Annotated in this window: 49 protein-coding genes and 1 riboswitch (1 of these 50 running past the window's edge); of the genes, 22 read left to right on the top strand and 27 right to left on the bottom strand. The window is 57.0% G+C overall.

Annotation, left to right across the window (positions count from 1 at the left end; genetic code table 11):
* Positions 1 to 168: 168 nt before the first annotated feature.
* Both murI and btuB read right to left on the bottom strand, forming a co-directional pair.
* On the bottom strand, positions 169 to 1,020 hold the full coding sequence (gene murI, locus E0L20_RS21080) for a glutamate racemase (RefSeq protein ID WP_131635657.1): 852 nt from the start codon (positions 1,018 to 1,020) through the stop codon (positions 169 to 171).
* Positions 965 to 2,818 carry a TonB-dependent vitamin B12 receptor BtuB gene (gene btuB, locus E0L20_RS21075; protein WP_131635656.1) on the bottom strand — a complete coding sequence of 618 codons (1,854 nt, stop codon included), beginning with the start codon at positions 2,816 to 2,818 and terminating at the stop codon, positions 965 to 967. The genes murI and btuB overlap by 56 nt, the downstream gene beginning before the upstream one ends.
* A gap of 66 nt (positions 2,819 to 2,884) precedes the next feature.
* Positions 2,885 to 3,059: riboswitch (cobalamin riboswitch) on the bottom strand.
* Positions 3,060 to 3,163: 104 nt separating this feature from the next.
* On the opposite strand from btuB, the gene trmA reads away from it, so the two are divergent.
* Positions 3,164 to 4,264, top strand: a complete 1,101-nt coding sequence (gene trmA, locus E0L20_RS21070) for a tRNA (uridine(54)-C5)-methyltransferase TrmA (protein ID WP_131635655.1) — start codon at positions 3,164 to 3,166, stop codon at positions 4,262 to 4,264.
* Between the two features lie 80 nt (positions 4,265 to 4,344).
* Here the strand turns inward: trmA and E0L20_RS21065 are convergent, their stop codons facing one another.
* Both E0L20_RS21065 and fabR read right to left on the bottom strand, forming a co-directional pair.
* Positions 4,345 to 4,704, bottom strand: coding sequence for a YijD family membrane protein (locus E0L20_RS21065; protein ID WP_131635654.1), 360 nt, complete (start codon positions 4,702 to 4,704; stop codon positions 4,345 to 4,347).
* Between the two features lie 9 nt (positions 4,705 to 4,713).
* Positions 4,714 to 5,352, bottom strand: coding sequence for an HTH-type transcriptional repressor FabR (gene fabR, locus E0L20_RS21060; RefSeq protein WP_125915679.1), 639 nt, complete (start codon positions 5,350 to 5,352; stop codon positions 4,714 to 4,716).
* A gap of 196 nt (positions 5,353 to 5,548) precedes the next feature.
* On the opposite strand from fabR, the gene sthA reads away from it, so the two are divergent.
* Positions 5,549 to 6,949 carry a Si-specific NAD(P)(+) transhydrogenase gene (gene sthA / locus E0L20_RS21055; RefSeq protein ID WP_131635653.1) on the top strand — a complete coding sequence of 467 codons (1,401 nt, stop codon included), beginning with the start codon at positions 5,549 to 5,551 and terminating at the stop codon, positions 6,947 to 6,949.
* Here the strand turns inward: sthA and oxyR are convergent.
* From oxyR to argC, 4 genes are all read right to left on the bottom strand, one after another.
* The gene (oxyR, locus tag E0L20_RS21050; protein ID WP_131635652.1) at positions 6,932 to 7,849 is read right to left on the bottom strand and encodes a DNA-binding transcriptional regulator OxyR; all 918 of its coding nucleotides are present in this window, start codon (positions 7,847 to 7,849) and stop codon (positions 6,932 to 6,934) included. The two genes, sthA and oxyR, sit on opposite strands and share 18 nt — an antisense overlap.
* 336 nt (positions 7,850 to 8,185) lie before the next feature.
* The gene (gene argH / locus E0L20_RS21045) at positions 8,186 to 9,559 is read right to left on the bottom strand and encodes an argininosuccinate lyase (protein ID WP_131635651.1); all 1,374 of its coding nucleotides are present in this window, start codon (positions 9,557 to 9,559) and stop codon (positions 8,186 to 8,188) included.
* A 77-nt stretch (positions 9,560 to 9,636) separates the two neighbouring features.
* Positions 9,637 to 10,413 carry an acetylglutamate kinase gene (gene argB / locus E0L20_RS21040; RefSeq protein WP_131635650.1) on the bottom strand — a complete coding sequence of 259 codons (777 nt, stop codon included), beginning with the start codon at positions 10,411 to 10,413 and terminating at the stop codon, positions 9,637 to 9,639.
* Between the two features lie 6 nt (positions 10,414 to 10,419).
* Positions 10,420 to 11,424: an N-acetyl-gamma-glutamyl-phosphate reductase gene (argC, locus tag E0L20_RS21035; RefSeq protein WP_131635649.1), complete on the bottom strand. Its 1,005-nt coding sequence runs from the start codon at positions 11,422 to 11,424 to the stop codon at positions 10,420 to 10,422.
* A gap of 88 nt (positions 11,425 to 11,512) precedes the next feature.
* Here argC and argE point away from each other — a divergent pair, with 88 nt between their 5' ends.
* From argE to E0L20_RS21020, 3 genes are all read left to right on the top strand, one after another.
* Positions 11,513 to 12,664 carry an acetylornithine deacetylase gene (gene argE / locus E0L20_RS21030; protein WP_131635648.1) on the top strand — a complete coding sequence of 384 codons (1,152 nt, stop codon included), beginning with the start codon at positions 11,513 to 11,515 and terminating at the stop codon, positions 12,662 to 12,664.
* Positions 12,665 to 12,970: 306 nt separating this feature from the next.
* Entirely contained in the window at positions 12,971 to 15,622 is a 2,652-nt protein-coding gene (gene ppc, locus E0L20_RS21025; protein ID WP_131635647.1) for a phosphoenolpyruvate carboxylase, read from the top strand.
* A 95-nt stretch (positions 15,623 to 15,717) separates the two neighbouring features.
* Complete coding sequence (locus tag E0L20_RS21020; protein WP_131635646.1) at positions 15,718 to 16,566, top strand: helix-turn-helix transcriptional regulator; 849 nt, start codon at positions 15,718 to 15,720, stop codon at positions 16,564 to 16,566.
* Here the strand turns inward: E0L20_RS21020 and E0L20_RS21015 are convergent.
* From E0L20_RS21015 to E0L20_RS20995, 5 genes are read right to left on the bottom strand one after another with little or no spacing between them, the layout of a single operon-like run.
* Entirely contained in the window at positions 16,553 to 16,909 is a 357-nt protein-coding gene (locus tag E0L20_RS21015) for a PTS fructose-like transporter subunit IIB (RefSeq protein WP_131635645.1), read from the bottom strand. The genes E0L20_RS21020 and E0L20_RS21015 overlap by 14 nt on opposite strands.
* Before the next feature lie 2 nt (positions 16,910 to 16,911).
* Positions 16,912 to 17,787, bottom strand: coding sequence for a [formate-C-acetyltransferase]-activating enzyme (locus E0L20_RS21010; protein WP_131635644.1), 876 nt, complete (start codon positions 17,785 to 17,787; stop codon positions 16,912 to 16,914).
* Positions 17,753 to 20,047 carry a formate C-acetyltransferase gene (locus E0L20_RS21005; protein WP_131635643.1) on the bottom strand — a complete coding sequence of 765 codons (2,295 nt, stop codon included), beginning with the start codon at positions 20,045 to 20,047 and terminating at the stop codon, positions 17,753 to 17,755. Before E0L20_RS21005 ends, E0L20_RS21010 begins: the two co-directional genes overlap by 35 nt.
* Positions 20,048 to 20,099: 52 nt before the next feature.
* A complete protein-coding gene (locus E0L20_RS21000) occupies positions 20,100 to 20,420 on the bottom strand; it encodes a PTS fructose-like transporter subunit IIB (RefSeq protein ID WP_023326311.1) in 321 nt (106 codons plus the stop codon).
* A gap of 14 nt (positions 20,421 to 20,434) precedes the next feature.
* Positions 20,435 to 21,514: a PTS fructose transporter subunit EIIC gene (locus E0L20_RS20995; protein ID WP_131635642.1), complete on the bottom strand. Its 1,080-nt coding sequence runs from the start codon at positions 21,512 to 21,514 to the stop codon at positions 20,435 to 20,437.
* A 303-nt stretch (positions 21,515 to 21,817) separates the two neighbouring features.
* Between E0L20_RS20995 and ptsP the strand changes: the two genes are divergently transcribed.
* The 3 genes from ptsP to gldA are packed head-to-tail and all read left to right on the top strand — an operon-like array spanning position 21,818 to position 26,112.
* Positions 21,818 to 24,319, top strand: coding sequence for a phosphoenolpyruvate--protein phosphotransferase (gene ptsP / locus E0L20_RS20990; RefSeq protein WP_131635641.1), 2,502 nt, complete (start codon positions 21,818 to 21,820; stop codon positions 24,317 to 24,319).
* Between the two features lie 14 nt (positions 24,320 to 24,333).
* Entirely contained in the window at positions 24,334 to 24,996 is a 663-nt protein-coding gene (fsa, locus tag E0L20_RS20985) for a fructose-6-phosphate aldolase (RefSeq protein WP_131635640.1), read from the top strand.
* 12 nt (positions 24,997 to 25,008) lie between these two features.
* Positions 25,009 to 26,112 carry a bifunctional L-1,2-propanediol dehydrogenase/glycerol dehydrogenase gene (gldA, locus tag E0L20_RS20980; protein WP_131635639.1) on the top strand — a complete coding sequence of 368 codons (1,104 nt, stop codon included), beginning with the start codon at positions 25,009 to 25,011 and terminating at the stop codon, positions 26,110 to 26,112.
* 79 nt (positions 26,113 to 26,191) lie between these two features.
* On the opposite strand, the gene katG is transcribed toward gldA, so the two are convergent.
* The 4 genes from katG to metB all read right to left on the bottom strand — a co-directional run bounded on the left by katG (position 26,192) and on the right by metB (position 33,273).
* Positions 26,192 to 28,372 (bottom strand): catalase/peroxidase HPI, encoded by a 2,181-nt coding sequence (gene katG / locus E0L20_RS20975; protein WP_131635638.1) that lies wholly within the window; start codon positions 28,370 to 28,372, stop codon positions 26,192 to 26,194.
* Positions 28,373 to 28,518: 146 nt separating this feature from the next.
* Positions 28,519 to 29,406, bottom strand: coding sequence for a methylenetetrahydrofolate reductase (metF, locus tag E0L20_RS20970; protein WP_131635637.1), 888 nt, complete (start codon positions 29,404 to 29,406; stop codon positions 28,519 to 28,521).
* Positions 29,407 to 29,677: 271 nt separating this feature from the next.
* Positions 29,678 to 32,110 (bottom strand): bifunctional aspartate kinase/homoserine dehydrogenase II, encoded by a 2,433-nt coding sequence (locus E0L20_RS20965; protein WP_131635636.1) that lies wholly within the window; start codon positions 32,108 to 32,110, stop codon positions 29,678 to 29,680.
* A 2-nt stretch (positions 32,111 to 32,112) separates the two neighbouring features.
* Positions 32,113 to 33,273 (bottom strand): cystathionine gamma-synthase, encoded by a 1,161-nt coding sequence (gene metB / locus E0L20_RS20960; RefSeq protein WP_131635635.1) that lies wholly within the window; start codon positions 33,271 to 33,273, stop codon positions 32,113 to 32,115.
* Between the two features lie 276 nt (positions 33,274 to 33,549).
* On the opposite strand from metB, the gene metJ reads away from it, so the two are divergent.
* A complete protein-coding gene (gene metJ / locus E0L20_RS20950; RefSeq protein WP_007369220.1) occupies positions 33,550 to 33,867 on the top strand; it encodes a met regulon transcriptional regulator MetJ in 318 nt (105 codons plus the stop codon).
* Positions 33,868 to 33,909: 42 nt separating this feature from the next.
* Here metJ and E0L20_RS20945 read toward each other — a convergent pair whose 3' ends face one another.
* Entirely contained in the window at positions 33,910 to 34,590 is a 681-nt protein-coding gene (locus tag E0L20_RS20945; protein ID WP_131635633.1) for an oligogalacturonate-specific porin KdgM family protein, read from the bottom strand.
* Between the two features lie 315 nt (positions 34,591 to 34,905).
* A complete protein-coding gene (rpmE, locus tag E0L20_RS20940) occupies positions 34,906 to 35,118 on the bottom strand; it encodes a 50S ribosomal protein L31 (RefSeq protein ID WP_003862040.1) in 213 nt (70 codons plus the stop codon).
* Positions 35,119 to 35,317: 199 nt separating this feature from the next.
* Here rpmE and priA point away from each other — a divergent pair, with 199 nt between their 5' ends.
* The 7 genes from priA (at position 35,318) to rraA (ending at position 43,262) form a co-directional block, all read left to right on the top strand.
* The gene (gene priA / locus E0L20_RS20935) at positions 35,318 to 37,513 is read left to right on the top strand and encodes a primosomal protein N' (protein ID WP_131635632.1); all 2,196 of its coding nucleotides are present in this window, start codon (positions 35,318 to 35,320) and stop codon (positions 37,511 to 37,513) included.
* A 119-nt stretch (positions 37,514 to 37,632) separates the two neighbouring features.
* A complete protein-coding gene (gene cytR, locus E0L20_RS20930; protein WP_131635631.1) occupies positions 37,633 to 38,658 on the top strand; it encodes a DNA-binding transcriptional regulator CytR in 1,026 nt (341 codons plus the stop codon).
* A gap of 93 nt (positions 38,659 to 38,751) precedes the next feature.
* Positions 38,752 to 39,726 carry a cell division protein FtsN gene (gene ftsN, locus E0L20_RS20925; protein WP_131635630.1) on the top strand — a complete coding sequence of 325 codons (975 nt, stop codon included), beginning with the start codon at positions 38,752 to 38,754 and terminating at the stop codon, positions 39,724 to 39,726.
* Between the two features lie 94 nt (positions 39,727 to 39,820).
* Positions 39,821 to 40,351, top strand: a complete 531-nt coding sequence (gene hslV, locus E0L20_RS20920) for an ATP-dependent protease subunit HslV (protein ID WP_008501802.1) — start codon at positions 39,821 to 39,823, stop codon at positions 40,349 to 40,351.
* 9 nt (positions 40,352 to 40,360) lie between these two features.
* Entirely contained in the window at positions 40,361 to 41,695 is a 1,335-nt protein-coding gene (gene hslU, locus E0L20_RS20915) for an ATP-dependent protease ATPase subunit HslU (RefSeq protein ID WP_131635629.1), read from the top strand.
* Positions 41,696 to 41,757: 62 nt separating this feature from the next.
* Positions 41,758 to 42,684 (top strand): 1,4-dihydroxy-2-naphthoate polyprenyltransferase, encoded by a 927-nt coding sequence (gene menA, locus E0L20_RS20910; RefSeq protein ID WP_131635628.1) that lies wholly within the window; start codon positions 41,758 to 41,760, stop codon positions 42,682 to 42,684.
* 92 nt (positions 42,685 to 42,776) lie between these two features.
* Positions 42,777 to 43,262: a ribonuclease E activity regulator RraA gene (rraA, locus tag E0L20_RS20905; protein WP_042718157.1), complete on the top strand. Its 486-nt coding sequence runs from the start codon at positions 42,777 to 42,779 to the stop codon at positions 43,260 to 43,262.
* A gap of 86 nt (positions 43,263 to 43,348) precedes the next feature.
* On the opposite strand, the gene zapB is transcribed toward rraA, so the two are convergent.
* Positions 43,349 to 43,588 carry a septal ring assembly protein ZapB gene (zapB, locus tag E0L20_RS20900; protein ID WP_131635627.1) on the bottom strand — a complete coding sequence of 80 codons (240 nt, stop codon included), beginning with the start codon at positions 43,586 to 43,588 and terminating at the stop codon, positions 43,349 to 43,351.
* Between the two features lie 399 nt (positions 43,589 to 43,987).
* Here zapB and E0L20_RS20895 point away from each other — a divergent pair, with 399 nt between their 5' ends.
* The 4 genes from E0L20_RS20895 to fpr all read left to right on the top strand — a co-directional run bounded on the left by E0L20_RS20895 (position 43,988) and on the right by fpr (position 48,380).
* Positions 43,988 to 44,833, top strand: coding sequence for an MIP/aquaporin family protein (locus tag E0L20_RS20895; RefSeq protein WP_131635626.1), 846 nt, complete (start codon positions 43,988 to 43,990; stop codon positions 44,831 to 44,833).
* A 21-nt stretch (positions 44,834 to 44,854) separates the two neighbouring features.
* Positions 44,855 to 46,363, top strand: coding sequence for a glycerol kinase GlpK (gene glpK, locus E0L20_RS20890; protein WP_131635625.1), 1,509 nt, complete (start codon positions 44,855 to 44,857; stop codon positions 46,361 to 46,363).
* Between the two features lie 163 nt (positions 46,364 to 46,526).
* A complete protein-coding gene (gene glpX, locus E0L20_RS20885) occupies positions 46,527 to 47,537 on the top strand; it encodes a class II fructose-bisphosphatase (protein WP_131635624.1) in 1,011 nt (336 codons plus the stop codon).
* Positions 47,538 to 47,633: 96 nt separating this feature from the next.
* Entirely contained in the window at positions 47,634 to 48,380 is a 747-nt protein-coding gene (fpr, locus tag E0L20_RS20880; RefSeq protein WP_131635623.1) for a ferredoxin--NADP(+) reductase, read from the top strand.
* Here the strand turns inward: fpr and E0L20_RS20875 are convergent, their stop codons facing one another.
* Positions 48,381 to 48,800 (bottom strand): DUF805 domain-containing protein, encoded by a 420-nt coding sequence (locus tag E0L20_RS20875; protein WP_131635622.1) that lies wholly within the window; start codon positions 48,798 to 48,800, stop codon positions 48,381 to 48,383. It abuts the gene before it with no gap.
* A gap of 151 nt (positions 48,801 to 48,951) precedes the next feature.
* Between E0L20_RS20875 and E0L20_RS20870 the strand changes: the two genes are divergently transcribed.
* Together E0L20_RS20870 and tpiA are read left to right on the top strand one after the other, a co-directional pair.
* The gene (locus E0L20_RS20870; protein ID WP_370967441.1) at positions 48,952 to 49,509 is read left to right on the top strand and encodes a DUF1454 family protein; all 558 of its coding nucleotides are present in this window, start codon (positions 48,952 to 48,954) and stop codon (positions 49,507 to 49,509) included.
* 111 nt (positions 49,510 to 49,620) lie between these two features.
* Positions 49,621 to 50,388: a triose-phosphate isomerase gene (gene tpiA / locus E0L20_RS20865; RefSeq protein ID WP_119938128.1), complete on the top strand. Its 768-nt coding sequence runs from the start codon at positions 49,621 to 49,623 to the stop codon at positions 50,386 to 50,388.
* 82 nt (positions 50,389 to 50,470) lie between these two features.
* On the opposite strand, the gene E0L20_RS20860 is transcribed toward tpiA, so the two are convergent.
* The 6 genes from E0L20_RS20860 to cpxP form a co-directional block, all read right to left on the bottom strand.
* Positions 50,471 to 51,775 carry an SLC13 family permease gene (locus E0L20_RS20860; protein ID WP_131635620.1) on the bottom strand — a complete coding sequence of 435 codons (1,305 nt, stop codon included), beginning with the start codon at positions 51,773 to 51,775 and terminating at the stop codon, positions 50,471 to 50,473.
* Positions 51,776 to 51,848: 73 nt separating this feature from the next.
* A complete protein-coding gene (locus E0L20_RS20855) occupies positions 51,849 to 52,592 on the bottom strand; it encodes a CDP-diacylglycerol diphosphatase (RefSeq protein WP_131635619.1) in 744 nt (247 codons plus the stop codon).
* 111 nt (positions 52,593 to 52,703) lie between these two features.
* On the bottom strand, positions 52,704 to 53,693 hold the full coding sequence (locus tag E0L20_RS20850) for a sulfate ABC transporter substrate-binding protein (RefSeq protein WP_131635618.1): 990 nt from the start codon (positions 53,691 to 53,693) through the stop codon (positions 52,704 to 52,706).
* A gap of 236 nt (positions 53,694 to 53,929) precedes the next feature.
* Positions 53,930 to 54,892 (bottom strand): 6-phosphofructokinase, encoded by a 963-nt coding sequence (pfkA, locus tag E0L20_RS20845; RefSeq protein ID WP_131635617.1) that lies wholly within the window; start codon positions 54,890 to 54,892, stop codon positions 53,930 to 53,932.
* Between the two features lie 174 nt (positions 54,893 to 55,066).
* Positions 55,067 to 55,960 (bottom strand): CDF family cation-efflux transporter FieF, encoded by an 894-nt coding sequence (gene fieF / locus E0L20_RS20840; protein ID WP_131635616.1) that lies wholly within the window; start codon positions 55,958 to 55,960, stop codon positions 55,067 to 55,069.
* A gap of 153 nt (positions 55,961 to 56,113) precedes the next feature.
* Positions 56,114 to 56,388, bottom strand: the 3' portion of a protein-coding gene (cpxP, locus tag E0L20_RS20835; protein WP_131635615.1) for a cell-envelope stress modulator CpxP. 232 nt of this gene lie beyond the right edge of the window; 275 of the gene's 507 nt are visible here — the last part of the coding sequence; its start codon lies beyond the right edge, outside the window — the gene reads right to left on this strand; its stop codon occupies positions 56,114 to 56,116.

Here is a 56,388-nt window from a genome sequence, read left to right as displayed (position 1 = left end):
ATTATTTTCACTTTTCTCTGCTGGCGTTCATCGCTGAACCCCGCTAACCCGGCGGCCTGTAAGCCGTTGTTCCGTGTCAGTGGAGGCGCATTATAGGGAGTTCTCAGACGTTGACAACCCCTCTTTTAAAAAAAACGTTTAACCGTCTCTTTTTTGCTCAAAATCGGGCTACAGCGCCAGTTTTTCGAGCGTTTCAAAGCCATACCGGCGTAAAACGGGTAAAAGTTGCTCAGTTTCTTTTGTTATTGCCATGCAAAAAGCGATATTCGCGTCAGACGATTTTGCATCAGGGGCTTCATGTTCCAGCAGCCAGGCCGTGCGTCGTGCGATAGCAGCGCCAGAATCTACCAAACGCGTCCCCTCAGGCAGCACCTCTAAAAGCTCTTCCTGTAATAGCGGGAAGTGGGTACAGCCCAATACGACGGTATCCGGTGGCTCCGGCATACGCAGCCAAGGGCGAAGAATGCGGCGCAGTTCGTCAAGCGATACCGCCTCGCCATGCAGCTTGGCTTCTGCCATCTCCACCAGCTCAGCCGACCCCAGCATTGCGATCTGGCATTCATTAGCAAAGCGATCGATAAGTTCGCGCGTATAAGGACGCTTTACCGTGCCGCGCGTTGCGAGCAGGCCGACAATGCCATTTGCCGTCAGGCGCGCGGCTGGCTTTATTGCAGGGACAACGCCCACAACCGGGAACGGGAATTTTTCGCGCAGGGCAGGAAGGGAAACCGTGCTTGCCGTGTTGCAGGCAATGACCGCTAACGCCAGTGGGTAGCGCTGTTGTACCGCAGTGACGATTTCAAGTACACGCTCAACGATAAAGTCTTCACTCTTTTCCCCGTAAGGAAATGCGACGTTATCGAAGGCGTAGATGTAATGGAGATCCGGCAGGAGATGCCGAATCTCATCATAGACCGAAAGCCCACCGACGCCGGAATCAAACACCAGCACGGTGGGACGCGGATCAGAAGGTGTAGCTGCCAGACAAGGTGTATTCCCGTCCTGCAGTTTGATAGCCATAAACTGTCTCGTAATCTTTATCGAACAGGTTGGCTATTTTACCACGAACTGTAAGGTGAGAGGTGACAGGATATGAAACCGCAGCATCCCACAGGCTTACCCCGCCCATTTTCACGCGTTCTGTTGCGTAGGTATTCGGATCAACGGCAACGTCATAGCGGGTGCCCAGATAACGGTACGCCAGGTTCCAGTCGAGATCCCACACCTGCCAGTCGAGCTGATACTTAACCTGCTGCTTAGAACGGCGTGCCAGGACTTCGTTAGTTTTCGCATTACGCGGGTCGACGTAGTCGTAAGAAATCTGATGCCCTACCGGGCCAGTGTCGAACTGGGCCGTCGCCTCGATCCCTTTGATACGGGCTTCATCAACGTTGTAATAACGGTAAGTCCGCGGGTCGCTATTAATGAGGTTATCGATATCATTACGATAGCCCGTCACACGCCAGTTTACCGGCCCCGTCAGGCCTTCAAACCCGCCTTCCCATTGCTTACTCTCTTCTGGCTTAAGATCCGGGTTACCGTAATCCTTACTGTGGATCTGGCTCATGGTCGGTGCTTTATACGCTGTGCCGTAAGAACCGATGATGCGATACCCCTCAATGAACTCCCACGCGGCGCTGGTCTGCCAGGTGGCGTGATTGCCAAAGTTAGAGTTATCGTCATTACGCGCCGCCGCTTCCAGCGTCACGCTGCTGAACTGCTGCATCGCCGATACGAACACGCCGGTATTGTGCTGTTCGTAACCTTTATCCAGGTAGCCCGTTCCTGCCTGCGTCTTCTGCTTTTGCCAGTCCAGACCCGCACCGATATTACCGTGCCCCACTTCAACCGTATTCAGCCACTGAGTGGTGTACTGCTTCACGTCATCCATGGTGGCGGAGTCAGCGTAGCGGCCTTTTTTCGGATCGTAGTTCTGGTCTTTACTGCGACCGTAACCCGCCACCAGCTGAGACTGATAAATCCCCTGGTTGTAACGCAGACCGGTATCCCAGTTCTGGCTGTAGAGCTGGCGAGTATCCGGTCGTCCATCGATCATAAAGCTGGCGTTATAGTGATCGTAACCGTCATACGCAGAGCGGTTGTCATAGCCGAAGCCACGGAAGAAGCCGCTTACGCTATCGGTAAACTGCTGCTCCACGGAGCCGTACAGTGACTTACTCATAAAGCCGTCACGATCCGGCTGGCGGGGCGCATCCTTTGCAGCGATATCAAAACCACGGGTATAGGTATAGTTACCCGCCATCGTGATTTTGGTTTTATCCAGCACCTGCTGGAAAGCGCCATCATAGGTCTGATAGCCCTTAGAGCCGACGCTCGCTGAAATTTCTGCACCCGGCTTATCGCGCCCGGTGATGATGTTAATCACGCCGCCAATTGCGTCGGAGCCATACAGGGCCGAACGCGGACCCCGGATGTACTCAATGCGCTGAATCAGCGACGTTGGAATTTGGCTCAGATCGGGAACGTTGCTGATCCCGGCGTTATTCAAAGGAATGCCGTCAATCAGCACCAGCACATGGCGAGATTCCGTTCCGCGAATAAACGTAGAAGAGGTCGAACCCAGGCCACCGCTTTGGGCGATATCCACGCCAGGCAAACGAGACATGATTTCCACTACGCTCTTTGCCTGCCAGCGTTCAATATCTTCACGCGTCACAACGGACGTCGGTGCCAGAACAGTTTTTGCCGGTTGTTCAAAACGATTTGCCGTCACCACCAACGAGTCTGAGCTATCCTGCGCCCAGCCCGAAAATGCCGTGACGGACAGCGCCGTCAGCAGCGATACTTTTTTAATCATTGTTAAAGCATCCACAATATAAGAAGGATGCCGCAGGCCTCATCCATAGCACGCGATGATGAAACCAAATGCGACGTGATCCCGGCAGGTCTTCGGGCTAGGTGGCGTTTATGGATGAAGACTTCCCGTTTTCACAGTGTCTATAACTCTCATCCCGCCAGTCTTTACCGCTGCGCGTCAGCTCCAGATTTACACTGGATTCCCTTTTCACTCTCAGGAGACCGGAAACAGAATGCTACAATTAGACACGTATAGATGTCCAGATAGCTATTGGCCATTAAGTCTGGACATCCCCTGAACAATGCCTACAATCCCCGCGTAATTCTTTATCACTCAGGACGCATCATGACCCCAGAACACCTCCCGACAGAACAGTACGACGCGCAGCTGGCAGAGAAAGTCGTCCGCCTGCAAAGTATGATGACGCCGTTCAACGCGCCCGTTCCCGAGGTGTTCCGCTCCCCTGTCAGCCACTACCGCATGCGCGCCGAGTTCCGCATCTGGCACGACGGTGACGACCTGTACCACATCATTTTCGATCAGCAGACGAAGTCCCGTATTCGCGTGGACAGCTTCCCGGCGGCGAGTGAGCTGATTAACCAGCTGATGACGCTGATAATGGACGGCGTGCGCAACAACCCGGTGCTGCGCCACAAGCTGTTCCAGATTGACTATCTGACCACCCAAAGCAATCAGGCTATCGTCTCGCTGCTGTACCACAAAGCATTAAACGACGAGTGGCGCGAGCACGCAGAAGCCCTGCGCGATGCGCTGCGGGCGCAGAACATCAACGTGCACCTGATTGGCCGCGCGACTAAAACCAAGATTATGCTGGACCAGGATTACATCGACGAACGTCTGCCGGTGGCGGGTAAAGAGATGGTGTATCGTCAGGTCGAGAACAGCTTCACCCAGCCGAACGCCGCGATGAACGTGCAGATGCTGGAGTGGGCGCTGAAGGCGACGGAAGGGGCAACGGGCGATCTGCTTGAGCTGTACTGCGGTAACGGCAACTTCTCGCTGGCGCTGGCGCGTAACTTCGATCGCGTCCTGGCAACGGAAATCGCCAAGCCGTCGGTGGCTGCGGCGCAGTACAACATTGCTGCCAACCATATCGACAACGTGCAGATCGTTCGTATGGCCGCAGAAGAGTTTACCCAGGCGATGAACGGCGTTCGTGAGTTTAACCGCCTGCAGGGCATTGATTTGAAGAGCTACCAGTGCGAGACGATTTTTGTGGATCCGCCGCGCAGTGGCCTGGACAGCGAAACCGAGAAGATGGTGCAGGCGTACCCGCGCATTTTGTACATCTCCTGTAACCCGGAGACGCTGTGCAAGAACCTCGAAACATTAGGCCAGACGCACGATGTTGAACGCCTGGCGCTGTTCGATCAGTTCCCGTATACGCACCATATGGAGTGCGGCGTACTGCTCACGGCGAAGTAATGGGGGTCTTGAAACGAAGCGTCACCTGCCAAAAAAAGCCGGATGGCGCTTCGCTTATCCGGCCTACAATGGAAAAACCTTTACTCTGGTAACTGGCTCTTACGGCTACGCATGCGCGAACCAATCCAGAACACCAGCGCTACCGACAGCACGGCGGGCAGGAAGTTAGAGCCGATATCCGGATACTCCGCGCGTACCACGGTGCTAAACAGCAGCACGCCCAGAATAAAGCAGGCGGCAGCCAGCCCCGGTAGCCCGACCGGCATGGTGCGGTTCAGGTAGCGTTGATGCAAACAGTACACCGTCAGCACCAGCGCGATAATCGGGAAAATCGAGAACGGGACGATAGAGCTGAACACAGCCGCAAACGTGCCGTTAATGGATAAGCCAGCGATCAATGCCAGCAACAACGTTCCTTTATCCTGACCTGACTGTTTCATTACTCACCTTCACTCATCGGTTTGATGTGCTAACTTTTCTTGTTCACGGCGATACCAGTAGTACGCGCCTTTCGAAATCATGCGCAGCTGCAATACCAGCCGCTCTTCGAGCTGCTTGCGTTGTTCAATGCTCACATCCAGCGCTTCCGCACCGGCACTGAAGACAATAGTGACCATCGCTTCGGCCTGTGCTTCCGTGAAGGCACGCGGCATATGGTTTTCGATTTCCAGATAGTCGGCAAGTTCCGCGATAAAGTGCTGAATTTCACGCGCGACGGCGGCACGAAATGCGGCTGACGTTCCCGAACGCTCGCGCAGCAGCAGGCGAAACGCGTTGGGGTTATTGCCGATAAATTCCATAAAAGTCGACACGGAGGTGCGGATCACGCTACCCCCTTTTGCGATACGCTGACGCGCCTGACGCATCAGCTGGCGCAGCATCAGGCCGCTCTCGTCGACCATGGTCAGACCCAGTTCATCCACATCGCGGAAATGACGATAGAAGGACGTTGGCGCAATCCCGGCCTCGCGTGCGACTTCGCGCAGGCTCAGACTGGCAAAACTTCGCTCAGCACTCAGTTGACTGAATGCCGCTTCCACCAGCGAACGCCGGGTTTTCTCTTTTTGTTGTGCTCTTACGCCCATCACGATAGTTGAATCCTTCCAAAGGCCTGCTGGCACTATACCAGAGAATAAAATTAATCTGTTTACCTGGCTTTGTGAATGAATGTTTACGTGCGGTTTGTGCTCCACTGCCGGAAAAAAGCACAACGATAATTGGGTTACTTCTGCAATGATGTTATGATTCTGTTGCTTTTATGTATAAGAACAGGTAAGCCTTGCCATGTCACATTCCTACGATTACGACGCAATAGTTATTGGTTCCGGCCCCGGCGGCGAAGGTGCTGCTATGGGGCTGGTGAAACAGGGAGCCAGAGTAGCGGTCATCGAGCGCTATCATAACGTTGGCGGCGGTTGCACCCACTGGGGCACCATCCCTTCAAAAGCCCTCCGCCACGCCGTTAGCCGCATTATCGAATTTAACCAGAACCCTCTCTACAGCGACCACTCCCGACTTCTTCGTTCCTCCTTTGCCGACATCCTCAATCACGCGGATACCGTCATTAACCAGCAGACGCGCATGCGCCAGGGGTTCTATGAGCGTAACCACTGCGAGATCCTGCAGGGCAACGCGCATTTTGTGGATGAACACACGCTGGCGCTCGAGTGCCACGACGGTTCGATTGAAACGCTCACCGCCGAAAAATTCGTTATCGCCTGCGGTTCACGCCCTTACCATCCGGCCGACGTCGATTTCTCGCACCCGCGCGTGTACGACAGCGACTCGATCCTCAGCCTGCATCATGAACCGCGCCACGTGATTATCTACGGCGCGGGCGTAATTGGCTGTGAATATGCGTCGATCTTCCGCGGAATGGAGGTCAAAGTTGACCTGATCAACACCCGCGACCGCCTGCTGGCGTTCCTCGATCAGGAGATGTCAGATTCGCTCTCCTACCACTTCTGGAACAGCGGCGTGGTGATTCGTCACAACGAAGAGTACGAGAAAATTGAAGGCTGCGACGACGGGGTGATCATGCACCTGAAGTCTGGCAAAAAGCTAAAGGCCGACTGCCTGCTGTACGCCAACGGCCGTACCGGCAATACCGATTCACTGAAGCTGGAAAACATCGGCCTTGAGACCGACAGCCGCGGTCAGCTGAAGGTCAACAGCATGTATCAGACCGCCCTACCGCACGTTTACGCGGTTGGCGACGTGATTGGCTACCCAAGCCTGGCCTCTGCCGCTTACGACCAGGGACGCATTGCCGCACAGGCGCTGGTAAAAGGCGAAGCGACGGCGCACCTGATCGAAGATATTCCGACGGGTATCTACACCATCCCTGAAATCAGTTCAGTGGGTAAAACCGAGCAGCAGCTGACGGCGATGAAGGTGCCTTACGAGGTAGGTCGCGCCCAGTTTAAGCATCTGGCGCGGGCGCAAATCGTGGGGATGAGCGTGGGTACGCTGAAGATCCTGTTCCATCGCGAGACGAAGGAAATCCTCGGCATTCACTGCTTCGGTGAACGCGCGGCGGAAATCATTCATATCGGCCAGGCAATAATGGAGCAGAAAGGCGGTGGTAACACCATCGAGTACTTCGTTAACACCACCTTTAACTACCCGACGATGGCGGAAGCCTATCGGGTAGCTGCGCTGAACGGCTTAAACCGCCTGTTTTAACGCACTGTCAAAATGGCCATCCATCGAACCACGGATGGCCTCTGCCAGCTGCTCATAGCGGCTGCGCAGCGGTGACCCCGGACGATAGACCAGCCCGATCGTGCGACGCGGTTCGGGTTTGATGCACGGCAGATAGACCACGCCATCACGCTTACGCTCGTGCGGCACCGCCAGCGCAGGCAGCAGCGTAATACCGCTTCCCGCCGCGACCATATTACGCAGCGTTTCGAGGCTGGTTGCGCGGAAATGGGTATCCTCATCGGCCCCCGCTTCAAAGCAGAAGCCCATCGCCTGATCGCGCAGGCAGTGGCCATCTTCCAGCATCAGCAGCTTTTCACCCGCCAGATCGGCCATCGGCACGCGATCGCGGTTCGCCCACGGGTGATCTTCATAGATCGCCAGCATCATCGGCTCGTCGAACAGCGGCACTTCGATAAAGGCTTCACTCTCTTTGACCAGCGCCAGAATCGCACAGTCGAGCTTGCCGCTATCCAACTGCGCCAGCAGCTGATGGGTTTGCGCTTCATGCAGGTACATTTCGAGTTTCGGGAACGTCTGGTGCAGCATGGGAATGATCTGCGGCAGCAGGTACGGGCCAACGGTTGGGATCAGGCCAATATGCAGCGGGCCGGACATCGCCTCCCCCTGCTGGCTTGCCATTTCCTTGAGCACTTTGACCTCGCGCAGCACGGTGCGCGCCTGATCCACCAGCAGCAAACCGGCCTGGGTGAACAGTACCTTACGACTGGTGCGCTCCAGCAGCATCACGCCCAGCTCATCTTCCAGCTTGCGGATCTGGCCGCTCAGCGTGGGCTGGCTGACGTGGCAGGAATCTGCCGCGCGGCGAAAGTGGCGATGCTCAGCTAACGCTACCAGGTATTCAAGATCACGAATATTCATTATTCATCCTCCGTCGCCACGATAGTTCATGGCGATAGATAGCATAGCAACGAACGATTATCCCTATCAAGCATTCTGTTGAATAATACGCCACATAGACGAGGCGGCACGTGTTTGACCCAAAACGACCCCGCACCGTCAGCGAGTTTCTCTCAAAACTCGAACAACTAAAGCCAACGTGAACTTTTGCGGACCCCGTGGTCCGCTTTTTTTTTGCGTAAAAAAGCCCGAGGTAAAAGCAAAATGGCAACCGAAGTTGCCATTTTTAGTGTTTGCTCCCTCTCCCCGTGGGAGAGGGCCGGGGTGAGGGCACCAGCCCGCACTGTTCAAACCAGATCAAACCAACCGGTTTTTCGCATCCGCAATCGCCTGCGCCACCTGCTTCGGCGACACGCCGCCTTTCGCCGCACGCTTGTCCAGGCAAGACTGCAGCGCCAGGATCGGATACACATCATCCCCGATAACCGCGCTGAACTTCTGCAAGTCAGCAAGCGTCAGATCTTCCAGCGGTTTACCCTGACGAATCGCTTCCACCACCGCTTCACCCACAATATGGTGCGCCTCTCGGAACGGTACGCCTTTCGCCACCAGGTAGTCCGCCAGCTCGGTAGAGTTAGCATAGCCCTGCTGCGCCGCTTCCTGGCAGCGCGGGCGTTTCACCTGAATGCCATCCAGCACCAGCGCGCCCATATGCAGACAGTCCAGCCAGGTGTCGAGCGCGTCGAACAGCCCTTCTTTGTCTTCCTGCATGTCTTTGTTGTACGCCAGCGGCAGCCCTTTCAGGGTCATCATCATGCCGGTCAGCGCACCCTGCACGCGGCCACATTTGCCGCGAATCAGCTCCAGCGCGTCCGGGTTTTTCTTCTGCGGCATCAGGGAGGAGCCTGAGGTCACGCGGTCAGACAACTCCACGAAGCCCGCTTCGCCGGAGTTAAAGAAGATCAGGTCTTCGGCAAAGCGCGACAGGTGCACCATACCGATAGACGCATTCGAGAGCAGCTCCAGCACGTGGTCGCGGTCAGACACGCTGTCCAGGCTGTTGCGGGTGGCGGAGGCAAAGCCCAGCCAGCCTGCCAGCTGCTCACGATCGATTTCATACGCCGTACCGGCCAGCGCGCCGCTGCCCAGCGGGCTGACGTCCAGACGCTTCAGGGTATCCTGCAGGCGGCTTTCATCGCGCGCCAGCATCTCAACGTAGGCCAGACACCAGTGGGCAAAGGTCACCGGCTGCGCGCGCTGCAGGTGGGTATAACCCGGCATCACCGCGTCCTGGTTGTTCTGCGCGGTTTCCACCAGCGCGCTCTGCAGCTGACGGTTGGCCGCCAGCAGTTCGCCAACGGTCTCTTTACACCACAGCTTCAGATCGGTGGCGACCTGGTCGTTACGGCTGCGGCCGGTGTGTAGCTTTTTACCCAGCTGGCCGACTTTGTCGATAAGCTTGCCTTCCACCCAGCTGTGAATATCTTCAGCATCGCTTTGCAGGATTTGCTGCGGATCCAGACGTACCTCTTCAAGCAGGTTGTTCAGCGCCTCTTCCAGCTGCTGCTGTTCGTCTGCGGTCAGCACGCCCACCGTCACCAGCGCTTTGGACCAGGCCACAGAGCCGACGATATCCTGTTCGGCCAGGCGGTAGTCGAAGCGCAAAGAGTCGTTGAACTGTTTGAACCGCTGATCCGCTGCCTGTGTAAAACGCCCACCCCAAAGTGCCATAACATGCTTCCTTAATATCTTTGAATTTCATTGTCCGGTGGCGCTGCGCTTACCGGGCCTACAAAACATTAAATCGATTACGCTAAAATACGCGTGCCAATCGGCGTGCCGTTAAACAGCGCCGGGAGCTGCTCCGCGTGACGCCAGGAGGCGATATCCACCGGGCGGCCCAGCGTGCGCGCGGCGTCCAGCGCGGCGTTCACTTTAACAATCATACCGTCGGTGATAATGCCCTGGTCAATCAGCTGCTCGGCTTTCTCGGCGGTCATTTCCGCAATGCGCTGGCCTTTGCCGTCCAGAATGCCGCTCACGTCGGAGAGCAGGATCAGATCCGCACCCAGCGTTGCCGCCAGCGCGGTCGCCGCCTGGTCAGCGTTGACGTTCATCAGCTCGCCCTCTTCGGTCACGCCGATGGAGCTCACCACCGGCAGGAAACCACCTTCCAGCAGCGTGTTAATCAGCTTAGGCGAACCCGGCTGCGCCAGTCCAACGTGGCCGAGTTGTTCGTCGAGCTGGGTCACTTTTACGCTGTCGCCATCGCCCAGATAGAGGCCAACGGACGCGATATGGTGTTTCTTCGCCCACGCCAGCAGCGTTTTGTTCGCCGTACCCGCCAGCGCGCCGGTAATGATGTCAATCTGGTCAGCTGGCGTCACGCGCAGGCCGTTTTTCTTTACCACCGGCAGGTTGAGCCCTTTCATCAGCTCGTCCACCACGCAGCCGCCGCCGTGCACAATCACCAGCGGACGCTGGTGTGATTCGCGATAGTTCACCAGCGCGGTAAACAGACGCTCCAGCGCTTCTTCGCTGTCCAGCAGTACACCACCGAGTTTGATAATTAATGGGTTCATCATCACACCTTAAATAAGAGCCTGCGTTTCCGGGAAGCCGAAACGAATATTTGCGCACTGCATTGCCTGTGCGGCAGCGCCTTTGAGTAAGTTATCTTCTGCGGCGACCACGATGAGATGCTCGCCCTGCACGGCAAAGCCGATGTCGCAGAACGGCAGGCCGACCACGTTTTTCAGCGCCGGCACGCCTTTGTCGTACAGGCGCACCAGCGGTTTATCCGCATACGCCTGCGTGAAGACCTCACCAATCTGTTCTTTGGTCACGTCCGGCTTCAGGCGGCAGGTAATGGTTTCGAGGATCCCGCGCGGGAAGCTGCCCAGGTGCGGGGTGAAAATAACGTCCGCGCCAAGATGGGTGGTGATTTCAGGGTGATGACGGTGATTAAACACGCCATACGGCTGAAGGCTCACTTCGCAGAAGCTGTTGGAGATAGCGGCCTTGCGCCCGGCTCCGCTCACGCCGCTGGTGGCGTTGATCACCGGCCACTGGCTCAGATCCAGCAGGCCCGCGTCGATCAGCGGCTTCAGGGAAAGCTGCGCCGCCGTCGGGTAGCAGCCCGGTACGGCAATCAGGTTCGCTTCTTTCAGCTTGTCTGCGCTCCACTCCGCCAGGCCGTACACCGCTTTTTCAAGCAGATCCGGGTGCTGATGGGTGAAACCGTAATATTTTTCGTAGAACGCGCCGTCGTTAACGCGGAACGCGCCGGAGAGGTCGAACACCACGCAGCCAGCGGCTAAAAACTGCGGCGCCAGGTCGTGGCTGACCTCGTGCGCGGTGGCTAAAAACACCACGTCGACGCCGTCGGTAAACTCGCTGATGTCGGACATCGGCTGCAGCGGCAGGTCAACAATACCCTTAAGCTGCGGATGCAAATCGGAAATTAACTTTCCTGCATCATTGCTTTGCGCTGACACGGTCAAAGCGGTTATGGTCATATGTGGATGGCGATTCACGTAGCTTACAAGCTCTGCGCCCGCATAACCGCTAGCGCCTACAATCAGCGTATTCAACATCGGGTTCCTTTATGCTCAACGTTAATGTATTTTTATTCACATTTATTGCATGAATATTGATACTATCACGACCTAAGGTGTGTCAACAATGAAAATGAACTTACCGCCATTTATCGAGATCTACCGCGCCCTGATTGCCACTCCGTCCATCAGCGCAACGGAAGAAGCGCTGGATCAGAGCAATGAGTCTTTAATCAATCTGCTGGCGGGTTGGTTTAGCGATCTTGGGTTTGACGTTGAGGTTCAGCCCGTCCCCGGAACACGCCACAAATTCAACCTGCTCGCCAGTACCGGAAACGGCGCGGGCGGCCTGCTGCTGGCCGGCCATACGGATACCGTTCCCTTTGACGATGGCCGCTGGACGCGCGACCCGTTCACCCTGACCGAGCACGACAACAAGCTTTACGGCCTGGGCACGGCGGACATGAAAGGCTTCTTCGCCTTTATCCTCGACGCACTGCGTGACGTAGACGTGACGACGCTGAAAAAGCCGCTCTACATTCTGGCAACCGCCGATGAAGAGACCAGCATGGCGGGCGCGCGCTACTTTTCCGAAAACACGGCCATTCGACCGGACTGCGCGATCATCGGTGAGCCAACCTCACTGCAGCCGATTCGCGCGCATAAAGGCCACATTTCTACCGCCGTGCGCGTCCTCGGCCAGTCCGGCCACTCCAGCGATCCAGCGCGCGGCGTGAACGCCATCGAGCTGATGCATGACGCCATCGGCCGCATCATGACCCTGCGCGACGATCTGAAAGAACGCTATCACTATGAGGCGTTCACCGTGCCGTATCCGACGCTGAACCTCGGCAGCCTGCACGGCGGGGATGCTTCTAACCGTATCTGCGCCTGCTGCGAGCTGCACATGGACATCCGCCCGCTGCCGGGCATGACGCTGAGCGATCTCGACGGCCTGCTGAACGAAGCGCTGGCCCCGGTAAGCGAGCGCTGGCCGGGCCGCCTGACGGTTTCCGAGCTGCATCCGCCGATTCCTGGCTATGAATGCCCGCCGGACCACCAGCTTGTGCAGGTGGTAGAAAAACTGCTCGGCGAGAAAACCGACGTAGTGAACTACTGCACCGAAGCGCCGTTTATTCAGACCCTGTGTCCAACGCTGGTGCTTGGCCCGGGCTCCATTAATCAGGCCCACCAGCCGGATGAATACCTGGAAACCCGCTTCATCAAGCCAACCCGCGAACTGATTACCCAGGTTGTGCATCACTTCTGCTGGCATTAAAAACTGCCCCTCACCCTGCCCTCTCCCCAAAGGGGCGAGGGTGTTCAAGTTCCCTCTCCCCTTTGGGGAGAGGGTTAGGGTGAGGGGAAAAATCCCGCGATCTCCGTCACATTCCCATAAGCATCTCTTATCTGACGCAATGCGAATTAAATTTCGTAAATTGCCCGCATTTATTCGTTTGCTGAACCGTTTTCGCAGCAATTGACGACGGGGGTTTTACGTGGCTTTATAAAGGGAGATGACAAAATAATGTCCAGAAGATTTTCGCCTGGGCATAAACAAAAATGATGGGGTGACTGGGTTTTTATGAACGAACAATATTCCGCGTTGCGTAGTAATGTCAGCATGCTCGGCAAAGTGCTTGGAGATACCATCAAAGACGCGTTGGGGGAGAACATCCTCGACCGCGTTGAAACCATCCGCAAGCTGTCCAAATCTTCCCGTGCAGGTAACGAGGCTAATCGTCAGGAACTGCTCACCACCTTGCAGAACCTGTCGAATGATGAGCTCTTGCCTGTTGCCCGCGCGTTCAGCCAGTTCCTGAACCTCGCGAATACCGCTGAGCAATACCACAGCATTTCGCCAAAAGGTGAAGCGGCCAGCAACCCGGAAGTCATTGCCAAAACCCTGCGTAAACTCAAAGATCAGCCAGACCTCAACGAAGCCACCATCAAAAAAGCGGTGGAGTCACTTTCGCTTGAGCTGGTGCTCACCGCGCACCCAACCGAAATCACCCGTCGTACCCTGATCCACAAAATGGTGGAAGTGAACAACTGCCTGAAGCAGTTGGATAACAAAGACATTGCCGACTACGAACGTAACCAGCTGATGCGCCGCCTGCGCCAGCTGATTGCCCAGTCCTGGCATACCGATGAGATTCGTAAGCATCGCCCAAGCCCGGTCGACGAAGCAAAATGGGGCTTTGCGGTGGTGGAAAATAGCCTGTGGGAAGGGGTTCCGAATTACCTGCGCGAGCTGAACGAACAGCTGGAAGAAAACCTGGGCTATCGCCTGCCGGTTGATTTTGTTCCGGTCCGCTTCACCTCCTGGATGGGCGGCGACCGCGACGGCAACCCGAACGTGACCGCGGAAATTACCCGTCACGTCCTGTTGCTGAGCCGCTGGAAGGCCACCGACCTGTTCCTGAAAGACATTCAGGTGCTGATCTCCGAGCTGTCGATGGTTGAAGCCACGCCGGAGCTGCGCGCGCTGGCCGGGGAAGAAGGTGCCAGCGAGCCGTACCGTTTCCTGATGAAAAAACTGCGTGGTCAGCTGATGGCCACTCAGGCCTGGCTGGAAGCGCGTCTGAAAGGTCAGCGCCTGCCGAAGCCGGAAGGGCTGCTCAGCCAGAACGAACAGCTCTGGGAGCCGCTCTACGCCTGTTATAAATCACTGCAGGCCTGCGGGATGGGCATCATCGCCAATGGCGAACTGCTCGACACTCTGCGTCGCGTGAAGTGTTTCGGCGTGCCGCTGGTGCGTATCGACGTACGTCAGGAAAGTACCCGTCATACAGAAGCGCTGGGCGAGCTGACCCGCTATCTCGGCATCGGCGATTATGAAAGCTGGTCCGAAGCCGACAAGCAGGCCTTCCTGATCCGCGAGCTGAACTCGAAGCGCCCTCTGCTGCCGCGCAGCTGGGAGCCAAGCAACGAAACCCGCGAAGTGCTCAACACCTGTAAAGCGATCGTTGATGCGCCGAAAGGATCGGTGGCCGCCTATGTGATCTCCATGGCGAAGACCCCGTCCGACGTGCTGGGCGTTCATCTGCTGCTGAAAGAAGCGGGAATCGACTACGCTCTGCCGGTCGCCCCGCTGTTTGAGACCCTCGACGACCTGAATAACGCCAACGACGTCATGACGCAGCTGCTGAACATCGACTGGTATCGCGGCTTCATTCAGGGCAAGCAGATGGTGATGATTGGCTATTCCGACTCCGCGAAAGATGCGGGCGTGATGGCGGCATCCTGGGCGCAGTATCAGGCGCAGGACGCGCTGATCAAAACCTGCGAGAAAGCCGGTATCGAGCTGACGCTGTTCCACGGACGCGGCGGCTCCATTGGCCGCGGCGGCGCGCCTGCTCATGCAGCGCTTCTTTCTCAACCGCCGGGAAGCCTGAAGGGCGGCCTGCGCGTCACCGAACAGGGCGAAATGATCCGCTTCAAGTACGGCCTGCCGGAAGTGACCATCAGCAGCCTGTCGCTCTATACCAGCGCGATACTGGAAGCAAACCTGCTGCCGCCGCCGGAGCCGAAAGAGTCCTGGTGCCGCATCATGGACGAGCTGTCGGACATCTCCTGCGATCTGTACCGCGGCTACGTGCGTGAAAACAAAGATTTCGTGCCTTACTTCCGCTCAGCAACCCCTGAGCAGGAGCTGGGTAAACTGCCGCTGGGCTCGCGTCCGGCCAAGCGTCGCCCGACCGGCGGCGTTGAGTCTCTGCGCGCGATTCCGTGGATCTTCGCCTGGACGCAAAACCGCCTGATGCTGCCCGCCTGGCTGGGTGCCGGCGCCGCGCTGCAGAAAGTGGTAGAAGACGGCAAGCAGAGCGAGCTGGAAACCATGTGCCGCGACTGGCCGTTCTTCTCTACCCGTCTGGGCATGCTGGAGATGGTCTTCTCGAAAGCCGACCTGTGGCTGGCGGAATACTACGATCAGCGCCTGGTGAAACCCGAGCTGTGGAAGCTGGGTAAAGAGCTGCGCGAACTGCTGGAAGGCGACATCAAGGTGGTGCTGGACATCGCGAACGATTCGCATCTGATGGAAGATTTGCCGTGGATTGCCGAGTCGATCCAGCTGCGTAACATCTACACCGACCCGCTGAACGTTCTGCAGGCAGAGCTGCTGCACCGTTCCCGTCTGGCGGAAGAAGAAGGCAAAGAGCCGGACCCACGCGTTGAACAGGCGCTGATGGTGACGATTGCGGGCGTTGCCGCAGGTATGCGTAACACCGGCTAATGCTTTACGCCCGGCGGCGCTGCGCTTGCACAGGCCTACGATAAGTAGGCCGTGTAAGCGTTAGCGCCACCCGGCAATATCCTGGTATCCACACCATGCACCACGACATCACCCATATCCTGACTGACCTGATCAACGGCACAACGCCGCTGCGTCAGGTGCATTTTGCAAACTCCGCGACCTCCGCCCCCGAACTTGCCTTGCAGGTCGATTTTCCGCGTCTGGAGATCGTGATCGAAGGTTCGATGAAAGACCTGGCTGGCTGCGTTTTACAGCGGGGTGATGTTTTATACGTCCCGGCCGGCGGCTGGAATGACCCGCAATGGCAGAAGCCCGCGACGACGTTGAGCATCCTGTTTGGTAAACAGCAGCTTGGATTTAGCCTCCTGCACTGGGACGGTGTTGAGGTACGCAACCTGGCAAAGCAACACGTTGCCCGCCGTGGCCCTCGCATTGGCTCATTCCTGCTGCAAACTCTCCATGAAATGCAGATGCAACCGCACGAGCAGCAAACCGCACGGCTGGTTGTCGCCAGCCTGCTCAGCCACTGTGTGGATCTCTTGGGCAGTCAAATACAGACAGCCTCCCGCAGTCAGGCTCTGTTCGAAGCTATCAGGGTCTACATCGACGAACACTATGCCGCCCCGCTAACCCGAGAGTCCGTTGCCCAGGCGTTTTACATCTCCCCAAACTATCTGTCGCATCTCTTCCAGAAAACGGGCGCAGTGGGTTTCAATGAATACCTGACCCACACCAGGCTTGAGCGCGCGCGTCAGCTGCTGAAAGGCTATGACCTGAAGGTGAAAGAGGTGGCGCATGCCTGCGGGTTTGTCGACAGTAACTACTTCTGCCGGTTATTCCGGAAAAATACGGAGCGATCGCCTTCGGAGTATCGCCGCCAGTATCACAGCCAGCTCACCGAAAAAGCGGCTAGTCCAGAATGAGTTGAGTATGTTGCGGCGCGGAAAGCAGTTTTCGTACTGCGCCCATCACCTTCTGCGGGTCACGTAAAAAAGCATTAATTCCGCACTTTACGTAGCGGGCATTTTCGAAGCGTTCACTCTCTGCCAGCTCAATATCCGTAATAAGCAATACCGCATCGGCGCGGCGTACATCGTCGTCCGTAAGTGCATTTTCAACGCCCAGCGCGCCCTGCGTTTCAATGAGAATGCTGCACTTCTCTTGCTGACAGATTTTCTCCAGACGCTCAGCGGCCATATAGGTATGCGCAACGCCGCTGACGCAAGCCGTTACCGCTACCAGATGACGTCCCGTTAGCACTGTCATTCTTAACCTCCTACGGTGACATTGAATCCTTCACGTTCCGCCATTATGCGCATTGCAGAGACCTCTGCTTCTGTCGGAGGGGCCACCTGCTGCATCCCCCACTCCTGCCCCAGCAAACGGTATTTTGGTTCTCCGTACTGATGAAACGGCAATAAATGCAGTTGCCGTATTCCAGAAGGTAGCAGAAACGCCAGCACGCGCGCCATGTTCGTTTCGTTGAGCGTATAGCCCGGAATAAGCGGCACGCGGGGGATCACGTTTATCCCTTCCGCCACAAGCTGCATAAAATTATCCATTACCCTGGGCAAATTCATTGCCACCGAAGAACGTGCCTTTTCGGGGTCCATGATCTTCAAATCAAACAGCACTTCATCGCACTGGCGCGCTAGTGGCAATAACCGGGACAAGGGCGCATCCCCTGCCGTTTCAATGGCCGTATGCACGCCGTAACGACGCAGCCGCTGTAAAAACTGGGTTGCAAAAGGCGCCTGCATCAACACTTCCCCTCCGGAAAGCGTGACGCCACCGCCCGATGAGCGAAAGAACACGTCGTCTTTCATCACCTCATTTTCCAGATCGTCCAGCGTCACATCCCGCCCGATGCGCTCAAACGCGCCGGACGGGCACTCGTCCGCATCACGCAGGCAGGGCGTGCAGTGAAGGCATTTACTTTCCCGGCGAACCGTCTCTATTTTCGGCGAGATCGACTCCGGGTTTGCGCACCACGGACAGCGGTGAGGACAGCCTTTAAAAAAGACCACCGTACGGATGCCGCATCCGTCATTCAACGAATAGCGCTGAATGTTGAAAATACGCGCCATACTGGCGCTTGTTTCAACTACATCACAGCTGATGCGCTGTACGGCGGATAATGTCATCCTGGATCTCCTTCGATAACTCAACAAAGAAGGCGCTGTATCCGGCCACGCGTACCACCAGACCAGCAAAATCCTGCGGGCGCTGCTGTGCTTCACGCAGCGTATCCGCATTCACCACGTTGAACTGGATGTGCTGCAATTTAAGCTGCGTGAACGCACGGAGGAAATCGGCCAGCTTTTGTAGCCCCGCGTCGCCTTCCAGCGTTGCTGGTGTGAATTTGACGTTGAGCAGCGTACCGTTAGATAACAGATAGTTATCCAGCTTGCTCACCGATTTGAGTACTGCCGTTGGGCCCTGCATATCTTGTCCAAGCATCGGTGAGAGCCCGCCGTCCGCCAGCTGCTCGCCGGCATAGCGGCCATCCGGTGTCGCGCCAACAACTGCACCCAGCGGCACGTGTGCCGATACGGTATAAGAGCCCGGCGTGAACTGCCCGCCGCGCGGGTTCCGGTATTTTTCGACCTCTTTACAGTAGTGGCGCAGCAGTTCAGCGCTGATGTTGTCGACATCATCAATATCATTGCCGTATTTTTCGAAGCGATTAATCAGCCTTGCACGCACCTTTTCGCCCTCAGGGGTACCAAAGTTCGCTTTTAACACGGCTAAGAGCTCATCAAAACTTAAGCGCTGCTGTTCAAAGACAAGCCCTTTAAGCGCGTGCAGTGAATCACTCAGGTTGGCTATCCCGATCCCCTGTACGCCAGAGAAGTTATAGCGCGCCCCGCCCTCGGTAATGTCTTTCCCTGTTTCCAGACAATCGCTTATGAAGGAAGAGAGCAGCGGCACTGGGGCCCAGTCGCGATGGCCGATATCGCAGATATTGCTTCCCTCGACCATGAGCGCAATGTAGTGATTGATTTTGGTGCGAATATGTTCCAGCAATCCTTCATAACTCAGGTCTGCCTTGCCTTCGTTTTCCTGCATGGCGATTTCCATGACTTTCAGCAGGTTAAACATGGCAATATCGTGCAAACCGTAGGTTTTACCGGGAATAGATAGCTCAACGCAGCCAACGACCGCGTAATCGCGCGCGTCTTCCAGCGACACGCCGCGATTCAGGAAGGCAGGTACCACCACTTCATCATTGAAAATCTGCGGAATACCGGTGCCCAGGCGGATCGTCTCTGCGGTTTTAAGCAGGAAAGGCCGGTCGATAAGCTCGTTCACCCGCACGCCGAGGTTGGGCTGCGGAAGCTGAACGCGTTGGTAGGCATCCAGACACAGGAAGGAAAGCACGTTCACCGCGCTACGACCGTTCTCCGTCAGGCCGCCCAATAGCGCGGTATACCCGGTCGGAAACCCGGCAAAATAGCGGGCGCTGCTGGTCGAGCGTAAAAGCACCACGTCATTGCACTTCACCCACAGCGATTCCAGAATCTCTTTCAGGAACGCGGGTGCTTCGCCCTGTGAGAGCGAGGCCTGATAAAACGGCAGCATATACTGGTCAAAACGCCCGATAGAGAGCGAGCTGGCGTTGGATTCGTACTGCAAAATGACGTTCATGTACCAGAAAAGCTGACACGCCTGCCAGAACGTTTGCGGCTTATGCTGCGCGTTGTGGCGCGAGATTTCTGCAATCTTCAATAACTCTTCACGCCGCGCTACGTCGCTGCTTGCAGCCAACTTTTCAGCCAGTGATGCATAGCGCAGTATATGACGCTGGGACGCTTCAAGCAGGATCAGCGCGGCGGCATAGAACGTGTTCTGCGCATCGCGGGCGCAGCGTTCGCGCAATTCCTCAACCAGCGCACCCAGGCCGTTATTGAGCAGGCGCGGATAATCAATAATGATATGCCCCTGCCCTTTATCCGTCTGGTTGACGCTAAAAATCTGCGTGCCAACGGCCGCTTTCACCTCATCCGTCATCTGGCTGTTGATGAAATCCTTCATCGACCGCTTTTCCCAGTAGGGATACAGCACCTCACGGTAGGTCTGCTTGTCCTCGTCGCTGATATCGAAGCGATCCTGCGGACGCGTGGCAAACTGATCCAGCTCTTTAAGCAGCCAGTAGGGGTCCATCTCAGGCGACATAATGCCCGCGCGCGGTTTAACGGTGCGGTTCCCGGCAATCAGCTCCTCATCACGAATCGCGATGTTCACATGGTCAAGAATGTACGCCGTCGCTTTCGCGCGCCTGATAATCACCGGCTCGCCTTCCGTCTGCTGATGGCTGGCGGTATAAAGCAAGGCACGCTCAAGCGAGATTTCACGCGGGCTGGCAAAGAGTGCGTCTTTCAAACGCTGGGTACGATTCGTCATGAGGGAACTCCTGTAGAGGAAAAACAAGCCCGCCCCGAAGGGCGGGAGAGCATCAGGCGGTTTGCGCCAGGTGGGCATCAATTTTGTTCATGATGGCGTCGGCGCGTTTTACCGCGTCGCTGATGTTGACGCGCACGATGGTTTTCCCGGCAAAGCGCTCTTCAAATTTAATGCCGATATCCTTGGTCAGGATCACCATATCCGCGGCGGCCACGTCTTCTGCCGTCAGTTCGTTCTCAAGACCGATCGACCCCTGCGTCTCAACCTTCACTTCCCAACCTTTGGCTTTGGCGGCGCTTTCAAGCGCCTCGGCCGCCATGTAGGTATGAGCGACGCCAGACGGGCAAGCTGTTACTGCGATAATTCGAGCCATGTTCTCTTCCTCACTCAGTTAATTTCGAAATCCAGATCCAGGTCATCCTCTTTTTCCTCGACCTGTTTTGTATTCTTACGGGCAAGACTCTTCAGCACGTTGACGCTGATAGCCGTCACTACCGCCCCGACAGCAACCGCCACGATATAGCCCAGCTTGCCGTCGACGACCGGCAGAACGATTAGCCCGCCCCATCCGGCATAGCACTGTGCGCCCATCACGGCGGCAGTTACCGCACCGCACGCAGAGCCGAGCATGATGGAAGGAATAACGCGCAGAGGGTCGGCGGCGGCGAACGGAATCGCCCCTTCGGTCACCCCTACGCAGCCCATCACCAGCGCCGCTTTCCCTGCTTCGCGCTCTTCGCCGGTAAAGTTTTTGCGGTTAATCAGCGTCGCCAGGCCTAAGCCCAGAGGCGGCACACAGATACCTACCGCCGCGATTGCTACTACGGTGTAAACACCCTGAGCCACGCAGATCAGCATGAAGGCATAGGCCACTTTGTTAATTGGACCACCCATATCAAAGGCCAGCATGAGCCCGATGATGACGGCCAGGAACACGATGCTGCCCTGCTGCATCCCCTGCAGCCACTGGGTTAAGCCCGTCGTCAGCGCACCTACGGGCTCGCCCAGCCCCCACATCATGATGCCTGCGGTAACAAAGGTGCCAATGATAGGGATGATGAAGATAGGCATGACGGAGCGCAGAACTTTTGGAACCGGCAGTTTTTTCAGATACCAGACCACTATCCCGCCAAGTATCCCGGCAATAATGGCGCCGAAGAAACCCGCACCGAAGCTATTACCGACCCAGGCAGCAATAGCGCAGGGCGCAAGCGCGGCACGTTCGGCAATGGAATAGCCAATGTAGGCGGCCAAGAATGGCACCATCAGCGTCAGCCCTGCCACGCCGATGTCGAACAGCTTTTTGAGGTTGGGATCGGTTGCCGCATCCGGTACTGCCCCCTTGCCATAAAGCATGACCGAGACGGCCAGCAAAATACCGCCCGCGACCACGAACGGGATCATGTGCGACACCCCCGTCATCAGATGCTGCCGCGTGTTCTTGAGAATATGCACCAACTCTTTCATATGTCGCTCCTGGCCTAAACCCGTAAAGATGTTGTGGCAACAATAGGCAATCAGAAAGACCGCGGACAGGAGACAAAAAGGCCATTTACTGGATTTTTGTAATGTCGAAATAAAAATGCGATCCGCCTCGACATTTCACCAGCAGAGCACATTAAGCAAACCTGCATAACCTGTGAGTCAAATCTCACTTTTCGCGTGACATTACATTTGTCCAGCTTTTGGCAGATTTGTCACATGGCGCGATTCATCACCACGCTCGTATCCTGTGCTCAGTGAATGACTATTCGTTTCAGGAGTATGTGTATGGCTCTGGTAGTGGAATTTACCTGTGAATTGCCCAACGGTGTTCACGCGCGTCCGGCAAGTCATGTGGAAACGCTGTGCAATACGTTTAAGTCGCATATTGAGTGGCACAACCTGCGTACGGACCGGAAAGCTGATGCCAGGAGTGCGCTGGCGCTGATTGGCACCGATACGCTGGCTGGCGATGCCTGTCGGCTGGTGATCGAGGGAGAGGATGAACAAAGCGCCTGCCAGCACCTGGAAAAATGGCTTCGAGAAGAGTTTCCACACTGTGACACACCGCTTGAAGATGTCATCAATACCGAACTTGATCCGCTGCCAGAATCGCTCACGCGCCTCAATCCCACCCTGTTTCGCGCCCTGCCCGTTTGCAGCGGCAGCGCCCAGGGCATCCTGACCCTACTGACCTCGCTTGATCTCAATGTCCTTACGGATTTACCCGAAGCAAAAAGCCCAGAAGAAGAGCAGTCCGCACTGGATAGCGGCCTCAAGCTGCTGGTGAAAAACATTGAGCTACGCGCGCTCGACAGCGACAGCACCGCCAGCGCAATTCTTGAAGCCCATCGCTCGCTGGCAACGGATGCCTCATTGCGACAGCATCTGCTTGCGGGCGTGAGCCAGGGGCTAAGCTGCGCGCAGGCAACAATCGCCACTGCGAACCATTTCTGCGATGCGTTCTCTCGTTCCAGCAGCAGCTATCTGCAGGAACGCGTGCTGGATGTGCGCGATGTTTGCTATCAGCTTCTGCAGCAAATCTACGGTGAACAGCGCTTCCCCGCGCCGGGCCAGCTGACGCAGCCGACCGTCTGTCTTGCTGACGACCTCACGCCCGGCCAGTTCCTGGAACTGGATAAAACCTTACTCAAAGGACTGCTGTTAAAAAGCGGCGGAACCACCTCGCACACTGTGATTCTTGCGCGCTCATTTAATATTCCCACGCTGGTGGGTGTCGACAGTGAAAGCCTACTGGAATGGCGCAACCAGCCTGTCTTTGTGGATGGCAATGCCGGCGCGGTCGTGGTCAACGCCAGCGATGCGGTGGCACGCTACTACCGCCAGGAAGCACGGGTACAACAGGCATTACGCGAACAGCAACGCATCTGGCTCGACAGGGAAGCCAGAACCGCCGACGGCCTTCGCATCGAGATTGCCGCGAACATTGCCCACGCAGTAGAAGCGCAGGCAGCATTTGGTAACGGCGCCGAGGGCGTTGGCCTGTTTCGCACCGAAATGCTGTATATGGACCGCAGCAGCGCGCCCGGTGAAAACGAGCTGTACAACATTTTCTGTCAGGCGCTGGAAAGTGCAAACGGGCGCAGCATTATCGTACGCACCATGGATATCGGCGGCGATAAGCCGGTAGCGTACCTGAACATTCCGGCGGAGAATAACCCGTTCCTCGGCTACCGCGCCGTACGCATTTACGAAGAGTACGCAACGCTTTTCACTACCCAGCTTCGGGCGATCCTGCGCGCCTCTGCTCACGGCAATCTGAAGATCATGATCCCGATGATCTCCTCCATGGAAGAGATCCTGTGGGTTAAAGAGAAGCTCGCCGAAGCGAAACAGCAGCTTCGCGCTGAACACGTTCCTTTTGATGAAACAATCCCGCTCGGCATCATGCTGGAAGTGCCTTCGGTGATGTTTATCATCGACCAGTGCTGTGAAGAGATTGATTTCTTTAGCATTGGCAGCAATGACCTGACGCAGTATCTGCTGGCCGTCGACCGCGACAACGCCAAAGTCACCCGCCACTACAACAGCCTGAACCCGGCCTTCCTGCGCGCGCTGGATTACGCGGTGCAGGCCGTCCATCGTCAGGGAAAATGGATTGGCCTGTGCGGCGAGCTGGGCGCAAAAGGTTCAGTACTGCCGTTGCTGGTGGGTCTGGGTCTGGACGAGCTGAGCATGGGCTCGCCTTCTATTCCGGCAACCAAAGCCCGTCTGGCACAGCTTGATAGCCGCGCCTGCCGCCAGCTGCTGAACCAGGCGATGGCGTGTCGCACCTCGCTTGAAGTGGAGCACCTGTTGGCGCAGTTCCGCATGAGCCAGCAGGACACGCCGCTGGTGACGCCACGCTGTATTTCGCTGAATAACGACTGGAACAGTAAAGAAGAGGTCATGAAAGGGATGACCGATAACCTGCTGCTCGCCGGACGCTGCCGCTATCCCCGCAAGCTGGAGGCCGATCTATGGGCGCGTGAAGCCGTTTTCTCTACCGGGCTTGGCTTCAGCTTCGCCATTCCGCACAGCAAGTCTGAGCATATTGAGCAATCCACCATCAGCGTTGCGCGCCTGAAATCCCCCGTCATGTGGGGCGATGAAGAAGCACAGTTCATCATCATGCTGACGCTGAACAAACACGCCGCGGGCGACCAGCATATGCGCATTTTCTCGCGCCTGGCCCGCCGCATCATGCATGACGATTTCCGCAGCGCGCTGGTTAACGCCAGTTCAGAAGAGGCCATCGCCTCCCTGTTAGAACACGAATTAGAACTTTAATACGAGGAAGAGTAATGGAACTGTATCTGGATACCGCTAACGTGGCGGAAGTTGAGCGCCTGGCCCGCATTTTTCCCATTGCGGGCGTGACCACCAACCCGAGCATCATCGCCACCAGCCGAGAATCTATCTGGGACGTGCTGCCGCGTCTGCAGAAGGCCATCGGGCCGGAGGGCACGCTGTTTGCCCAGACCATGAGCCGCGATGCCGACGGTATGGTGGCGGAAGCCAAACGCCTGAACAACGCCATCCCTGACATCGTGGTGAAAATCCCGGTGACGGCTGAGGGGCTTATCGCGATCAGGGCGCTGAAAAAAGAGGGCATTACCACGCTGGGCACCGCCGTTTACAGTGCCTCGCAGGGGTTGTTCGCCGCACTGGCAGGCGCGAAATATGTCGCGCCGTACGTCAACCGCGTCGATGCTCAGGGCGGCGACGGCATTCGCATGGTGCAGGAGCTGCAGTCCCTGCTGGAACTGCACGCGTCGGAAAGCAAAGTGCTGGCCGCCAGCTTCAAGACGCCGCGTCAGGCGCTGGACTGCCTGCTCGCCGGATGTGAAGCAATCACGCTTCCTTTAGACGTAGCGCAACAAATGCTCGGCACCCCGGCGGTAGAGTCAGCCATAGAGAAGTTCGAGCAGGACTGGAAAAACGCGTTTGGTAACCTCAACCTCTAAGGGAGAACTGTTATGGACCGTATCATTCAATCGCCTGGGAAATACATCCAGGGCGCTGATGTGCTTACCCGTCTCGGCGACTATCTAAAACCGCTGGCGCAGCGCTGGCTGGTTGTTGGCGATAAATTTGTGCTGGGCTTTGCCGAAGAAACCCTGCGCCAGAGCTTTAAACAGGCAGAGCTGCACGCCGAAATCGCGCCGTTTGGCGGCGAATGTTCACAAAATGAAATCGAGCGCTTGAAAAAGCTGGCCGACAGTGCCGACTGCATGGCTGTGCTGGGTATCGGCGGCGGTAAAACGCTGGATACCGCCAAAGCGCTTGCCCACTTTATGAATGTGCCCGTTGCGATTGCCCCTACCATCGCCTCCACCGACGCCCCGTGCAGCGCCCTTTCCGTGATTTACACCGACAGCGGTGAATTCGATCGCTACCTGATGCTGCCGCACAACCCGAACATGGTCATTGTTGATACCAAAGTGGTGGCGGGCGCGCCCGCGCGCCTGCTGGCTGCCGGGATTGGCGATGCGCTGGCAACCTGGTTTGAAGCACGCGCCTGCTCGCGCAGCGGTGCCACCACCATGGCGGGCGGCAAGTGCACGCAGGCGGCATTAGCCCTGGCCGAGCTGTGCTACAACACGCTGGTTGAAGAGGGTGAGAAGGCGATGCTCGCGGCGGAACAGCACGTGGTGACGCCCGCGCTGGAACGCATTATCGAAGCGAACACCTATCTCAGCGGTGTCGGTTTCGAAAGCGGCGGACTGGCGGCGGCTCATGCCATTCACAACGGGATGACCGCGGTGCCGGATGCGCATCACTTCTATCACGGCGAAAAAGTGGCGTTCGGCACGCTGACGCAGCTGGTGCTGGAAAACGCGCCGGTAGAAGAAATAGAGACCGTTGCCGCGCTTTGCCACAGCGTGGGGCTGCCGATCACCCTGGCACAGCTGAACATCAAAGAGGATATTCCCGCCAAAATGCGTCTGATAGCGGAAGCGTCCTGCGCGGAAGGTGAAACCATCCACAACATGCCGGGCGGCGTGTCGCCGGATCAGGTTTACGCGGCGCTTTTGGTGGCCGACCAGTACGGGCAGCGGTTCTTACAGGAGTGGGAGTAACGAAATAGCCGGGTGGCGGCTACGCCTTACCCGGCCTACATTTTTGACAAAAAAATCCCCGCCGCGGCGGGGATTGCTATTACTTCAGGTCAAACCGATCCAAATCCATCACCTTCGCCCATGCTGCCACGAAGTCCCGAACGAACTTCTCGCTGGCATCGCTGCTGGCGTAAACTTCGGCCAGCGCGCGCAGGACGGCGTTGGAGCCGAATACCAGATCGGCGCGGGTCGCGGTGTATTTCACTTCACCGCTGGCGCGGTCGCTACCGGCAAACAGTTCATTAGATTCGTCGGTCGCCTTCCACTGGGTGTTCATGTCCAGCAGATTCACGAAGAAATCGGTGCTCAGCACGCCCTCACGGTCTGTGAACACGCCATTCTTGCTGCCGTCAAAGTTGGCACCCAACACGCGCAGGCCGCCGATCAGCACCGTCAGTTCCGGCGCGGTCAGCGTCAGCTGCTGGGCTTTGTCGATCAGCAGCGACTCGGTGGTGGACACATCCACCTGCGCAAGGTAGTTGCGGAAGCCGTCGGCAACCGGTTCGAGCAGGTTAAACATCTCGATATCCGTCTGGTCCTGACGCGCATCGACGCGGCCCGGCGTGAACGGTACGTTGACGTAGACGCCTGCGGCTTTCGCTGCCTGCTCAACGCCGACAACGCCCGCCAGCACGATGATGTCGGCCAGTGAGGCTTTGTGAGCGGACTTATAAATCTCTTCCAGTACCGGCAGAGCGCGCACCGCTGCGGCGTTGACATCCCAGCTGCGCTGAGGCGCAAGCGCCAGACGCGCACCGTTTGCCCCACCGCGCTTATCACCACCGCGGAAGGTCGACGCAGACGCCCACGCCACGGACACCAGCTCGCTCACGGACAGGCCGGAAGCCGCAATATCCGATTTCAGGCTTTCAATATCCGCTGCGGTTGGATGGAAGAACGGCTGCGGCAGCGGATCCTGCCAAATCAGTTCTTCTTTCGGCACTTCCGGCCCAAGGTAGCGAGAGATTGGCCCCATATCGCGGTGGGTCAGCTTGAACCACGCGCGCGCGAAGGCTTCGTTAAAGGCCTGCGGATCGTTCAGGAAGCGGCGGGAAATTTTCTCGAATTCCGGGTCAAAACGCAGCGTCAGGTCGGTGACCAGCATGGTTGGCTTGCGTTTTTTCGACGGGTCGAACGGGTCAGGCATGATCTCTGGCGCATCTACCGCCTCAAACTGAATCGCACCTGCCGGGCTGCGGGTCTGTACCCATTCGAATTTGAACAGGTTCTCGAAGAAGTAGTTGCTCCACTGGGTCGGCGTTTGTGACCAGATGACTTCCAGACCAGAGGTGATGGCGTCTGCGCCGATACCGGTGCCGTGCGTGCTGGCCCAGCCCAGGCCCTGCGCTTCAATCGGTGACGCTTCCGGGTCGGTGCCAACATGGGTCGCTTCACCCGCACCGTGGGTTTTACCGAGAGTATGGCCGCCCGCAATCAGCGCCACGGTCTCTTCATCGTTCATGCCCATGTTGCCGAAGGTGGCGCGGATAGCAGCCGCCGCAGACAGCGGCTCACCGCTGGCGTTTGGCCCTTCCGGGTTAACGTAAATCAGGCCCATTTCGGTGGCGGCCAGAGGACGCTTCGCCAGCGCTTCCGGGTCACGGTGGGCCAGCCAGGCTTTTTCATCGCCCCAGTTCACGTCCAGATCCGGTTCCCAGACGTCTTCACGCCCGGCACCAAAACCAAAGGTGCGGAAGCCGGAGTTCTCCAGCGCCACGTTGCCCGCGAGGATAAACAGGTCGGCCCAGGAGATTTTTTGTCCGTATTTTTGCTTGATAGGCCACAGAAGACGACGCGCCTTATCCAGACTCACGTTATCAGGCCAGGAGTTCAGCGGCGCAAAGCGCTGTTGTCCGCGTCCGGCACCGCCGCGTCCGTCAACGGAACGATAGGTACCCGCACCGTGCCAGGCCATACGAATAAACAGGCCCGCGTAGCTGCCCCAGTCGGCTGGCCACCAGGGCTGTGAATCGGTCAGGAGGGCTTTGAGATCGCCCTTGAGAGCAGAGTAATCGAGCTTGCTAAATTCTTTGCGGTAGTCGAAGTCTTCACCCAATGGGTTAGAACGGTTGGAATGTTGGTTCAGAAGGTCGATGCGGAGTTGTTTTGGCCACCACTCTTTACTGCCGGTGCCTGCACCCGCGCTGTGATCGACGCCGCCCTGATGAAACGGGCATTTACCGGCTGATGCCGCATTATTGGTATCGTCTGACGTGCTCATCGCTATGCTCCCTTTAGAGTATTACCGTTACGATATACACCACTAGCAATAAGATATAGTTGAATTAATCCACAGATTCGATAGTTAATACCTTTTAACTTTTCATCTGACTAAAAAGCCCTCAATTTATGAGGGCTTTTTGCTGATTACGCCGGACGAACGCCGAGAGTATGACAAATGGCGTAGCTCATCTCCGCGCGGTTCAGGGTATAGAAGTGGAAGTCCTTCACCCCTTCGCGGCTGAGGATCTTCACCATGTCCATCGCGATATTGGCACCCACCAGCTTACGGGTTTCCGGGTCATCGTCCAGCCCCTCGTACATTTTTGACATCCAGTGAGGAATACGCACGTTGGTCATATCGGCAAATTTCTTCGCCTGCTTGAAGTTCGACACCGGCAGAATACCCGGAATAATTTCGACGTCGATACCCGCCGAGACGCAGCGATCGCGAAAGCGCAGATAGCTTTCCACGTCAAAGAAGAACTGCGTAATGGCGCGGTTTGCACCAGCGTCCACTTTACGCTTGAGGTTAAGCAGATCCGCCTGCGCGCTTTTCGCTTCCGGGTGGACTTCAGGGTAAGCGGCAACGGAGATATCGAAGTCGGCCACGTCTTTCAGCAGCGCGACCAGATCGGTGGCGTACATGTCCGGCTTACCGCTCCCCGGCGGCAGGTCGCCGCGAAGGGCGACAATGTGGCGAATGCCGTTATTCCAGTAATCCTGGGCGATCGCGCGCAGCTCGTCAGGCGTGGCGTCGATACAGGTCAGGTGCGGTGCCGCTTCCAGACCGGTACGATCTTTAATGCCTTTGATGATGCTGTGCGTACGGTCGCGCTCGCCGGAGTTAGCGCCGTAGGTCACGGAGACAAACTTCGGCTTCAGGCTGCTCAGGCGATCGATAGAGCTCCACAGGGTTTGCTCCATTTCACTGGTGCGCGGCGGGAAAAATTCAAAAGAGACGTTAATCTGGCCGTTTACTTCAGCCAGGCTCTGATTCAGGGCTTCCCGCTGGTTGGCGTGAAAAAAGCTCATACCTTACCTCTATCAATCGCATGTCGTTGTTTGTTGTGTTGTGAACTTCTATACGTTTAGACGTCCAGATGTAAAAATGACGGAAAAGCGGAGTGGCGTCAACAGAAATAATCAACAATAACGGTGAGGATTGCTCAGGGAAGATGAGGGGAATTCATGATGAGGGTGAGAAGGCCCCTCACCCCGGCCCTCTCCCCAAAGGGGCGAGGGGGAAAAGACCGCACCGAGCAGTCCCCTCTCCCCTTTGGGGAGAGGGTTAGGGTGAGGGGTGTTACAGCAGCTTAGCCAGGCGGTTGATATCAGACTGAATAGCCCCGGCAGTCACATCGCGCCCCGCGCCCGGGCCGCGGATCACCAGCGGGTTATCGCGGTACCAGCGGCTTTCGATAGCGAAGACGTTATCGCACGGCAGCAGCGCCGCCAGCGGATGTTCAGGACGCACCGCCTCCACGCCTACGCGCGCTTTACCGTTGGCCTCGAAACGCGCCACGTAGCGCAGCACCAGGCCCATCTCGTTGGCGGCTTCCAGACGCTGTACCATCTGCTCGTTCAGCTCGTCGCCGTTTTCGAAGAAGTGATCCACAGATCCTTCCTCACAGCCCGCAGGCACCAGCGACTCTACGCGAACCTGACCCGGTTCAATGTCATAACCCGCTTCACGCGCCAGGATCACCAGCTTGCGCATCACGTCTTTCCCGGCAAGGTCAACGCGCGGATCGGGCTCGGTTAAGCCCTGCTGCCACGCCTGATCCACCAGGTCGGTAAACGGCACGGTGCCGTCAAACTGCAGGAACAGCCAGGAGAGCGTGCCGGAGAAGATGCCGCTCAGCGCCAGAATGCTGTCGCCGCTTTCAATCAGGTCGCGCACGGTGTGGTTAACCGGCAGCCCCGCGCCAACGGTGGCGTTGTAGAGCCAGTGACGACCGGTCTTTTCAAACGCGTCGTGGATCTGGCGGTATTTATCGGTGCTGCTCGCCCCCGCCAGCTTGTTGGCGCTGATGACGTGAAAGCCGTGGCTGGCGAAATCCAGATACTGATCCGCAAGCTGTTCGCTGGCGGTCACGTCCAGCACCACCAGATCGTCATACGGGTGCGCGCGCATCCACAGGAATAGCGACTCTTCATCCTGCTCGACCGCTTCATCGTTAAAGAAGGCCAGCGCGCGGCTGGCGTCCAGCCCTTCGTAGTTCAGCAGGCTCCGGCGGCTGTCCACCACGCCTGCCAGAATAAATTCAAATCCCGTACGCGCAGAAAGCGTTTCCTGCTCGCGGGCGAACAGCTCCAGCCAGCGGGAACCAATATTGCCTTTGCCGAACAGCACCAGGCCGATGCGTTTTTCGGCGCGGAACAGGGAGGTGTGCAGGCCCTGAATCAGGCTTTCGGTTGGGCCCTTACGCAGAACGGCCACCAGGCTGATGCCCTCTTCCGACTGCCAGGTGAACTCCACCGGCTGGCCTTTCAGCTGTTGCCAGAAGCGGTGGCAGTGCAGCGGGTTACGGGTGACGCCCGCGCCCACCATCGCCACCAGGGCCAGACCCTGACGCAGGCGAAGCTCGCCCGGCAGGCCCGCTTCATCCAGAATTTTCAGGGCGCTGTCCGCCACTTCGGCGGTGTAGCAGAACTGCAAGAGCTGGCGGTCGTTATGAACGCCAACGGCCAGCGGGCGCACCTGCGCACGCTTCAGAATCAGGTCGATATCTTTATGCGCCAGCCTGAAGTCCTGGCCCGACGGCACCTGGAACTCAATCAGACAAATGTCATCATGGCTGGTAACAATACGCGCGCCCGTACCGGAGGCCAGTACGCGTTCGATACGGGTAGAGCCTTGATCCGGGGTATAGCTGCAGCGCAGCTGCAGGTCGATATCGCTGCCGGAAACCGGCTGCAGCGTACGGGCGTGCAGTACCGGTGCCGCCAGGCGCGCCAGCTCGCTGGCTTCGTCCAGACGCAGCAGCGGCAGCAGGCAGGCATCTTTCACCTTGCGCGGGTCCGCGCTGTATACGCCGGCCACGTCGCTCCAGATGGTGACACGGGACACGCCCGCCAGGGCACCGATTTGCGTTGCCGAGTAGTCCGAGCCGTTACGGCCCAGCAGCACGGTTTCGCCCGCGTTGCTGCGGCTGATAAAGCCGGTGACAACAATGCGTTTGCCCGGATGCTGCACCAGCAGCTGTTGCAGCAGCGGGTAGGACAACCCTTCATCCACCTGCGGCTGCGCGGCGCGTTCGGCGCGCAGAAAATCACGCGCGTCGAGCCAGGCCGCCTCCACGCCCAGATGTTGCAGCACGGCGGCCATCAGGCGCGCGGACCACACTTCACCGTGGCCCACCACTTCGGCATAGACCGCGTCGGTAATGCCGCTGTCCAGCAGGGCCGCCAGGCGCTCAAGATCGTGCGTGAAGGCGCTAATCAGCCCGTCCGCCACGTCCGCAGGCAGCAGGCCGGCAATCAGCTCGCTCTGGTAACGACGTAAGGACTGTTGCACCTGATGCGCAGAAAGGCGATCGGTCTGGCTCAGTTTCAGCCAGCTGATCAACTGGTTAGTGGTGCTGCCCGCCGCCGAGACAACCATCATGTCGCCCGGCTGTGAATACTCGGTCATGATCCCTGCAACGCGCAGGTAACACTTCACGTCAGCAAGACTACTACCACCAAACTTGTGCAGTTGACGACCCTTCGCCCCTGCCTGCGCTATCACACTCATGATTACCCCTTGGCTGCGACCCGGAAGCCATTTTCCAGATCGGCAATTAAATCTTCAGAATCTTCAATACCGGTCGAGATACGCAGCAGCGTCTCGGAAATCCCGGCGGCGGCACGTGCTTCCGGTGCCATACCTGCGTGCGTCATGGTCGCGGCGTGGGAGATCAAGCTTTCAACCCCACCTAATGATTCCGCCAGCGTAAACAATGACAGCCCGCTCAGGAAGCGACGCAGCGTTTGCTCGTCACCGTCCAGTTCAAAACTTAACATCGCGCCAAATCCCTTCTGCTGGCGCGCGGCAATCTCGTGCCCCTGATTTTCCGGCAACGACGGGTGATAGAGCTTCTTCACCAGCGGCTGGGTTTTCAGGAAATCGACGATCGCCTGGGCATTGCGCTGCGCCACTTCCATGCGTGGCGACAGGGTGCGGATGCCGCGCAGCAGCAGGTAGCTGTCGAAGGCGCTCGCGGTGACGCCAATGTTATTGGCCCACCATGCCAGTTCGGTGACAACGTCGGGATCTTTTGCAATCACCACGCCTGCCACCACGTCAGAATGGCCGTTCAGATATTTAGTGCATGAATGCAATACAAGATCGGCACCCAGTGCTAACGGGTTCTGAAGGGCCGGACTGAGGAACGTATTATCCACTACACTTATCGCTCCCGCATCCCTTGCGAGCTGACAAATTTTCGCAATGTCGACAACGCGCAGTAAAGGGTTGCTTGGACTTTCCACCAGAACCAGCTTCGGCTGCTCGGCCAGCGCCTGTTTTAGCGCCTGCTCGTCGTTTTGATCGACAAACAGCACGCGATAGCAGCCGCGCTTCGCCAGGCTATCAAACAGGCGATAGCTGCCGCCGTAACAGTCGTGCGGCGCAACCAGCAGATCGCCAGGCTTCAGGAACACCGTCGTCACCAGGTGGATGGCGGACATGCCGGTATTGGTTAATACCGCGCCAGCGCCACCTTCCAGCTCCGCCAGCGCGCGCTGGGTCACGTCACGCGTTGGGTTGCCACGGCGCGAGTAGTCATGCGCGCGGGGTTCATTAAATCCGGTGAAATTGTAGGTACTGGAAAGATGAATCGGCGGGACAACGCAGCCGTACTGTTCGTCATCGTTCAATCCGCTACGCACTGCGATGGTGGCCTGTTTACGCGTCATGGTGAAGGCTTCCTGGCGAAAGAGGTGAAAAGTCAGGCACCAGAGTAAACATTGAAAGTATGGACGTCAATACATCTGGACATCTAAACTTCTTTGCGTATAGATTGAGCAATGCGCAAATAGCCGTTAAAATTATATGCTTTAGTGCACGCTGCAGCGGCAATATCCGTGCCACGGTATCGTCTCTACGGTAAACTAGGCAAGATTACGGTTCAAAACGGGCGTTTACAGGTTTTGCACCTTTAGATAAATGACTGAGAGGATTAAAGGTATCTCATGGCTGAATGGAGCGGCGAATATATCAGCCCATACGCTGAGCACGGTAAGAAGAGTGAACAAGTAAAGAAAATTACGGTTTCCATTCCTCTGAAGGTGTTGAAGATCCTCACCGATGAACGTACGCGTCGTCAGGTGAACAACCTGCGTCATGCGACCAACAGTGAACTGCTGTGCGAAGCGTTCCTGCATGCGTTTACCGGTCAACCGTTGCCGAACGATGAAGATCTGCGCAAAGAGCGCAGTGATGAAATCCCGGAAGAGGCGAAGGTGATCATGCGTGAACTGGGTATCGACCCGGATACGTGGGAATACTAACTGCGGTGCGATCCCGCTGAGAGTGCTCAGCGGGATGGTTTCTCAGAAGTTATAGCCTAAGCCAACGCGCAGGCGCGTCTGGCGATCGTCGCTGGTGGCGGTGTTATAGCCGGAGGAGACGTTACCTACCTCCACAAACGGTATCCACGAGTCGATGTTATACGCCACGCGGAAGTTATATTCGTAATCTTCTTTTTTGTTGTTGTACAAATCTTCGTTGTCGGCAAATTTATAAATACCGTTTAGCTCGAACATCCAGTTATCAATATTATATCCCAGCCACATTTCCGGACGATAAACCATACGGTCATCTTTACCGTCCGCATTGCGGCGGGTGTATTCCGTACGATAGCGGAACGCCGTCCACCAGCTGTCGTTAATATTATACTGCACGCGTAAATAAGGCTTGTAGATAGCCATATCGTCGCCCATTTCAACGGCGACGCCCGGCTGCCAGATAAATCCTTGCCAGGTGAACTGGTAGCTGGCGGTATATTCGTTGCTGTTACTTTCCATATTATTAAGCGCGTCGTTTGACTGCTTATTATCGGAACGCGATACCGCCTCGACGGCAACGCCAAAGCCGGTGCCAAAGCGGTGCGACATGTACACACGGTCGTAGTTACGCCCGTCGTCGTAATACTCGTGTCGGTAATCCACATACCCCGCCTGCGCCGCGCAGGAGATTAATGGCAGCACAAATAAGAGTTGCTTCAATTTCATAACATTTCCCTCGAAGTTAACACGCCCTGAAAGCCATTATGTTTGAAATGGCAAATAAGAATTGATGTCGAGCGAAGTGTAATTTTACAAATTGAGGGAAACCTTTTATTTTTTGACACACAAAGAATAATTGTGGCAAAGAACTCAAGAAAATGAAGATGCAGTTCACTATCCGTTAAAGAATACACCAGACAAATATATTAAAAGCGGCCGCGCGTTATTAATTATTTGAGAAGCAAATATAATATAAGGATTTATTCAGGAGGGATATTACAGGCACAAAAAAACCGCCCGAAGGCGGTTTCTTCTGGATGCTTATTTAGCGCCCGGGATGCTGAAACGCTTGTTGAAGCGGTCAACACGGCCACCGGTTGCAACATCACGCTGCTTACCAGTGTAGAACGGGTGGCATTTGCCGCACACGTCCAGGTTCAGATCGTGACCCACGGTGGAGCGGATCTGGATAGAGTTACCGCAAGAGCAGTTTGCAGTAATCATTTCGTATTTCGGGTGAATATCTTTTTTCATGGGAGAACCTCAGTTAAGGCCGCGTCGCTCTTCCAGCCCTAACGCCAGACACCACGCGATGTTGAATGTAATTTCTCTGGCGTAATATACACCAAAGGCGGCGAATCATACAGAATTTGACCAGCGTATGCAAACTGATCCGCACGCCGCTTTCACTAATGTGTATACTAACGCGCCACTTTCAAGTCAGGAAGATTCGATGCCCGTCGCTCACGTTGCCCTGCCCGTTCCGCTCCCCCGCACCTTTGACTATCTGCTGCCCGACAGCATGAGCGCCAAAGCGGGCTGCCGCGTGACCGTGCCGTTTGGCAAACAGCAGCGCGTGGGGATCGTGGTTTCCGTCAGCGAGAAAAGCGAGCTGCCGCTCAATGAGTTGAAATCGGTTGTTGAGGTACTGGACAGCGAGCCGGTTTACTCCACCAGCACCTGCCGACTGCTGCTGTGGGCGGCGGATTATTATCACCACCCCATTGGCGACGTCCTGTTCCACGCCCTGCCGATCATGCTGCGTCAGGGCAAGAGCGCAAGCCATGCGCCAATGTGGTACTGGTTTGCCACCGAGCAGGGCCAGGCCGTGGATATCAACAGCCTGAAGCGTTCTCAGAAACAGCAGCAGGCGCTCGCGGCACTGCGTCAAGGGAAAATCTGGCGGCATCAGGTCGACGAGCTTGAGGTGAGCGAAGCCGCGCTACAGGCATTAAGAAAGAAAGGGTTGAGCGAACTGGCAAGCGAAGCGCCCGCCCTTCACGACTGGCGCGACGACTTCTCCGTCTCCGGCGATCGCCTGCGCCTGAACACCGAGCAGGCCACCGCCGTGGGCGCGATTCACAGCGCCTCGGACCATTTTTCCGCCTGGCTGCTGGCGGGCGTCACTGGCTCGGGTAAAACTGAAGTCTACCTGAGCGTGCTGGAAAACGTGCTCGCTCAGGGCAAACAGGCGCTGGTGATGGTGCCGGAAATTGGCCTGACGCCGCAGACCATCGCCCGCTTCCGCGAACGCTTTAACGCGCCCGTTGAGGTGCTGCACTCCGGGCTAAACGACAGCGAACGCCTCAGCGCATGGCTGAAAGCCAAAAACGGCGAAGCGGCGATTGTGATCGGCACCCGCTCGTCGCTGTTTACGCCGTTTAAAAATCTTGGCGTTATCGTGATCGACGAAGAACACGACAGCTCCTATAAACAGCAGGAAGGCTGGCGCTATCACGCCCGCGATCTGGCGGTGTATCGCGCCCACAGCGAACAAATACCCATCATTCTCGGCTCCGCAACGCCCGCCCTTGAAACGCTGCACAACGTTCGCCAGCGTAAATACCACATGCTGCGCCTGACGCGCCGCGCGGGGAACGCGCGCCCGGCCATTCAGCACGTGCTGGATCTCAAAGGCCAGCAGGTGCAGGCCGGGCTTGCGCCGGCATTGATTACCCGTATGCGCCAGCACCTGCAGGCGGGCAACCAGGTGATTCTGTTCCTGAACCGGCGCGGATTCGCACCCGCCCTGCTGTGCCACGACTGCGGCTGGATTGCGGAATGCCCCCGCTGCGATCATTACTACACATTTCATCAGGCCCAGCGGCATTTGCGCTGCCACCACTGCGACAGCCAGCGCCCGGTGCCGCGCCAGTGCCCGTCGTGCGGCTCAACGCATATCGTGCCGGTCGGTCTGGGTACGGAACAGCTGGAACAGGCGCTTGGCCCCTTCTTCCCTGACGTGCCGATTTCCCGAATTGACCGGGACACCACCAGCCGTAAAGGCGCGCTGGAACAGCAGCTGGCGGAAGTCCATCGCGGTGGCGCACGCATCCTGATTGGCACCCAGATGCTGGCCAAAGGGCATCACTTCCCGGACGTCACGCTGGTCGCCCTGCTGGACGTTGACGGCGCGCTGTTCTCTGCGGATTTCCGCTCAGCCGAGCGCTTCGCACAGCTTTATACGCAGGTGGCTGGGCGTGCCGGACGCGCGGGCAAGCAGGGCGAAGTGGTACTGCAAACGCACCATCCGGATCATCCGCTGCTGCAAACCTTGCTGCATAAAGGCTATGACGCCTTTGCCGAGCAGGCGCTGGCCGAACGCCAGACCATGCAGCTGCCGCCGTGGACAAGCCACGTCATCATCCGCGCGGAAGATCATAACAACCAGCAGGCGCCGCTTTTCCTGCAGCAGCTAAGAAATCTCCTGCAGGCCAGCCCGCTGGTGGATAATCAGCTGTGGATATTGGGCCCGGTTCCGGCGCTTGCCCCGAAACGCGGCGGGCGCTTCCGCTGGCAGCTTTTGCTCCAGCACCCTTCGCGCATACGCTTACAACACATCGTCAGCGGCACGCTGGCGCTCATCAATACCCTGCCAGAAGCGCGTAAAGTGAAGTGGGTTCTTGACGTCGATCCGATTGAAGGCTGAATACGGATCGAAAAATTTAACGCTCCTCACACTTTTTATGAAAATTCTGTAACCGATTCCATTAACTATCTGTAAAAATGGGATCGTCAGAAGTTCGGTGTTCAGGCGAGGAGAAGACGTTGAAGTCCAGGAAAGAGGTTGCCACGGCGACCATGAAAGACGTTGCTGAGAAAGCACAAGTCTCTACAGCAACCGTGTCCCGCGCATTAATGAACCCGGATAAAGTCTCTCAGGCAACCCGCAACCGGGTTGAACAGGCTGCGCTGGAAGTGGGCTATTTCCCGCAGGCGATGGGGCGTAACGTGAAGCGCAACGAGTCGCGCACTATCCTGGTGATTGTGCCGGACATCTGCGATCCCTTCTTCAGCGAGATTATCCGCGGCATCGAAGTGACGGCTGCGGAGCAAGGCTACCTGGTGCTGATTGGCGACTGCGCCCACCAGAATCAGCAGGAAAAAACCTTCATCGACCTCATTATCACCAAGCAGATTGACGGTATGCTGCTGCTTGGCTCCCGCCTGCCGTTTGATGCCAGCATCGAAGAACAGCGCAATTTGCCGCCGATGGTGATGGCCAACGAGTTCGCGCCGGAACTGGAGCTGCCGACGGTTCATATCGATAACCTGACGGCGGCCTTTAATGCCGTGAATTACCTCCAGGAGCTGGGGCATAAACGCATTGGCTGTATCGCCGGGCCGGAAGAGATGCCGCTCTGCCACTACCGTCTGCAGGGCTACGTTCAGGCGCTGCGCCGCACCGGTGCCATCGTCGATCCACACTACATTGCGCGCGGTGACTTTACCTTTGAAGCGGGTGGTCAAGCGCTCGAGAAGCTGCTGGCGTTGCCTGAACCGCCGACGGCCGTGTTCTGCCATAGCGACGTGATGGCGCTGGGCGCGCTCTCCCATGCTAAACGCCGGGGTTTGCGCGTGCCAAAAGACCTGTCGATTATCGGGTTCGATAATATTTCGCTTTCAGAATTTTGCGATCCGCCGCTCACCACCGTTGCCCAACCGCGTTACCAGATTGGCCGTGAAGCCATGCTGCTTCTGCTGGATCAACTGCACGGTCAAACAGTTAGCAGCGGCTCGCGGCTGCTGGACTGCGAACTGATTATTCGCGGCTCTACCCAGGCATTGACTTAAAGTAAATGCCTTTAGGACACCCTTATCTGGTCAAAGCCCCGCCGCTTAAGTAACATGGCGGACTGACGAACGAATAAAGACAGCGAAACGATAGTGGCACAACGAGATTATGTACGTCGCGGCCAGCCGGCACCTTCGCGACGCAAAAAGAGCAGTTCAAAAAGCAAGCAACGCAACCTGCCTGCCGTCTCGCCAGCAATGGTCGCTATTGCTGCGGCTGTACTGGTGGCCTTTATTGGCGGCCTGTACTTTATTACGCACCATAAAAAAGAAGAGTCTGAGGCCCTTCAGGGCAATAAGGTGGCCGGTAATGGCCTGCCGCCGAAGCCTGAAGAACGCTGGCGCTATATTAAAGAGCTGGAAAGCCGCCAGCCTGGCGTGCGTGCGCCTACCGAGCCTTCAGCCGGTGGCGAAGTGAAAAATGCCGATCAGCTGACGGACGAACAGCGCCAGCTTCTGGCACAGATGCAGGCCGATATGCGTCAGCAGCCTACGCAGCTGAATGAAGTGCCGTGGAACGAACAAACGCCGGCGCAGCGTCAGCAAACGCTGCAGCTGCAGCGTCAGCGCCAGGCGCAAATTCAGCAGCAGCAACAGCAGCAGTGGACGCAAACTCAGCCGGTACAGCAGCCGAAAGCACAGCCACAGCAGCAGGTGCGCACGGTGCAATCTCAGCCTGTTCAGCAGCCAAAATCGCAGCCGCAAAAGCAAACGTCACAGCCGTATCAGGATCTGCTCCAGACCCCAGCGCACACCACCGCGCAGCAGCCGAAAACGCAGCAGGCCGCGCCGGTCACCAAAGAGACCGAAGCGCCGAAGCAAACGGCTGAGAAGAAAGACGAGCGCCGCTGGATGGTCCAGTGCGGTTCGTTTAAAGGTGCAGAACAGGCCGAAACGGTACGTGCTCAGCTGGCCTTTGAAGGGTTTGATTCGCGCATTACCACCAATAACGGCTGGAATCGCGTGGTGATTGGTCCGGTCAAAGGCAAAGAGAATGCCGACGGCACTATCTCTCGTTTGAAAGTAGCCGGTCACACAAACTGCATTCGACTCGCCTCCGGGGGTTGAAACCCCCAAAATCCCCCCCATCTATCATTTAATTCAGCCCTGAGCACTGGCTCAGGGCTTCTGTTTCCCGAATTTGTAACCAGGGGGTCTGCTCGTGACAACAATAGTAAGTGTACGCCGTAACGGCCATGTGGTAATCGCCGGTGATGGCCAGGCCACGCTGGGCAATACCGTCATGAAGGGCAACGTGAAGAAAGTGCGTCGTCTTTACAACGACAAAGTGATCGCCGGTTTTGCAGGCGGCACGGCGGACGCCTTCACGCTGTTTGAACTGTTTGAACGCAAACTGGAAATGCACCAGGGTCATCTGGTGAAAGCCGCCGTTGAGCTGGCAAAAGACTGGCGTACCGACCGTATGCTGCGCAAGCTCGAAGCGCTGCTGGCCGTGGCCGACGAAACCGCCTCGCTGATCATCACCGGCAACGGTGACGTCATTCAGCCAGAAAACGACCTGATTGCCATCGGCTCTGGCGGCCCGTACGCCCAGGCTGCAGCCCGCGCGCTGTTGGAAAACACCGACATGAACGCACGCGATATCGCGGTGAAGGCGTTGGATATTGCAGGTGATATCTGCATTTATACCAACCATAACCACACCATCGAAGAATTGACCTCCAAAGCGTAAGGATCTCCCATGTCTGAAATGACCCCACGCGAAATTGTCAGCGAACTGAACAAACACATTATCGGCCAGGACAACGCCAAGCGTTCCGTGGCGATCGCCCTGCGTAACCGCTGGCGTCGTATGCAGCTTGATGAAGAGCTGCGCCACGAAGTGACGCCGAAAAACATTCTGATGATCGGCCCGACCGGCGTCGGTAAAACTGAAATCGCCCGTCGTCTGGCGAAGCTGGCTAACGCGCCGTTCATCAAGGTGGAAGCCACCAAGTTCACCGAAGTGGGCTACGTGGGTAAAGAAGTGGACTCCATCATCCGCGATCTGACCGATTCGGCAATCAAGATGGTGCGCGTTCAGGCTATCGAGAAAAACCGCTACCGCGCCGAAGAGATGGCCGAAGAGCGTATTCTCGACGTGCTGATCCCACCGGCGAAAAACAACTGGGGCCAGTCTGAACAGCAGGCTGAGCCTTCTGCCGCGCGCCAGGCATTCCGTAAGAAGCTGCGTGAAGGCGAGCTGGACGACAAAGAGATTGAGATTGATCTTGCTGCCTCGCCAATGGGCGTAGAAATCATGGCGCCTCCCGGCATGGAAGAGATGACCAGCCAGCTGCAGTCCATGTTCCAGAACCTGGGCGGCCAGAAGCAAAAGGCGCGCAAGCTGAAAATCAAAGACGCGATGAAGCTCCTGATTGAAGAAGAAGCGGCGAAGCTGGTGAACCCGGAAGAGCTGAAGCAGGATGCGATCGACGCGGTTGAGCAACACGGCATCGTGTTTATCGACGAAATCGATAAGATCTGTAAGCGCGGCGGCAACAGCTCCGGCCCGGACGTGTCCCGCGAAGGCGTTCAGCGCGACCTGCTGCCGCTGGTTGAAGGCTGCACCGTCTCTACCAAGCACGGTATGGTGAAAACGGACCACATCCTGTTCATCGCTTCAGGTGCGTTCCAGGTTGCCAGCCCGTCTGACCTGATCCCTGAGCTGCAGGGTCGTCTGCCCATCCGCGTTGAGCTGCAGGCGCTGACCACTGAAGATTTCGAGCGCATCCTGACCGAGCCAAACGCCTCTGTTACCGTTCAGTACAAAGCGCTGATGGCGACCGAAGGCGTGAATATCGAGTTCACCGAAGACGGTATCAAACGTATCGCCCAGGCCGCATGGCAGGTGAACGAAACCACCGAAAACATCGGTGCGCGTCGTCTGCACACCGTGCTGGAGCGACTGGTGGAAGATATCTCTTATGATGCGAGCGACCTTAACGGTCAAACCATTACCATTGACGCAGATTATGTGGGTAAACACCTGGATGCGTTAGTGGCAGATGAAGATCTGAGCCGTTTTATCCTATAATCGCGGTTATTGCATTTTCATCACTGTTGATGGGGGCTAATGCCCCCATTTTTATTGGCTAAATAACTATGACTGATATCAGCCGTACTCAGGCGTGGCTCGAGAGTTTGCGCCCAAAAACACTTCCTCTGGCATTCGCTGCGATTATCGTCGGCACCGCCCTCGCCTGGTGGCAGGGTCATTTCGATCCGCTGGTCGCCGGGCTTGCGCTTATTACTGCGGGCCTGCTGCAAATTCTCTCCAACCTCGCCAACGACTATGGCGATGCGGTGAAAGGCAGCGACAAGCCCGACCGCATCGGACCGCTGCGCGGAATGCAGAAAGGCGTTATTACTCAGGCGCAAATGAAGCGCGCGCTGATAATCACCGTGGTGCTGATTTGCTTGTCCGGCCTGGCGCTGGTCACGGTCGCGTCTAAAACCGCCAGCGATTTTATTGGCTTCCTGGTGCTGGGTTTGCTGGCGATTATCGCGGCCATTACCTACACCGTCGGCACGCGTCCTTACGGTTATATTGGTCTTGGCGATATTTCCGTGCTGGTCTTTTTCGGCTGGCTGAGCGTGATGGGAAGCTGGTACCTGCAGGCACATACCGTCGTTCCTGCCCTGTTCCTGCCCGCCACCGCCTGCGGCCTGCTGGCGACAGCCGTGCTGAATATCAACAACCTGCGCGATATCGACAGCGACCGTGAGAACGGCAAGAACACGCTGGCCGTGCGCCTCGGGCCAGTGAACGCGCGTCGTTATCACGCCTGCCTGCTGATGGGTTCTCTGGCGTGCCTGGCGCTGTTTAACCTGCTTTCCCTGCACAGCCTGTGGGGTTGGCTGTTTGTGCTGGCTGCACCGCTGCTGATTAAGCAGGCGCGGTTCGTGATGCGCGAGCTCAGCCCTGCCGCCATGCCGCCAATGCTGGAACGCACGGTTAAAGGCGCGCTGCTGACTAACCTGTTGTTCGTCATTGGGATTGTCCTCAGCCAGACGCTGAGTTAACTGACAAATATCAATTAACAATTGATGATTTTGCCAACAACGCGTTTCGCACGATATACTGAACACATTCGCAGCAATAGAGCGTTAAACCTATGAAATACGATACCTCCGAGCTTTGTGACATCTACCAGGAAGATGTCAACGTCGTTGAACCGCTGTTCTCCAACTTTGGTGGACGGTCGTCGTTTGGCGGACAAATCATCACGGTGAAATGTTTCGAGGATAACGGGTTGCTGTACGATCTGCTCGAACAGAACGGCCGTGGCCGCGTTCTGGTGGTCGACGGCGGTGGTTCCGTGCGCCGTGCATTGATTGACGCTGAACTGGCGGGAATTGCCGTCCAGAATGAGTGGGAAGGCATCGTGGTCTACGGCTCCGTTCGCCAGGTGGACGATCTCGAAGACCTGGATATCGGAATTCAGGCCATCGCGGCCATTCCGGTAGGCGCAGCGGGCGACGGCATCGGCGAGAGCGACGTGCGCGTTAATTTCGGCGGCGTGACCTTCTTCTCCGGTGACCATCTTTACGCTGACAATACCGGTATCATCCTTTCCGAGGATGCGCTGGATATCGAGTAGCAAACCAGTAAACGTGAACCATAAAAAAACCGCCATCAGCAATGTGGCGGTTTTTTTGTCCCTCGGGATTCGCGGCCCGTTGGGAATTAGACTTCTTCCATACGTCCCAGCAGCGCCTGCAGGCGATCCTGCCAGCCGTTCTGCTGTTCGCGCAGCTGGTTGTTTTCGCGCTCCAGCTCTTCGCGGCCGTTCTGAGCGTTCTGAACTTCCTGTGCCAGGGAGTTGTTCTTCTCTTTCAGCTCTTCAATTTCCATCTGCAGCAGGGTGATGGTGTCGATCGCCTGCTGTACTTTCGATTCCAGTTTCTCAAACACTTCTAAAGACATGATGCTACCTCTCCTGAATTGCAAGGCGACGCTTTAACGTAAACGCGCACGACATATACCGTCGATTGTATGGAGCGCGGCGCTCTGTGTCCAGCGACACGCCACGCAGATCGCGGTTTGCAACACTTTTAGGTCTGGTCCTGGTGCGTTCGCGTCATATACCCCTAAATTGTTAACTCTTTAGTTAATGAAATGATTCAGCTCACAGTTCGCGACTGATGCAAAAACGCGCCTTATGGCGCGAAAACGCTCATTTTATTGACGCAGACCACACATTTTGATTTCGATATTTCTCGTTTTTGCTCGTTAACGATAAATTAACACTATGTCTACAGGACATCGTGGTTGTCACGGGCGACCGCGCTAACAATAAACATTCATCTCTTCAGGATTCCGATTATGAGTCAGACATCAACCTTAAAAGGCCAGTGCATTGCCGAGTTCCTTGGTACCGGGTTGTTGATATTCTTCGGAGTGGGCTGTGTCGCTGCACTGAAAGTGGCGGGTGCCAGTTTTGGTCAGTGGGAAATCAGTATCATCTGGGGTCTGGGCGTGGCGATGGCCATCTACCTGACTGCCGGAGTTTCCGGTGCACATCTTAACCCGGCGGTGACCATCGCGCTGTGGCTGTTCGCGTGCTTCGACAGGCGCAAAGTGGTCCCTTTTATCATTTCTCAGTTTGCCGGCGCCTTTTGCGCAGCGGCGTTAGTTTACGGGCTTTATTACAATCTTTTCATCGACTTCGAACAGACGCATCATATGGTGCGCGGCAGTGTCGAAAGTCTGGATCTGGCCGGCATCTTCTCAACCTATCCGAACCCGCATATCAATTTTGTGCAGGCGTTCGCAGTTGAAATGGTGATTACCGCTATTCTGATGGGCGTCATCATGGCGCTGGGCGATGACGGCAACGGCATTCCGCGCGGCCCGCTGGCCCCGCTGCTGATTGGCCTGCTGATTGCGGTTATCGGCGCATCAATGGGTCCACTGACCGGCTTCGCGATGAACCCGGCGCGTGACCTGGGGCCAAAAACCTTCGCCTTCTTCGCAGGATGGGGCGACGTCGCCTTCACCGGCGGCAAGGACATTCCTTACTTCCTGGTCCCGCTGTTTGGGCCAATCGTAGGGGCGGCGCTGGGTGCATTCGGCTATCGCAAATTAATTGGTCGCCACTTACCGTGCGACACCTGTGTGGAAGAAGAGAAAGAAACGACCTCTCCTGCACAGCAAAAAGCTTCGCTGTAATCTGACTACGGGACACATACCATGACCGAAAAAAAATATATCGTTGCGCTCGACCAGGGCACCACCAGCTCCCGCGCTGTCGTAATGGATCATGACGCGAACATCGTCAGCGTGTCACAGCGCGAATTCGAACAAATTTATCCTCGTCCAGGCTGGGTAGAACACGATCCAATGGAGATCTGGGCGTCGCAAAGCTCCACGCTGGTCGAAGTGCTGGCGAAAGCCGACATCAGTTCCGACGAAATTGCCGCCATCGGTATCACCAACCAGCGTGAAACCACCGTAGTCTGGGAGCGCGAAACCGGTAAGCCCATTTACAACGCCATCGTCTGGCAGTGCCGTCGTACCGCAGAAATCTGCGAAAAGCTGAAGCGCGACGGGATGGAAGAGTACATCCGCAGCGCCACCGGCCTGGTGATTGACCCGTATTTCTCCGGCACCAAGGTGAAGTGGATCCTCGACCACGTGGAAGGCTCACGCGAGCGTGCACGACGCGGCGAGCTGCTGTTCGGTACCGTCGATACCTGGCTTATCTGGAAGATGACCCAGGGACGCGTGCACGTCACCGACTACACCAACGCCTCGCGCACCATGCTGTTCAACATCAACACCCTTGAGTGGGATGACAAGATGCTGGACGCGCTGGACATCCCGCGCGCGATGCTGCCTGAAGTGCGTAAGTCTTCCGAAGTGTACGGCCAGACCAACATCGGCGGTAAGGGCGGCACCCGTATTCCTATCGCCGGTATCGCCGGTGACCAGCAGGCGGCGCTGTTCGGCCAGCTGTGCGTTAAGGAAGGGATGGCGAAGAACACCTACGGTACCGGCTGCTTTATGCTGATGAACACCGGCGAGAAAGCGGTGAAATCAGAAAACGGCCTGCTGACCACCATCGCCTGCGGCCCGCGCGGCGAAGTGAACTATGCGCTGGAAGGCGCGGTGTTCATGGCCGGTGCGTCTATCCAGTGGCTGCGCGACGAGATGAAGCTGATCGGCGACGCGTTCGATTCCGAGTACTTCGCGACCAAAGTGAAAGATACCAACGGCGTGTACGTGGTGCCTGCGTTCACTGGGCTGGGCGCACCGTACTGGGATCCGTATGCACGCGGGGCGATTTTCGGCCTGACGCGCGGTGTGAACTCTAACCACATTATTCGCGCCACCCTGGAATCCATCGCCTACCAGACGCGCGACGTGCTGGAAGCGATGCAGGCTGACTCCGGCATTCGTCTGCACGCCCTGCGCGTGGACGGCGGTGCGGTAGCCAACAACTTCCTGATGCAGTTCCAGTCCGACATTCTGGGCACCCGCGTTGAGCGCCCTGAAGTGCGTGAAGTGACGGCGCTGGGCGCGGCATATCTGGCGGGTCTGGCGGTCGGCTTCTGGCAGAACCTGGACGAGCTGCAGGAAAAAGCGGTCATCGAACGCGAGTTCCGCCCGGGCATCGAAACCACCGAGCGCAACTACCGCTACAGCGGCTGGAAGAAAGCGGTGAAGCGCGCCCTGGCGTGGGAAGAGCACGAAGAGTAAGACAGACTCACCCCTCACCCTAACCCTCTCCCCAAAGGGGCGAGGGGACTTAAAACACCCTCTCCCCTTTGGGGAGAGGGCCGGGGTGAGGGGCTCAGACCGCCCCCCCCTACCCACTCTGTGATAAACTTCGTGCAATTCCTTTTGATTGCACGAGTACCTCATGAAACGTGAACTTGCTATCGAGTTTTCCCGCGTCACCGAAGCTGCCGCCCTCGCAGGCTATAAATGGCTGGGTCGTGGCGACAAAAATACCGCCGACGGTGCAGCCGTCCATGCCATGCGCATTGTGCTTAACCAGGTCAATATCGACGGCACTATCGTGATCGGCGAAGGCGAGATCGACGAAGCGCCGATGCTCTATATCGGTGAAAAAGTCGGTACCGGCAAAGGCGATGCCGTGGATATCGCGGTTGACCCGATCGAAGGCACGCGCATGACGGCGATGGGCCAGGCCAATGCCTTAGCGGTGCTTGCCGTGGGCGATAAAGGCTGCTTCCTCAACGCGCCGGATATGTACATGGAAAAGCTGATTGTCGGCCCTGGCGCGAAAGGCGCAATCGACCTCAGCCTGCCGCTGGAAGAGAACCTCAACAACATCGCCAACGCGCTGGGCAAACCGCTCAGCGAGCTGACCGTCACCATTCTGGCGAAACCGCGCCACGACGCCACCATCGCGCAGATGCAAAAGCTCGGCGTGCGCGTGTTTGCTATCCCCGACGGTGACGTTGCCGCCTCGATTCTGACCTGTATGCCGGACAGCGAGGTGGACGTGCTTTACGGTATCGGCGGCGCGCCGGAAGGCGTGGTCTCCGCGGCGGTGATCCGCGCCCTGGACGGCGACATGCAGGCGCGCCTGCTGGCGCGTCACGACGTTAAAGGCGACAGCGAAGAGAACCGCCGCATCGGTGAAAACGAGCTGGCACGCTGTGCGGCGATGGGGATCGAGGCTAATAAAGTCCTCGCACTAACCGACATGGCCCGCAGCGATAACGTAGTGTTCTCCGCGACGGGCATCACCAAAGGCGATCTGCTGGACGGCATCACCCGCAAGGGCAACATGGCGACCACCGAAACGCTGCTGATCCGCGGTAAATCACGCACCATTCGCCGCATCCAGTCTATCCACTATCTCGATCGCAAAGACCCGGACGTGCAGACGCACATTCTGTAAAACCGTTTGATCGATTGAGCTTTCCGGCCCGAGCGGGCTGGAAATCGTCACCACAAATACGGAAGATAGAACAGAGAAAAAGCACAGGAGAAGATCATGGCGGACTGGGTAACAGGTAAAGTCACAAAGGTACAGTTCTGGACCGATGCGCTATTTAGTCTCACCCTACATGCTCCCGTCCACCCGTTCACAGCCGGACAGTTCGCGAAGCTGGGGCTGGACGTCGACGGCGAACGCGTGCAGCGCGCTTACTCATACGTCAACGCGCCGGATAACCCGGATCTCGAGTTCTATCTTGTCACCGTCCCGGACGGCAAGCTCAGCCCGCGCCTCGCGGCGCTAAAGCCGGGCGACGATGTGCAGATTGTGAGCGAAGCGGCAGGTTTCTTCGTGCTGGACGAAATCCCGGACTGCGATACCCTCTGGATGCTGGCGACCGGTACGGCCATCGGCCCTTATCTCTCTATTCTGCAGTACGGCAAAGACCTTGAGCGATTCAAAAACATCGTGCTGGTTCACGCCGCGCGCTACGCCGCAGATCTAAGCTATCTTCCGCAAATGCAGGAGCTTGAGCAGCAGTACGGCGGGAAGCTGAAAATTCAGACCGTGGTCAGCCGCGAAACGGCGGCGGGTTCACTGACGGGGCGCGTACCGGCGCTGATTGAAAGCGGGGCTCTGGAAGCGGCGGTGGGTCTGCCGATGAACACCGAGACCAGCCACGTGATGCTGTGCGGCAACCCGCAGATGGTGCGCGATACGCAGCAGCTGCTTAAGGATACCCGGCAGATGACGAAGCATCTTCGCCGCCGACCGGGCCATATGACGGCTGAACACTACTGGTGATCAGCGGTACTTCACCTCAAGGGTGTCTTTACCGTATTTATTTTCGCTCTGGGTGCCGATAAACGCGCCCAGATCGATAACCATCATCACGAAGATGATCGTTGGCAGCAGCAGGCCAACGACCCACGGCAGGATGGACGGCAGCATCGACCAGTTTCCCGCCACCAGCATCCACGCCAGAATAATCAAAAATGCCCACGCGCCGGAGCGTCCGCGATCGTGCAGGCGTTTTACCACCACTGCGGCGGTTGGCCACAGCAGGCAGACCAGCGCGAAGGCCGCCGTTTGCGTGCTCAACCACGCGTTGTAGGCCACAAAAAACAGAAGCAGCATGGCGACGATCCACGTCACCATCCAGACCCAGAAATCACGGCGTCCGATACGCCCTTTGAATGAAAACAGCCACTGCTGTATGGTCATGTAAGGTTCCTTATTATCGTTTAGCCCGCATTTTACCCTGGAGTTGTGACCTTTTGACAAGCCGAGCAGATATCGTTTTAATCATGAGCAGTTACGGCCAGGGACAACATTGATGAAATTTTCGGCACACTCTCTTTTCCTCTGTTTAGCGATGCTCAGCACCAGCGTTTCCCTGCACGCCGCCGAAACCACCGCCCCGGCTACCGCGCCGTATCTGCTGGCGGGCGCCCCGTCGTTCGATCTCTCCATCAGCCAGTTCCGTGAAGCCTTTAATAAAGACAACCCGACGCTGCCACTGGATGAATTTCGCGCCATTGATAGCGCACGCGATACGCCGACGCTGACCCGCGCAGCCAGTAAGATAAACGAGAATTTATACGCGTCGACGGCGCTGGAGCGCGGCACGCTAAAAATCAAAAGCATGCAGCTCACCTGGCTCCCTATTCAGGGGCCGGAGCAGAAAGCCGCTAAAGCGAAGGCGCAGGAATACATGAGCGCCGTTTTACGCGCCTTCACGCCCGCGCTCACCAAAGCCCAAAGCCAGCAAAAGCTGCAAAAATTGCTGACCGCCGGGAAAAACAAGCGCTACTACGCCGAGACAGAGGGCGCTATTCGCTATGTTGTGGCAGATAACGGCGAAAAAGGACTGACCTTCGCTGTTGAACCGATTAAGCTGGCACTATCAGACGCACTCGGAGGGGCGAATTAATGACAAAAAGCAAAGCCTTTCGAGGGAAAATCTCTATACTGATTCACAGACCATGCTGCCCGTGAGGGTGGCCATATTCCTTAATTCGCTTATTTAGCGTGGAGAATTGAAATGCGACATCCTTTAGTGATGGGTAACTGGAAACTGAACGGCAGCCGCCACATGGTAAACGAACTGGTTGCGAACCTGCGCAAAGAGCTGGCTGGCGTGACGGGCTGTGCGGTTTCTATTGCTCCGCCTGATATGTACCTGGATCTGGCTAAACGTGCCGCTGACGGCAGCCACATCGTGCTGGGCGCGCAGAACGTTGACGTTAACCTGTCTGGCGCGTTCACCGGTGAAACCTCCGCTGAAATGCTGAAAGATATCGGCGCGAAATACATCATCATCGGCCACTCTGAGCGTCGTACCTACCACAAAGAATCCGACGAGTTCATCGCGAAGAAATTCGCCGTGCTGAAAGAGCAGGGTCTGACTCCGGTTCTGTGCATCGGTGAAACCGAAGCAGAAAACGAAGCGGGCAAAACCGAAGAAGTGTGCGCACGTCAGATCGACGCCGTGCTGAAAACCCAGGGCGCAGCAGCGTTCGAAGGCGCAGTGATTGCTTACGAGCCAGTCTGGGCGATCGGTACCGGCAAATCTGCAACCCCTGCACAGGCTCAGGCGGTTCACAAATTCATCCGTGACCACATTGCTAAAGCCGACGCGAAAGTGGCTGAGCAAGTGATCATCCAGTACGGCGGTTCCGTAAACGCAGCGAACGCTGCTGAGCTGTTCACCCAGCCGGACATCGACGGCGCGCTGGTTGGCGGTGCATCCCTGAAAGCTGACGCTTTCGCGGTGATCGTTAAAGCAGCAGAAGCGGCTAAGCAGGCGTAATTGCCTCTGTGGCGGGTGGCGCTTCGCTAACCCGCCCTACGGTTCTGTAGGCCCGGTAAGCGTCAGCGCCACCGGGCTTTTTTTACAGTTGTCCCAGTAGGTTAAACCACAGATAATCCAGCGGCAGTAGCACAAGATACGTTGCAATGGCCAGCCAGAGACAAAGTACCATCCCCGCCCTTGCAGGCACCTTTCCTAAGCCCATCGCTACCACAATCGGCGACGCCTGATACGGCAGCAGAGGCGTGGAATAACCCAGCACCTGAATCATGATCACCGAAAGCAGCGGGAAACCGGTGGCGTCCGAAAAGCTCTGCGCCAGCGTGGTATAGAGTGCAGGAACGCCGTTCGCGGTCATGATGAAATTGAGCGCCGTGGTGATCCCCGTCAGCGCCAGGAAGCTGGTGAACGGCCTCTCCGCATCCAGCGGCACGACCTGCAGCAGCGCCTCACCCACCGCCGTACCGATCCCGGTTTGCGTTACGGTAATCGCTAGCCCCAGAATACCGGCGACGTAAATACAGGTGCGCATATTCACGCCCGTCGAGAACTCTTCTCCGGTGATAAAGCCAACGCGCGGCAGCAGCACAACGACCGACGCCGCCAGCCCCGTCCAGGCCGGTCCCACACCGTGCCAGCTCTCCGTCACCCACATCACCAGCACCACCGCCAGCAGCCAGGCGAGGCGTTTTTCATCCCTTCCCATCGGTCCAGACGGTGCCACATCCTTCGCCGGTTTCGGGCTGCCGGGAAATAGCCAGCAGATCAGGCCTATCAGGATCATGCCTTTGAGGATACCCAGCACCGGCGTGTGCAGCAGCAGATACGGCGCATAGTTCAGGTGAATACCGTACGAGCCTTCCGCCGCGCCGCTCATGACCAGATTCGGGACGTTAGCGGGCAGGATGGTGGCCGAGAGCTGGAAGGTGCCGAACCCGACGGCCAGCGCCAGGCCAAACCAGGCGCGCGAGCCGTCGGGAATGCTGGCGCGCTTTGCCATCGCCGCGACAATCGGCATCAGAAGCGCAATGCGGCCCATGTTCGACGGCATCACAAACGCCAGGGCGTAGCTCAGCAGCACCACGCTGGAGACCATTAATAACCAGGAGTCGGTGAGCTTCGCGGATAGTGCCCGCGCGGCCCTGTCGGCCAGCCCGGTTTTGCGGATCGCCACGCCGAGCACAAAGCCGCTGAACACCAGCCAGAAGGCCGACGAGGCAAAACCGCCAAAAATCACCTCCGGCGGGGCGATTCTGGCGGTCATTGCCGCCGTGAAGAACAGCAGCGCGGTGAGAAATTCCGGCAGCAGCGACGTCGCCCACAGCACGATGGTGACGCCGACGATCAGAGAGGGAAGCAGCAGAGGATGCGTTAACCAGAGCGACATACCTGTCTCCTGTAGAATTTATCAGCAAGTCTACGGCGACAGGCAGGATGAGTAAACGCTATTTATGGTGGGGTCAATTCAGGATATCGCATTGATGATCCTGCAGTTCCTCAGCCGATGCGCGGTTGAGCGTCAGCAGATTACGCTCGGTCGCCAGCAGAACAAACGATCCGTCCGACTGCTGCGCCATTGCCAGCGCGAAGCGCCCCATATGGTCACGCGCTTCCGGCAGCTCCTCGGCAAGCATCATAAACGGGCTGCGCTGCACCAGCTCGTTCTCCGTCACGCGACGGGCAAGGTATTCATGCCCTTCCAGCCCGCCGGGGAACGGCAGCCACTGGGTGCTGATTTGCCCCTGTGCGGCATTGAGCTTCTCGCGCACGTCCGGGCGCAGGCAGGAGATATGAATATGGAAATGGTTTTGCGTGCGTCCGGTTGGCGAATTAATGGTTAACGAAATGGCGCTATCAGGCACCTCTGCCCCGCGCTTCATGCTCATAAAGTTGCGCGACTGCCAGGCCAGCCAGAAGAAGTTTGGCGTAGCGGGTTCGGTCAGGAGCGGGCTTTCGGTGCCGTTGATGCGGTACGTGGGCATCAGCAAATACTGCAGCGGCCCGTTGCGGTCTTTGAATACCACGTAGCCGGCATCCGTCTTCACCTGCGCACACGGCGCGGGATTACGGTGTTGGATCTGATTCGGCACGCACTGGTCGAGAACGATATGACGCAACGCATTCGGATTACCCGCTTTCATCCAGTACACGCCGCCGGCGGCGAGGGCGATGACAATCAGAACCAATATGATAATTTTTTTCACAACGCGTTCCCTGTTTTCGATAGAGGCGAAAGAGTAACGCAAAATGATGACCAAATAAAAAACCCGGCGGATTTCTCACGCCGGGTCACCGTGTCGTTCTGTAAGAAACGCTTAGCGCTTGCTGATCTGGTCGAAGGTGCCGCCGTTAGAGAAGTGATCTTTCTGCGCTTTCGTCCAGCCGCCGAACTCATCATCAATGGTGAAGAGCTTCAGTTTCGGGAATTCACCGTCATATTTCTTCGCTACCGCCGGATCGCGCGGTCGGTAGAAGTTCTTCGCCGCGATTTCCTGCCCTTCCGGGGAGTAGAGATACTTCAGGTAGGCTTCCGCCACCGCCTTGGTGTCTTTCTTCTCAACCACTTTGTCGACCACGGAAACGGTCGGCTCGGCGAGGATAGATTCGCTCGGGGTGACGATCTCAAACTTGTCTTTACCCAGCTCGTTGGTCGCCAGCAGGGCTTCGTTTTCCCACGCAATCAGCACGTCGCCGATGCCGCGCTCGACGAAGGTGTTGGTTGCGCCGCGCGCGCCGGAATCCAGCACTTCGACGTTTTTAAACAGGGACTTGACGAACTCCTGGGCTTTCGCCTGGTCACCGTTGTTATGATGCAGGGCGTAGCCCCACGCCGCCAGGTAGTTCCAGCGCGCGCCGCCGGAGCTTTTCGGGTTCGGGGTGATCACCGAAACGCCCGGTTTGATCAGGTCGTTCCAGTCTTTAATCTGTTTCGGGTTGCCTTTACGCACCAGGAAGACGATGGTCGAGGTGTATGGCGCAGAGTTGTCCGGCAGGCGCTTAATCCAGTTTTTATCGATACGGCCGCGTTCCGCAATGGCGTCCACGTCGTAGGCCAGCGCAAGGGTCACCACGTCGGCTTCGATACCGTTAATCACGGACGTTGCCTGCTTGCCCGAGCCGCCGTGAGACTGGCGGATCACCACGTTATCGCCGGTTTCCTGCTTGTAGTGCGCCGCAAAGGCTTTGTTGTACTGATCGTACAGCTCACGCGTCGGGTCGTACGACACGTTCAGCAACTGGATGTCCTTAGCCAGAACGCTGGTCGATGCCAGCAATAATGTTAAACCCACGCCCCATTTATTCATCGCCCAGCTCTCTTATGTAGTGTTTTGATGAATGCAGCGTGCCAGAAAGGTAATCAATGATTAAAGAATAAAAAAAGATTGGCTATAACGTAGTGGAATAAAAGGAGTGGATAAGCGGCCTGATGCCCTCACCCCAACCCTCTCCCACGGGAGAGGGTGCAACCATAAAAAACGGTAACCCAAGGGTTACCGTTTTGCATTTACCTTGCCGCCACCCGGCACAAAACAAACGCCGATCAGTACAGTTTTTTCGCGCAGTCCAGCCAGTCACCCTTGAACGGACGCTTCATGTTTTCGATAGCGTCGATGATGTCATGGTGAACCAGTTTTTCGTTCTGAATACCCACGCAGCGGCCGCCATGGCCCTGCAGCAGCAGGTCGATCGCGTACGCGCCCATACGGGACGCCAGGATACGGTCGTAGGGACCCGGGGAACCGCCGCGCTGGATGTGGCCCAGTACGGTCGCGCGGGTTTCGCGTTTGGTTTCGGTTTCGATGTACTTCGCCAGCTCGTCAACGTCGCAGATGTGCTCGGTGATGGCGACGATAGCGTGTTTTTTACCTTTCGCGATACCGGCTTTGATTTCATTCACCAGGTCTTCACGGCTAAATTCCACTTCCGGCACCACGATGAACTCGCAGCCGCCCGCAATGGCCGCGGCCAGGGTCAGGTCGCCACAGTAGCGGCCCATCACTTCTACGATGGAGATACGCTGGTGGGAAGAAGAGGTGTCGCGCAGACGGTCAATCGCTTCAACAACGGTACCCAGTGCGGTAAAGAAGCCGATGGTGTAGTCAGTCCCTTTGATGTCGTTGTCGATCGTGCCCGGCAGGCCGATGCACGGGAAGCCCATCTCGGTCAGACGTTTTGCACCCATGTAGGAGCCGTCACCGCCGATAACCACCAGGGCGTCCAGGCCGCGTTTCTTCATGTTTTCGATAGCCACTTCACGAACGTGTTCATCACGGAATTCCGGGAAGCGCGCAGACCCCAGGAAGGTACCGCCACGGTTGATCATGTCGGACACGCTGTAGCGGTCCAGTTGAACCATGCGGTCTTCGTACAGGCCCAGGTAACCGTCATAAACGCCAAACACTTCCAGACCTTCCGTCAGCGCTGCACGGACAACACCACGAATTGCCGCGTTCATGCCCGGCGCATCACCGCCGCTTGTCAACACACCGATTTTCTTAATCATGACTACCTCTGAACTTAGGAATGCAAAATTGAAATCTGCTGCCGGAAGAAACTCTTCAACCGTCGAATACTGCAAATAGTATATCAATCACTTCCAGCTGAATTGATTCAGGTCAGGCCATATGGCGGTAATTTATCCACAAAATGCTGGCCTTGCTCACTTTTTTACAACGAATTACGAAAGCTCAACATGACCGGGCACCACCGAGCAGGGATCCTGGTGAATAATGACGTCTGAACCCGGGAAACGCTGCAAAATCGCCTGCTCGACCTGCTCAGCGATGACGTGAGCCTGTACCAGCGGCAGGTTGTCTTCCATTTCTATGTGAATCTGAATAAAGCGGGTCGGCCCTGACTGCCGCGTACGAAGATCGTGAGCGCCGCTGACGCCGGGCCAGTGAGTCACGATAGCAAAAATTTCATTGCGTTCTGCATCGGGAAGCGCGCGATCGAGAAGCGACTGCACCGCGTCGTAACCCATCCGCAGGGCGCTATATAAGATATAGACCCCTATTCCTAACGCAAACAACGCATCCGCCCGATGCCAGCCATACCAGGCCAGACCGAGCGCAATAAGAATTGCCCCATTCATCATAACATCAGACTGATAATGAAGCATATCTGCCCGTACCGCCTGGCTTTGCGTTTTGCGAACCACCCAGCGCTGGAACGTTACAAGAACAAGTGTGCTTATAAGTGCAACTACCGTAACCGCCACGCCTACACCGGGATCGTTCATCGGTGACGGCGATGCTAAATGCTGGATGCCGGTCAAAAAGAGAAACAGCGCGGAGCCAGAAATAAACATGCTTTGCGCCAGTGCGGCCAGCGATTCCGCCTTTCCATGGCCAAAGGTATGTTCGTCATCCGCCGGTTGCAGGGAATAGCGCACCACCAGCAGGTTGGTCAGCGAGGCGGCAATATCCACCAGCGAGTCCACCAGCGCCGCCAGAATACTGACCGAGCCGGTGTACCACCACGCAAAAATTTTAATGATCAGCAAACACGACGCCATTACCGTCGCGGCGATTGCGGCCCGGCTAACCAGCCGTCCATAGGATTGATTCATAAACACTCCTGTCATGCCCTGCCGCTAGTATAACGGATGGTTGAGGAGTCAAAGGATGAATAAACGGTTAACAATATTGAATGAAGGGCAAAAAAAACCCCCACATCATGTGGGGGAAGACAGGGATGGTGTCTATGGCAAGGAAAACAGGGTTTACTGGTTACTACGGGTACTGCTATTGCTACTGAAAAGCGTCGTTTCTGAGCTTCGCTGCATCCGTGCAACCTCACGCAACTGGTCCATTCGTTGCTGATGTTTGTCGTTCAAAACCGCCTGCTGCTCGGGCGTTAGCAGGTGGAACATCTGGTTGCGGACCTTCGCCATTTCTACCTGGCGGGCAACCTGTTCCTCTGCCATTTTTTCTGCCTGAGCGCGTACAGCGCTTTCGTCAAAATTTTCTGCGGTGACAAGGCGATGCATTGTCTCCA

The organism is Enterobacter wuhouensis, assembly GCF_004331265.1.
In the GTDB taxonomy this organism is placed as follows: Bacteria; Pseudomonadota; Gammaproteobacteria; order Enterobacterales; family Enterobacteriaceae; genus Enterobacter; species Enterobacter wuhouensis.
The sequence above is the reverse complement of the archived record's forward strand: the minus strand, read 5'-3'. Positions and strand labels throughout refer to the sequence as shown.

Excerpts from the sequence above, each read along its gene's own strand:
- trmA (WP_131635655.1), top strand. The coding sequence starts at position 3,164 with ATGACCCCAGAACACCTCCCGACAGAACAGTACGACGCGCAGCTGGCA.
- E0L20_RS21065 (WP_131635654.1), bottom strand. The coding sequence starts at position 4,704 with ATGAAACAGTCAGGTCAGGATAAAGGAACGTTGTTGCTGGCATTGATC.
- E0L20_RS21015 (WP_131635645.1), bottom strand. The coding sequence starts at position 16,909 with ATGACAGTGCTAACGGGACGTCATCTGGTAGCGGTAACGGCTTGCGTC.
- metB (WP_131635635.1), bottom strand. The coding sequence starts at position 33,273 with ATGACGCGTAAACAGGCCACCATCGCAGTGCGTAGCGGATTGAACGAT.
- metF (WP_131635637.1), bottom strand. The coding sequence starts at position 29,406 with ATGAGCTTTTTTCACGCCAACCAGCGGGAAGCCCTGAATCAGAGCCTG.
- tpiA (WP_119938128.1), top strand. The coding sequence starts at position 49,621 with ATGCGACATCCTTTAGTGATGGGTAACTGGAAACTGAACGGCAGCCGC.
- metJ (WP_007369220.1), top strand. The coding sequence starts at position 33,550 with ATGGCTGAATGGAGCGGCGAATATATCAGCCCATACGCTGAGCACGGT.
- gldA (WP_131635639.1), top strand. The coding sequence starts at position 25,009 with ATGGACCGTATCATTCAATCGCCTGGGAAATACATCCAGGGCGCTGAT.
- argE (WP_131635648.1), top strand. The coding sequence starts at position 11,513 with ATGAAAATGAACTTACCGCCATTTATCGAGATCTACCGCGCCCTGATT.
- pfkA (WP_131635617.1), bottom strand. The coding sequence starts at position 54,892 with ATGATTAAGAAAATCGGTGTGTTGACAAGCGGCGGTGATGCGCCGGGC.
- rpmE (WP_003862040.1), bottom strand. The coding sequence starts at position 35,118 with ATGAAAAAAGATATTCACCCGAAATACGAAATGATTACTGCAAACTGC.
- zapB (WP_131635627.1), bottom strand. The coding sequence starts at position 43,588 with ATGTCTTTAGAAGTGTTTGAGAAACTGGAATCGAAAGTACAGCAGGCG.
- E0L20_RS21005 (WP_131635643.1), bottom strand. The coding sequence starts at position 20,047 with ATGACGAATCGTACCCAGCGTTTGAAAGACGCACTCTTTGCCAGCCCG.
- katG (WP_131635638.1), bottom strand. The coding sequence starts at position 28,372 with ATGAGCACGTCAGACGATACCAATAATGCGGCATCAGCCGGTAAATGC.
- glpX (WP_131635624.1), top strand. The coding sequence starts at position 46,527 with ATGAAACGTGAACTTGCTATCGAGTTTTCCCGCGTCACCGAAGCTGCC.
- btuB (WP_131635656.1), bottom strand. The coding sequence starts at position 2,818 with ATGATTAAAAAAGTATCGCTGCTGACGGCGCTGTCCGTCACGGCATTT.
- E0L20_RS21010 (WP_131635644.1), bottom strand. The coding sequence starts at position 17,787 with ATGACATTATCCGCCGTACAGCGCATCAGCTGTGATGTAGTTGAAACA.
- E0L20_RS20895 (WP_131635626.1), top strand. The coding sequence starts at position 43,988 with ATGAGTCAGACATCAACCTTAAAAGGCCAGTGCATTGCCGAGTTCCTT.
- E0L20_RS20870 (WP_370967441.1), top strand. The coding sequence starts at position 48,952 with ATGCTCAGCACCAGCGTTTCCCTGCACGCCGCCGAAACCACCGCCCCG.
- argB (WP_131635650.1), bottom strand. The coding sequence starts at position 10,413 with ATGATGAACCCATTAATTATCAAACTCGGTGGTGTACTGCTGGACAGC.
- fieF (WP_131635616.1), bottom strand. The coding sequence starts at position 55,960 with ATGAATCAATCCTATGGACGGCTGGTTAGCCGGGCCGCAATCGCCGCG.
- hslU (WP_131635629.1), top strand. The coding sequence starts at position 40,361 with ATGTCTGAAATGACCCCACGCGAAATTGTCAGCGAACTGAACAAACAC.
- priA (WP_131635632.1), top strand. The coding sequence starts at position 35,318 with ATGCCCGTCGCTCACGTTGCCCTGCCCGTTCCGCTCCCCCGCACCTTT.
- ppc (WP_131635647.1), top strand. The coding sequence starts at position 12,971 with ATGAACGAACAATATTCCGCGTTGCGTAGTAATGTCAGCATGCTCGGC.
- argC (WP_131635649.1), bottom strand. The coding sequence starts at position 11,424 with ATGTTGAATACGCTGATTGTAGGCGCTAGCGGTTATGCGGGCGCAGAG.
- oxyR (WP_131635652.1), bottom strand. The coding sequence starts at position 7,849 with ATGAATATTCGTGATCTTGAATACCTGGTAGCGTTAGCTGAGCATCGC.
- E0L20_RS20945 (WP_131635633.1), bottom strand. The coding sequence starts at position 34,590 with ATGAAATTGAAGCAACTCTTATTTGTGCTGCCATTAATCTCCTGCGCG.
- E0L20_RS20995 (WP_131635642.1), bottom strand. The coding sequence starts at position 21,514 with ATGAAAGAGTTGGTGCATATTCTCAAGAACACGCGGCAGCATCTGATG.
- fpr (WP_131635623.1), top strand. The coding sequence starts at position 47,634 with ATGGCGGACTGGGTAACAGGTAAAGTCACAAAGGTACAGTTCTGGACC.
- glpK (WP_131635625.1), top strand. The coding sequence starts at position 44,855 with ATGACCGAAAAAAAATATATCGTTGCGCTCGACCAGGGCACCACCAGC.
- fsa (WP_131635640.1), top strand. The coding sequence starts at position 24,334 with ATGGAACTGTATCTGGATACCGCTAACGTGGCGGAAGTTGAGCGCCTG.
- E0L20_RS20965 (WP_131635636.1), bottom strand. The coding sequence starts at position 32,110 with ATGAGTGTGATAGCGCAGGCAGGGGCGAAGGGTCGTCAACTGCACAAG.
- murI (WP_131635657.1), bottom strand. The coding sequence starts at position 1,020 with ATGGCTATCAAACTGCAGGACGGGAATACACCTTGTCTGGCAGCTACA.
- E0L20_RS21020 (WP_131635646.1), top strand. The coding sequence starts at position 15,718 with ATGCACCACGACATCACCCATATCCTGACTGACCTGATCAACGGCACA.
- E0L20_RS20875 (WP_131635622.1), bottom strand. The coding sequence starts at position 48,800 with ATGACCATACAGCAGTGGCTGTTTTCATTCAAAGGGCGTATCGGACGC.
- rraA (WP_042718157.1), top strand. The coding sequence starts at position 42,777 with ATGAAATACGATACCTCCGAGCTTTGTGACATCTACCAGGAAGATGTC.
- E0L20_RS20860 (WP_131635620.1), bottom strand. The coding sequence starts at position 51,775 with ATGTCGCTCTGGTTAACGCATCCTCTGCTGCTTCCCTCTCTGATCGTC.
- sthA (WP_131635653.1), top strand. The coding sequence starts at position 5,549 with ATGTCACATTCCTACGATTACGACGCAATAGTTATTGGTTCCGGCCCC.
- argH (WP_131635651.1), bottom strand. The coding sequence starts at position 9,559 with ATGGCACTTTGGGGTGGGCGTTTTACACAGGCAGCGGATCAGCGGTTC.
- E0L20_RS20850 (WP_131635618.1), bottom strand. The coding sequence starts at position 53,693 with ATGAATAAATGGGGCGTGGGTTTAACATTATTGCTGGCATCGACCAGC.
- ptsP (WP_131635641.1), top strand. The coding sequence starts at position 21,818 with ATGGCTCTGGTAGTGGAATTTACCTGTGAATTGCCCAACGGTGTTCAC.
- E0L20_RS21000 (WP_023326311.1), bottom strand. The coding sequence starts at position 20,420 with ATGGCTCGAATTATCGCAGTAACAGCTTGCCCGTCTGGCGTCGCTCAT.